Below are 57,391 nucleotides of genomic sequence, written 5' to 3' on the forward strand. Positions count from 1 at the left end.
TCCAGAATCCGGTCGTCATGGTCAACGAGGCCGGCCTGATTGCGTTTGCCAACTGGGAGGCCGAGGCCTTCTTCGGCGCCAGCGCCTCGCATCTGGCGCGCTACGAGATTTCCGCCTTCATTCCCTTCGGCAGCCCGTTATTGGCGCTGATCGATCAGGTGCGCGAACGCCGCGCGCCGGTGAATGAATATCGCGTCGATCTGAGCTCGCCACGCCTTGGCCAGGACAAGCTGGTGGATATCTACGTCGCGCCCGTGTCGAGCGATCCCGGCTCCGTGGTGGTCGTTTTCCAGGAGCGCTCCATGGCCGACAAGATCGACCGGCAGCTGACGCACCGCGCCGCCGCTCGCTCGGTCACCGGCCTTGCCTCGATGCTGGCGCATGAGATCAAGAACCCGCTCTCCGGCATTCGCGGTGCCGCCCAGTTGCTGGAGCAGTCTGTGGAGGATGACGATCGCGCGCTGACGCGGCTGATCTGCGACGAAACCGACCGTATCGTTTCGCTGGTCGACCGCATGGAGGTCTTTTCCGACGAGCGTCCGATCGATCGCGTCCCGGTCAATATCCATTCCGTGCTCGATCATGTGAAGGCGGTTGCCAAGGCTGGCTTTGCCCGCAACATCAAGTTCAGCGAAAACTACGACCCATCCTTGCCGGCCGTCTATGCCAATAGGGACCAGCTGGTGCAGATCTTCCTCAATCTGGTGAAGAATGCTGCGGAAGCCATCGGCGATAAGCCGGATGGCGAGATCATGCTGACGACCGCCTATCGCCCGGGTATTCGCCTTTCCGTCGCCGGTACGCGCGAAAAAATCTCGCTGCCGCTGGAGTTCTGCGTGATCGACAACGGCCCAGGTGTGCCGACCGATCTCGTACCGCATCTATTCGACCCGTTCATCACTACGAAGACGAACGGAACCGGCCTTGGCCTGGCGCTTGTGGCCAAGATCATCGGTGATCATGGTGGCATTGTCGAATGCGACAGCCAGAACCATCGCACCACTTTCCGGGTTCTGATGCCGGCCTCCAAAGGCATCACTCTTGAAGACGCCCCCTTTCCGAACTCTACAGGGACTACTCGATGACAGCCACGATCCTTGTCGCCGACGACGATGCAGCCATCCGTACCGTGCTTAATCAGGCTTTGAGCCGCGCCGGTTACGATGTACGCATCACCTCCAACGCCGCGACGCTCTGGCGTTGGGTTTCCGCCGGCGAAGGCGACCTCGTTGTAACCGACGTCGTCATGCCGGATGAAAACGCCTTCGACCTTCTGCCGCGCATCAAGAAGGCGCGGCCGGAACTGCCTGTCCTGGTCATGAGCGCGCAAAACACCTTCATGACGGCGATCAAGGCCTCGGAAAAGGGTGCCTACGACTATCTGCCGAAGCCGTTCGACCTGACGGAGCTGATCGCTATCATCGGCCGCGCTTTGTCGGAGCCTAAGCGCAAGCCCGCCAAGCTCGATGACGACATGCAGGACGGCATGCCACTGGTCGGTCGCTCTGCCGCGATGCAGGAAATCTATCGTGTGCTGGCGCGTCTGATGCAGACCGACCTGACGCTGATGATCACCGGCGAATCCGGTACCGGCAAGGAGCTCGTCGCCCGCGCGCTGCACGACTACGGCAAGCGCCGCAACGGTCCTTTCGTCGCCATCAATATGGCCGCGATCCCGCGCGACCTGATCGAATCGGAATTGTTCGGCCACGAGAAGGGCGCCTTCACCGGCGCGCAGACACGCTCGACCGGGCGCTTCGAACAGGCCGAGGGCGGCACGCTGTTTCTCGACGAAATCGGCGACATGCCGATGGACGCCCAGACACGCCTTTTGCGCGTCCTGCAGCAGGGCGAATATACGACGGTCGGCGGCCGCACGCCGATCCGCACCGACGTTCGCATCGTTGCCGCCACCAACAAGGATCTGAAGCAGGCGATCAATCAGGGCCTGTTCCGCGAGGATCTCTATTACCGCCTCAACGTCGTGCCGCTGCGTCTGCCGCCGCTGCGCGACCGCGCCGAGGATATCCCCGATCTCGTCCGCCATTTCATCACGCAGGCGGAAAAGGAAGGGCTCGGCTCCAAGCGATTCGACCAGGAAGCGCTTGAGTTGATGAAGGCCTACCCGTGGCCGGGCAACGTGCGCGAACTCGAAAACCTCATCCGCCGCCTGATGGCGCTCTATCCGCAGGATGTCATCACCCGCGAGATCATCGATTCGGAATTGCGCGCCGATGTGCCGGATAGCCCGATCGAGAAGGGGCCGGTGCGGACCGGCACCATGACCATCGCCCAGGCCGTGGAGGAGAATATGCGCAGCTATTTCTCCAGCTTCGGCGACAATTTGCCTCCGCCCGGTCTCTACGACCGCGTGCTGACCGAAATGGAGTACCCGCTGATCCTCGCGGCGCTGACGGCCACTCGTGGCAATCAGATCAAGGCCGCCGATCTGCTTGGCCTCAATCGCAATACGTTGCGCAAAAAGATCAGAGAACTGGGTGTTTCCGTCTATCGGAGCTCCCGCACGGCTTGACAATGTGATCGGATGCGTTGCATTTTCGCCACAATGCGTTGCTTAAAGGTCACGCAGCCGGTTCGCGGTTTTTGCGGTAGCGATTCATCGGCAAGACTCCTGCGCAAGTAGAATTTGTTCAGAAGTTTCAGGCCGTTGTATCAATAATTTTAAGCAGGGGTTTCGCGTTGATGCGAAACCGGGCGGCAATGCCGCCTTTGCCTGCTGCGCTCTGCCGCCAAAACAGTGCTGATTGCAATTAGGCCAAGGCGCCGACCGTCGCCTGTGCCTGGAGATATTGGGAATGAAGCAGGACGCGGTGTCGTCGGCGGCGAGCGACGAGGCGGTTGTCAAGGTGACGGACCGTCGTGCGTCCTTCGCTCTTCCTGGCCTGATCCTGGCCGGTGGCGCGTTGTCGTGTGCGATTGCCACGCTTCTGGTGCTTCTGGGGCTGACGCCCATTGCCCCCACATCCTCGGTCGTCTTTACCTCCGTCGTGATCAACGGCCTGTTCGTTCTGGGGCTGATTGCGCTGATCGGGCGCGAGGTCGCGCGTCTCGTAAAGGCGCGCAGCCGTGGCCGCGCCGCCGCGCGCCTGCATATCCGCATTGTCGTTCTCTTTTCCATCGTGGCGATTACGCCCGCGATCCTCGTGGCCATCGTCGCCAGCCTGACGCTGAATGTCGGCCTCGACCGCTGGTTCGCATTGCGCACGCAGCAGATCATCAGCTCCTCGCAGAACGTCGCTCAGGCCTATTTGATGGAGAATGCCAGCTATCTGCAGGGCCAGACCGTATCCATGGCGAACGATCTGGAACGCAACCGCTCGCTCTACAGTCTCGACCGCACCGGTTTCGCCGATCTCATGACCAGGCAGGCCAAGGGTCGCGGCCTGCTCGGCGCCTTCCTGGTGCGTCGCGACGGCACGGCGATCGTCCAGGCCGATATCAAGACCGAGCGTCCGTTGCCGGCGATCCCCAAGGACGCGCTCGACGCCTCCGCCGATGGCCAGCCGACGCTTATCCCGCCCGGCGTTACCAACCTAGTCGGCGCGATCATCAAGCTCGACGATCTCCCCGGCGCTTTCCTCTATACGGTTCGGGCCGTCGATCCGCGCGTCATGAACGCCATGCGTATGGTCGAGGACAACACGGCCGAATACAAGGCGATGGAACAGGGACGCATGTCCCTGCAGATCGCCTTTGCAGTGCTTTACATCGGTTTTGCCCTGATCGTGCTTCTGGCAGCGATCTGGACCGCGATCGCGGTGGCCGACCGCATCGTGCGGCCGATCCGGCTTTTGATCAGCGCCGCCGACAACGTCGCTTCCGGCAATATGAACGTGCTGGTGCCGGTGCGCGCCGCCGATGGCGACGTCGGCAGCCTGTCGCGCACTTTCAACAAGATGATTTCCGAGATCCGCACCCAGCGCGACGAGATCCTCGAAGCCAAGGACGAGGTGGATGACCGCCGCCGCTTCATCGAAGCGGTGCTTTCCGGCGTGACGGCCGCTGTGATCGGCGTCGAACACGACAGGCGGATCACCATCGCCAATACGTCGGCCGAAGAGCTTCTGTCCCTGAAGAGCGACGAACTTGTCGGCAAGAACCTCGCCGAGATTGCCCCGGAGGTCGAGCAGGTGGTGACCGAAGCCACCTCGCGGCATCGCAATGATTTCCGCAAGCAAATCAGCCTCGTGCGCGGCGGCACGGTACGGACGCTCAGCGTTCAGGTGACGCGCGAAGAAACGCGCGATACGAACGAGTCCTACGTCATCACCCTCGATGACATCACCGATCTCGTCATCGCCCAGCGTTCGACCGCCTGGGCCGACGTCGCCCGCCGTATCGCGCATGAGATCAAGAACCCGCTGACGCCGATCCAGCTTTCCGCCGAGCGCATCCGCCGTCGTTTCGGCAAGAATATCGCCGAGGCCGACCGCCCCGTTTTCGATCAATGCACCGACACGATCATCCGGCAGGTCGGCGACATCGGCCGGATGGTCGATGAATTCTCGTCTTTTGCCCGGATGCCGAAGCCGACCATGGAGCCGAGTGATCTGCGCGATATCCTGCGCGACGCGGTGTTCCTGCGCGAAATGGGCAACAGCCATGTCAAGTTCGAGCGCGAGCTTGGCGACGAGCGGCTGGAGGGCATGTTCGACACGCGTATGCTCGGTCAGGCCTTCGGCAATCTTATCAAGAATGCTGTCGAGGCGATTGATGGCGTGCCGAGTGGCGAGACCCGCGAGGAGCCGAAAATTCTCGTGCGCGCGTCGCTGGACACCGAACGCGACCGCTTTACGGTCGATGTCGTCGACAATGGTCGCGGCCTGCCGGTCGAGAACCGGCACAGCATTCTCGAACCCTATATGACGATGCGCGAGAAGGGCACGGGCCTTGGGCTCGCGATCGTCAAGAAGATCATTGAAGACCATGGCGGGCAGCTCGAACTGCACGATGCTCCCGCCGATTTCGACCAGGGCAGGGGGGCCATGATCCGCGTGCATCTGCCGCGCCGTGAGCAAGCCATCGTCGCCCAGACAGCAAGTGACAAGGAAAGCGTTTATGGCATCTGATATTCTCGTGGTGGACGATGAGGAAGACATTCGCGAAATCGTTTCGGGAATTCTTTCGGATGAAGGGCATGAGACCCGCACCGCCCATGACAGCGACAGCGCGCTGGCGGCGATCTCCGATCGTGCGCCGCGGCTGATCTTCCTCGACATCTGGATGCAGGGCAGCAAGCTCGACGGGCTTGCGCTGCTGGACGAGATCAAGGCGCGCCATCCCGATCTGCCGGTCGTGATGATCTCCGGTCACGGCAACGTCGAAACCGCCGTCTCCGCTATCAAGCGCGGCGCCTTCGATTTTATCGAGAAGCCGTTCAAGGCCGACCGGCTGATCCTCATTGCCGAGCGCGCCTTGGAAAATTCCAAGCTGAAGCGTGAGGTTTCGGAGCTGAAGCGTCGCACCGGCGATGCGATCGAGCTGATCGGCACCTCTGTTGCCGTCTCGCAGCTCCGCCAGACCATCGACAAGGTTTCGCCGACCAATAGCCGCGTGATGATCTTCGGCCCTTCCGGTTCCGGCAAGGAGCTTGTGGCGCGTATGATCCATAAGAAGTCGGCGCGTGCCAATGGGCCTTTCGTTGCCCTGAATGCCGCGACGATCACGCCCGAGCGGATGGAAGTCGCCCTGTTCGGCACCGAGGGTTCGCCCGGCCAGCCGCGCAAGATCGGCGCGCTGGAAGAGTCGCATCGTGGCATCCTCTATCTCGATGAAGTCGGCGAAATGCCGCGCGAGACGCAGAACAAGATCCTGCGCGTGCTGGTCGATCAGCAGTTCGAGCGCGTCGGCGGCTCCAAGCGGGTCAAGGTCGATGTCCGCATTATCTCGTCTACCGCCTACAATCTCGAGAGCCGGATTGCCGAAAGCCTGTTCCGCGAGGATCTCTATCACCGGCTTGCCGTGGTGCCCGTGCGCGTGCCGGCGCTTGCCGAGCGGCGGGAGGACATTCCTTTCCTCGTCGACCAGCTGATGCGGCAGATTTCGGAGCAGGCCGGCATTCGATCGCGCCGGATCGGCGATGACGCCATGGCGGTGCTGCAGGCGCATGATTGGCCGGGCAATATCCGCCAGCTGCGCAACAACATCGAACGGCTAATGATTCTCGCGCGTACCGATGGCCCGGATACGCCGATCACGGCGGAAATGCTGCCGACCGATCTTGGCGACATGCTGCCGAAGGTCTCCGCCAAAAACGACTATCACATCATGACGCTGCCGCTGCGCGAAGCCCGCGAAATGTTCGAGCGCGACTATCTGATCGCGCAGATCAATCGCTTCGGCGGCAATATCTCGCGCACGGCGGAGTTTGTCGGCATGGAGCGCTCGGCGCTGCACCGCAAGCTGAAGTCGCTCGGTGTCTGATGTCGTTCGTGTGGCTGCAGCAATCTGTCGCACGGATTTGCCCGTAGTCTCGTGAAGTTCTGATCAAGGTCCGTCATGCCGAGAATAGCTTATGTGAATGGTCGTTACGTCAAGCACAGCGACGCCATGGTTCACGTCGAGGACCGCGGCTATCAGTTTGCCGATGGCGTCTATGAGGTCTGCGAAGTCCGCCATGGGTTGATCGTAGACCTGACACGGCACCTCGACCGCCTCAACCGTTCGCTGGGTGAGTTGCGGATCGCCTGGCCGATGGGCCGTGCGGCGCTGATCCATGTGATTCGTGAGACGCTTCGCCGCAATCATGTCCGCAACGGCCTATTCTATCTGCAGGTAACGCGCGGCGTTGCCCGGCGCGACCATGTCTTCCCGCCGGAAGGCACGCCGTCCTCGATTGTCGTCACAGCCAAAAGTACCGATCCATCCGTCATTGCCAAGAAAAATGCCAATGGCATCAAGGCGATCACCGTGCGCGACAATCGTTGGGACCGGGTCGACATCAAATCGGTCGGGCTTTTGCCGAACGCGCTGGCGCGCCAGCAGGCCAAGGAGGCCGGCGCGCAGGAGGCAATCTATATCGATCACAACAGCATGGTGAAGGAAGGTGCCGCGACCAATGTCTGGATCGTCGATCCCGACGGCAATCTGGTCACGCGCCCGGCCGAGCATGGTATTCTGCGGGGCATCACGCGCACGACTTTGATGGAGGTCGCGGCCAAGCTCGGGCTTACCATCGTCGAGCGTTTCTTCTCCGTCGAGGAGATGGTGGCGGCCCGCGAAGTGTTCATCACGGCGGCCACAAGTATTTGTTTTCCTGTGATTGCCATCGATGGTGAGGCGATTGCGAATGGCCATCCGGGCAGCGTTTCCGAGAAAATTCGTGAAGCCTTTTTCGACGTTGCGGAAAAGACTGCGATTTGATACCAACAATCGATGGCGGGAGAGATTGAGGGTGTCTCCTGTCCGAGACCTCAATATATCTTGATATTGCACCGGCTTAGGTCGGCAAAAAAGAAAGAATCGGCGCGATGGCGGAACGTTCTCAGAACTTGCAGGACTTGTTTCTCAATACTGTTCGCAAGCAAAAGATTTCACTCACAATCTTCTTGATCAATGGCGTGAAGCTCACGGGCGTTGTTACGTCCTTCGACAATTTCTGCGTCCTGTTGCGCCGAGATGGTCATTCGCAGCTTGTTTACAAGCACGCGATTTCGACCATCATGCCGGGTCAGCCGATGCAGATGTTCGAGAGCGAAGAAGTCGCATCCTAACTAGGATTTGCCGTTATCACGACACGCGATACCAAAAATGATTCCATCATCCCGGAAGCCATAAAGCATAGGGATGATATGCGGGCTGTTGTCATCGTGCCTGTGCTGAAGCAGGGGCGTTCGCGCTCGGCACAGGCGGATGGTGCGGCGACAACGTCGCGCACACCCGAGAGCCGCCTCGAAGAGGGCAAGGGCCTGGCGCAGGCGATCGACCTTGATATCGTCAACGGCTCCATCGTACCGATCAACGATCCGCGCCCGGCGACCTTGCTCGGCACCGGCAAGATCGAGGAAATCCTCGCGCTACTCGATGAATTGAATGCTGGTCTGGTGATTGTCGATCATCCGCTGACGCCGGTTCAGCAGCGCAATCTCGAAAAGGCCTGGAACGCCAAGGTCATCGACCGCACAGGCCTCATTCTCGAAATTTTCGGTCGCCGCGCCTCCACCAAGGAGGGCACGCTGCAGGTCGAACTTGCGCATCTCAACTATCAGAAGGGCCGGCTGGTTCGAAGCTGGACCCACCTTGAGCGCCAGCGCGGTGGCGCGGGCTTCATGGGCGGCCCCGGCGAAACCCAGATCGAAGCCGACCGGCGGCAGTTGCAGGAGCGGATCATCCGGCTGGAACGCGAGCTGGAGCAGGTGGTGCGTACCCGCCAGCTTCACCGCGCCAAGCGCAGGAAGGTGCCGCATCCGATCGTGGCTCTGGTGGGCTATACCAACGCCGGCAAGTCGACGCTGTTCAATCGCATTACCGGCGCCGGCGTCCTTGCCGAGGACATGTTGTTCGCAACGCTCGACCCGACACTGCGGCGCATGAAGCTGCCGCATGGTCGTACCGTCATTCTCTCCGATACCGTCGGCTTCATTTCCGATCTGCCGACCCATCTCGTCGCCGCCTTCCGCGCCACGCTGGAAGAGGTGCTGGAAGCTGACCTGATCCTGCATGTCCGCGATCTCTCGGACGAAGACAATCAGGCGCAGAGCGCCGATGTCATGCGGATCCTCGGCGACCTCGGCATCGGCGAGGCGGAAGGGGCTGAGCGCATCCTCGAAGTCTGGAACAAGATCGACCGTCTGGAGCCGGAGGCCCATGACGCCATCGTCCAGAAGGCATCGACCGCCGAAAACGTCATCGCCGTATCGGCAATGAGCGGCGAGGGTGTCGATCGCCTGATGGACGAAATCAGTCGCCGGCTTTCCGGTGTCCTGACAGAGACGACGATCACGCTGCCCTTAGACAAGCTGGCGCTTTTGTCCTGGGTCTACAATCATGCCATCGTCGATAGCCGTGAGGATAACGAGGACGGCACCGTAAAGCTGGAAGTTCGTTTGACCGAGACGGAAGCGACGGAACTGGAGCGGCGTCTAGGCCGCGGTCCGAAGCCGCAGCGCGAGGATTGGGAATAGGGCAGGCGCGTTGTCGCGCCCTATTCGGCGAGCTGCCTTTCGATCGCCTTTGCCGCCTGCCAGATGTCTTCCATCCGCTCCAGCGAGGCTCCTTCGAGCGTTTCGCCTGCCGCCTCAAGCGTCGTCTCGATGTGATTGAAGCGACGGCGGAATTTCGTATTGGTGCCGCGCAGCGCCTGCTCAGGGTCCGTTTTTACATGCCGGCCGATATTGACGACCGCGAAGATCAGGTCACCGAGTTCGTCGCTGACCTTGGCCTTGTCGCCGCTCGCGAGCGCCACCCGCAATTCATCGATCTCTTCTTCGATCTTGTCGAGGATCGGTTCCGGCGCGGACCAGTCGAAGCCGACCTTGGCGGCGCGTTCCTGCAGTTTCAGCGCCTCGGTCAAAGCCGGGAATGAACGCTGCACCGAGCCGAGAAAGCCGGCCTTGAAATCCTCGGAGATGCCTCGCCGCGCCCGGCGCTCTGTGCGCTCGCGCTTCTCCTCGGCCTTGATCTGATCCCATTGCAGCTTCACCGCATCGGGCGTGTCGGCGCCGGAAACGGCGAAGACATGCGGATGCCGCCGGATCATCTTGCGGGTGATGGCTTCAACGACGTTGCCAAAGGAGAAGTCGCCGGCTTCCTCTGCCATGCGGGCGTGGAACACCACCTGCAGCAGAAGATCGCCGAGTTCGTCGCAGAGATCGTCCATGTCCTTGCGCTCGATTGCATCGGAAACCTCGTAGGCTTCCTCGATCGTATAGGGCTTGATCGTCTCGAAGGTCTGGACGATGTCCCAGGGGCAGCCGGTCTGAGGATTGCGCAGCGCCGCCATGATCTCGATCAGGCGGGATATGTCTCGTGATGCTTCCATTGGGATCTCTGTGGTCCGGCCTTGGTCAATTCAGCGGAATGTCGTTGTCGCCCTTGGACGACTGGTAGCTATCGGAAAGCGCGGTATAGGCGGCCTTGATGCGTGCCGTCTGTTCCTTGAGCGCCGTCTTCAGCGGATCTTCTTCCGTCTCGACCAGATCGGCAATGGCAAAGCTGTTCCAGAAGGCGTTCTGCCGGCGATAGCCGCCGGGCTCCAGCCCAAAGACCTCTTTCAAGATCAGCAAGTCATGCGGAATCGCGAAAGCGTCGCGGGAATCCTCATGGCTGAAGAAGTAATAAAAGTTGTCGAAGCCGGCCCAGGTGATCGCCGACATGCACATGGTACAGGGCTCATGGGTCGACAGGAAGATCAGGTCCTTGGTCGCCGGCCTGTCGCCAAGCTCGTAAAAACGCTTCAGCGCATGCACTTCGCCGTGCCAGAGCGGATTTTCCAGCTCGTTGTTGGTTTCAGCGACCACCAGCGACAAGTCCGACTTGCGAAGGATCGCCGCGCCGAATACCTTGTTTCCGGCGGCAACGCCTTTTTGCGTCAGTGGCAGGATATCCTGTTCCATGACATCGAGAAGGCGGATGGCAATGGTGTTTGCGGACAAGCGTCGTACTCCGAGGATTTTCTCTTAGCTTAGCGGCATTGCCAGCGTGGCGGAATGCGCAAATGACGTATAGACACTGTTGGCCACAGGCAATAAATCTATCTTTGGTACTGAAAAGTCTTAAAAGTCTATAGATTTCCTGTATTTATCTTGTGTCGGGGCTTCTGGTGAGTTTTGCTCAAATCGGCGAGATGTCGAGCAAAAGAATACGGACTTGCCGAGGCATTAGAATTTCTGTTTCTTCAATCTTATGGCTGCAAAGGCGATATTCGGGCAATCTCGAAGTGGAACGATAATGCCTCCCAGGACTGACCAGCTCTCGGTGTTTCCAGCTTTCTTTCGCGTGGAAGGAAGGATCACGGCTGTCTTCGGTAATGGTAATGAAGCTTTCGCCAAGGCGCGGCTTCTGATGAACACGCAGGCGAAGATCGTTGCCTATGCCACGGCGCCGGAAGCGGACTATCATGCCTTCCTGATCGCCAATCGCATCGAAACCGTGCGTACCGCTTTCTCTCCGGATCAGGTCAAGGGCGCTGCCCTGGTTTTTGCCGCCACTGGCGATGCGGAGGCCGATCGCGCGATCGTTGATGCGGCGCGTGTCGAGAGAATTCCGGCAAACGCCGTCGATCAGCCCGACTATTGCGATTTCTATACCCCGGCACTCGTCAACCGCGCTCCAGTCGCCGTTGCCATCGGCACCGAAGGCGCCGGTCCTGTGCTGGCGCAGATGATCCGTGCGCAGATCGACCAGATGCTGTCGCCCTCGCTCGGCAAGCTTGCGGAATTGGCGACACGCTATCGCAAGCCTGTCGATCGCCTGGTGCCGCGCGGCGTCGCTCGCCGCGTCTTCTGGCGCCGTTTCTTTTCAGGCCCTGTTGCCGATGCCGTCAGTGCCGGTCACTTGCCGCAAGCCGAACATGCCGCCGATAGCCTGCTGCACTCGGCCCACAAGGTCGAAGGCCATGTCTGGCTGGTCGGTGCCGGTCCTGGTGCTGAAGACCTGCTGACGCTGCGTGCCCAGCGGGTGATGATGGAAGCGGACGTCATTGTGTATGACGCGCTCGTGCCGCAGGCGATCGTCGACATGGGGCGCCGCGATGCCGAGCGCCTCTCGGTCGGCAAGCGCAAGGGCTGCCATACAAAATCTCAGGAGGAGATCAACGACCTGCTGGTGCAGCTTGGCCGCGACGGCAAGCGTGTCGTGCGGCTGAAATCCGGCGATCCCCTGGTCTATGGCCGGGCGGGCGAAGAAATGGCCGCGATGCGCGCCGCCGGCGTTACCTATGAGATCGTTCCGGGCATTACCTCGGCTTTCGCCGCCGCCGCTGATTTCGAACTGCCGCTGACACTGCGCGGTGTTGCCTCGTCGCTGGTCTTCACCACGGGCCATGACCTGACCGGCGACGTTCTGCCGGATTGGGCAAGCCTTGCTATTTCGGGTGCAACCATCGCTGTCTATATGGGCCGCACGGTTGCCGCTTCCGTCGCCGGCCGTCTGATGGAAGCCGGGCTTCCGCCCGAGACCACGGTTGCCGTCATCGAGAATGCCAGCCGTCGCGACCGTCGCCTGATGCACGGCACATTGAAAGATCTGCCTGATCTGGAACATCGCGACGAGTTGAGCGGTCCGGTCATGGTCATCATCGGCGAAGCCGTCGCTGGTGCCAATTTCGAACAGTCCGAGCCGCTGGTCCGTCAGGAGGCCGCCGCTCAAGAATTTGCAAGGAGCTGATCCCATGGTCGACAAGGTTCTGACCGCTAATAGGCTGACCGATGGCGTCGCCGTCTGGCTGAATGCCAATGGCGAGTGGGTAACGTCCCTGCAGGAGTCGCTGGTTGCGCGTCACGCCGAGGCCGAGGCTGCGCTTGAGGCGATTGGCAAGCAGGCTTACGCCGATAACAAGGTTGTCGACGTCAATCTGATCGAAGTTCAGGAAACCGGCGGCAAGCTTTGGCCGCTGCGCCTGCGCGAGCGCATCCGCGCTGAAGGTCCCACCATGGAATACGCGCCGGGCTATGCCGCGGCCGATCCTGAATTTATTGCAGTCTGAGGAAGCCCCGAGGAAGTTTATGTATCGCTACGACGAATTTGACCACGCCTTTGTCGCGGAACGCGTTGCCCAGTTCCGCGATCAGGTACAGCGGCGCCTTTCGGGAGAACTCGCGGAAGATGCGTTCAAGCCGCTGCGTCTGATGAACGGCGTCTATCTGCAGCTGCATGCCTACATGCTGCGCATCGCCATTCCCTATGGCACGCTGAGCTCGCGCCAGATGCGTATGCTCGCCCATATCGCGCGCACCTATGACCGTGGCTACGGCCATTTCACCACCCGTCAGAACCTGCAGTTCAACTGGCCGAAGCTGTCGGATATGCCGGACGTGCTCGCTGAACTGGCCTCTGTGGAAATGCATGCGATCCAGACGTCGGGCAATTGCATTCGCAACGTCACCGCCGATCATTTCGCCGGTGCTGCGGCTGACGAAGTCGCCGATCCGCGTCCCTATGCTGAAATCCTGCGTCAGTGGTCTTCGGTCCATCCGGAATTCTCCTTCCTGCCGCGCAAGTTCAAGATCGCCGTCACCGGCGCCGAGCGTGACCGCGCCGCGATCCAGGTGCACGATATCGGCCTGCATCTGAAGAAGAACGACAAGGGTGAGATCGGCTTTGCCGTCTACGTCGGCGGCGGGCAGGGGCGTACGCCGATGGTCGCCAAGCTAATCCGCGACTTCCTGCCGGAAGAGGACCTGCTGTCCTACACGACCGCTGTTATGCGCGTGTACAATCTGCATGGCCGCCGCGACAACAAGTACAAGGCCCGCATCAAGATCCTCGTGCACGAAACGGGTGCCGAAGAGCTTGCCCGTCAGGTCGAGGTCGAGTTTGCCAAGCTGAAGGACACGGAGCTGAAGCTCCCCGAGGCTGACGTTCAGGCGATCTCGGCCTATTTCGCTCCGCCGGCACTGCCACAGCGCGCCGAAGGCTGGGAAAGCCTCGCTCGCTGGAAGAAGACCGATCCGGACTTCGCCCGCTGGGTGCAGCAGAACGTGCAGCCGCACAAGAACCCCGATTACGGCATGGTGACGATCTCGCTGAAGCCGATCGGCGGTATTCCGGGCGATGCCTCGGATGCGCAGATGGATGTCGTTGCCGATATCGCCGAGGAATATGCCTGCGACGAAATCCGCGTCAGCCATGAACAGAACCTGATCCTGCCGCATGTGGCGCTCGCCGATCTCGAAGCCGTCTATCGCGGCCTCGTTTCCGCCGGGCTTGAAACCGCCAATGCCGGTCTGATCACGGATATCATTGCCTGTCCCGGGCTTGACTATTGCGCGCTCGCCAATGCCCGCTCGATCCCGCTCGCGCAGGAAATCTCCACGCGCTTCGGCTCGGCCGAGCGTCAGGCGGAGATCGGTGAGCTGAAGATCAAGATCTCCGGCTGCATCAACGCCTGCGGTCATCACCATGTCGGTCATATCGGCTTGCTCGGCGTCGAGAAGAAGGGTGCGGAACTCTATCAGATCACGCTCGGCGGTTCCGGCGACGAACATACCTCGATCGGTGAAATCATCGGCCGCGGCTTCGAGCCGAACAAGGTGACCGACGCGATCGAGACGATCGTCGATACCTATCTCGGCTTGCGCCTTGATCCCTCCGAAATCTTCCTCGATGCCTATCGGCGTGTTGGGCCGCAGCCCTTCAAGGATGCGCTCTACGGCTCGGCTTCGGCCGAAGCTGCGTAAGGAGATGACCATGACAAAGATTTGGCGCGAGACCGGTTTTGTCGAGAACGATCCCTGGGTTATCGAGACCGAGGAGTTGAAGGCGACCGAAGAGCAGAAGCCGCTGCTGAGCCTAGATGACCTGATCGCCAAGGCTGAGGAAAGCAATGATATCGGCCTCGGCGTGGTGATCAAGCCGGCCGATGATGTGACGAAGCTGCAGCCCTATCTCGATCGGCTGGCCATCGTTGCCGTGGCTTTCCCTGCTTTCAGCGATGGTCGCGCCTTCAGCCATGCCTCGCTGCTGCGTCAGCGGCTCGGCTATGCCAACGAACTGCGCGCGGTCGGCGATGTGCTGATCGACCAGGTTCCGTTGATGCTGCGCGTCGGCATCGACAGTTTCGCGGTCACCAATGAAACGGCGCTGAAGCGACTTTCGGAAAATCGCCTGCCGGGTATTCCGCATTATTATCAGCCGACGGCCCGGCCTGCCGAAGGCGGCGAGACCTATAGCTGGCGCCGCCAGGCGGCCAAGACGGCCTGATTCGGCTCTTTATTCCAGGAATTGCGGCATAGGATTTTCATCGGATTGTCGCATTCCTGGCGATGACTATATATGACCTGCAGGACCGCATAAAACTTGAGTATAATACGCATATTTTATGCTGGTGCTGCAGGATGGAATAGAATGCCTTTAAATCCGCACTATAGTGTAATATCAGCCTCGCCAGACACAGACTGCCAAAGACCGACGCCCACACGACGAATACGGGATCTGAGACCGAATGAACGCCCCCGCCAAGACCGAAGAATTTGTTTCCGCTGTACCCGCCGGTGTTTTCGCCGAGAAGGTGCTGAGCGTGACGCATTATACCGACCGGCTCTTTCGTTTTACGATGACCCGGCCGCAAGGCTTCCGTTTCCGCTCGGGCGAGTTCGCAATGATCGGCCTGATGGTCGACGGCAAGCCGCTTTACCGCGCCTATTCGATCGCAAGCCCGGCCTGGGCCGAAGAACTTGAGTTCTTTTCGATCAAGGTACCGGATGGCCCGCTGACCTCCCATCTGCAGAACATCAAGCCGGGCGACGAAGTGCTGATGCGCAAGAAGCCGACGGGCACGCTGGTGCTTGACGCGCTGACGCCGGGCAAGCGGCTCTATATGTTCTCGACCGGCACCGGCATCGCGCCCTTCGCGAGCCTGATCCGCGATCCCGAGACCTATGAAAAGTTCGAGGAAGTGATCCTCACCCACACCACCCGCGATGTTGCCGAGCTGAAATATGGTTTCGATCTCGTGGAGGAAATCCGCAATGACGAGCTTCTGAGCGAGGTCGTCGGCGACAAGCTGCGCCACTATGCGACTGTCACCCGCGAAGACTATCCCTTCACGGGCCGTATCACCGATCTGATGGAAAACGGCAAGCTCTTCACCGATCTCGGTATTCCGGCGCTCGATCCAGAGATCGACCGCGGCATGATCTGCGGTTCCTCGGCGATGCTGAAGGATACCAAGGAGCTGCTGGAGAAGGCTGGTCTCAACGAAGGCGCCAACAGCAAGCCGGCCGAATTCGTGATCGAGCGTGCTTTCGTCGGCTGAGATCTCTCCGATATTGAAATAGGCAACGGCGGCCTCGATAGCGAGGCCGCCTTTTTCATGTGCCGCTGAGATAGTCGATCAGCGTTGCCATTGCCTTGCTGGCATCTTCGGCATTGCCCTGATGAATGGCGCGGATGACGCCGACATGCAGCGCGATCGCCCGGTCCATGCCGTCTGGCGTGGCTGTAGAATACCAGAGCCGGCGCGAGTGGGTCTGCACCGGGCCAAGCGCTGCAGTGATGAAGCCGTTCGGGCAGGCCTCTTCCAGGATTTCATCGAATGTCTTGTCGGCAGCGAAGAAACCGGGCAGGTCGCCCGTGATGGTGCAGTCAGACATTAGGCGGGCGCATTCGACCAGCTGGTCGCGCTGCTGCTGATTGGCGTTGATGGCAACCAGTGAAGCGGCGATCGGCTCCAGTTCGCGCCTGACCTGCATGACATGCATATGGTCGTCCGGTCGGATTTCCGCGATCTGCAGCCCGACGCGTGGCCGCACATGGATAAGCCCCTGCCATGCGAGCTTCTGGATCGCCTCGCGCACCGGCGTGCGGCCATGGCCCGCCAGTTCGATCAGCTGCTTTTCCGTGACGAGCGCACCGGGCTTCAGCACCAGCGTAACGATCAGGTGCTCCAGGGCGAGATAGGCGAGGTGGCTTTGCGAATGATGCATCCCAGCCGATTCCCATGTCCATGCCGATATATCATTTTCTGGCACGCCACATTTGCGATGGCAAGCCGCGCTGATATATCAGATTGGAGGGAGGGGTGCTGTCGCGTGCCTCGTGCTGGCTGCTATGCCGGCGGAAGAAGCCGGATAAACACCCGGATTTCCGCCGCGTCATGTCGATCAATGGCCGATGACGGTGGCGAGACTCGGTGGTTTCCGCTTGGCGGCCATCAGCAGATCCAGTTCGGTGGCCGATGGGCCGAACTTGTCGAAGAGACGCTTGGCCTCCTCGTCGTCGAGGCGATATTTCCGCGCGAATTCGGCGATGCTGTAGGGGCGACCGCGCAGTACCTTGCGGCTCGGCGTCTGATTGGCGCTTTCCATCATACTTCCAAACTCCTCTTTGCTTCTGCTTTGTACCTAGCGCTCTTCGTGAGGTTGAAAAGGGTCTCGGTCGGCGGAGCGCATGTCAGAGCAATAAAAAAGGGAAGGCGGTTGTCCCGTCTTCCCTTCTGTTCCCACTCGGGACGAGCTTTCGCCCGCACGATGTCTATCGCCTGATCAGTCGACCGATAAAGATCAGGATGCAGGCGCCGATAAAGCCGGTGATCAGGTAGTTGATCAAGGCGTTGAAGGGCAGCGAGAGGCCCACAATCCCGAAAAGCCAACTGGCAACAAGCGCACCTACAATGCCGAGGACGATGTTCATGATTATGCCGGTATCGCTCTTCATGATCATTTCAGCGAACCAGCCGGCAAGGCCACCAATAATAATAGCTGCAATCCAACCGACTTCCATAAGGTCCTCCTGAGACTCGGTGGGTTGTTCACAAATGCTGATATACACCAAAAGCGATTCGTACGGCAAACAATTGCACGCGCCGGATAGGGCGCGGCCATCGCCACCCCCATTATCGACGGTTATTGCTACAATTGATCCGCCATGCCTGAACTAATTCAGCTATCGACAACACATTTTCCGGCTCTGCGAAGGCCCGGTTTTCAGCCGATCCGGGCATTTCCGTCGGCAATGCAGACGGTTTTTGCGACCTCAACCTGCGGAAAAGCATTCTGCGATGCCGCAACGGCGATTTTATGGGTTGACCGCAATAGGGCGCCTGCATATGTTCCGCGCACTTCCAGCCGGGGTGCCAATCACCCGCGGACGGGGAGAGCGTAGCTCAGCTGGTAGAGCAACTGACTTTTAATCAGTAGGTCTCGGGTTCGAACCCCGACGCTCTCACCACGGCCCTTTTAAATGGCCGGTTTGGTGAAGTTAATCCAAGAGACAATGATCTTTCTGAGCTTGGGGTAACGGCGAAGGAAAGACCTGCGTTATGTCATCAAACGCAACGGCCGAATTCGCGACGCCGACGCATTGCCCGATCAACTCTTCAGGCTTCCCAGTGCCCCGAACCACCCTGAGAGCGTTGGCCGCATTTCCTGGAACGGCTTTTGCAAGGTTATTCGCGTCTTTACGCTTTTGAGGTCATCAGTTTTGGAACGAAACACTTTGCGACCATTTCCAGCCGCCGTAACGCTCGTGATGAGCGACACGGGTGGATATCGACGTGTCAATACGGCACAGGATGCGACGGAGACGCTGCTGGACCATTGGCCGATTAGGAATGGTGAGGCGTACCTGACTGCGATCCAGGCATGTCTCGACGCGATCATGGAACGCGTTCATCCTCAAGCCGCCCGAAACGCCTTTATCAAGGCCGCAGAAGAGGCTGGGGTATCTCTGTTGCAGTGAAGTCAGGCTAAGGCATGGCGGCTGTATATATTCGAGCTCTTGTTTTGCTTACGGAAACACGGTTGATCGTTCTTGTTAGCTTTTCACCCTGAAGCCATTCCAGATGAACAGGAATACCTCATAGGGAAAGAGAACACGTCCAGACACAAAGAACATCCTGTTTCCGGAATCGTCTGGCTTATTGAAAAGCTCGTTCAAAGTTCCCGGAATGCAAAATCCGAAAAACATCAGAACACCATAGAAAATTCTCACATCGAAGAAGGATGGTATGCAAACTGCGGCAACCAGAAAACATCGATAGCCATCGATGCCAACATAATTGAGAACTTTATTCACGGTCTGCTCCAGCTTTCAATCTTGCGGGACGAGCTCGCATAGCGACTTCCCTGAAATGGGAGTGCTCGCTAAAGTTTTCATCACTTGTGAAAAAATAATCAAACAAGCTTCAACATATTGGGTGCTGATGGAGAACACCCTCATTATCCAACCAACTTGTCGCCGATCCTGATCATCGTCTCGAACGCCGCAGCCCTATTCCCCACACCGATGCATTTCAGCCTCCGCCTTGCTCCGCGCTACCCCTCGAAAAGGTGATTGGCCTTCCGCCCCTCGCGACGTTAGTAAGACGGCTGAATGACATAGCCGGAGTCTATCGTGTCGCTTGCCGATATCTCGCTTCTCAGTGCCTTGCTCGCCGGAGCGCTTTCGTTTCTGTCGCCCTGCGTCCTGCCGCTGGTGCCGCCTTATCTCTGTTACATGGCCGGTATTTCCGTCGAGCAGTTTCGTGGCGGCGGAGCGGCGGTGGCAAGTGGGCCGAGTGTCCGCGGCAATGTGCTGTTTTCAGCCCTGTTCTTCACGCTGGGCTTTGCGACCGTCTTCATCGCGCTTGGCGCGGGCGCGTCATCGATCGGCCTTCTGCTGCGCCAGCATCTTGATATTCTTGCCAAGATCGGTGGTCTGATCATCGTTATCATGGGCTTGAATTTCCTTGGCGTTTTCCGGCTTGGCATTCTCGCGCGTGAGGCGCGCTTTCAAGGAAATGGCAAGCCGGCGACGCTGACGGGCGCCTATATTATGGGCCTCGCCTTCGCCTTCGGCTGGACGCCCTGCATCGGCCCGGTGCTCGGAGCGATCCTCGGGGTTGCGGCGTCGCGCGAGACAATTGGCGCCGGGGCCGGGCTGCTTGCCATCTATTCGCTGGGTCTCGCCATTCCCTTCTGGATCGCCGCCGGTTTCTCCGGTGCGTTCATGAGCTTCCTGGTCCGCTTCCGCCGCCATCTCGGCACCGTCGAGAAGGTCATGGGCGGGTTTCTGGTGCTGACTGGCCTCGCCTTCATGTTCGGCTATGTCAGCGACATGGCAATCTGGTTCCAGCAGACCTTTCCAATCCTGATGAAAATCGGCTAAGCCGGACGCCATCGTCCGTTCCTGTTTTCATCGTCAGAGTGGAAAATGCCCGATGGCTGACCCCGATGACTGACATTGTCGGTCTGTTGCTGCCGTTCTTCGGCCTGATCCTGATCGGTTACATTGCCGCACGTATCACGAAACAGCCCGCCGAGGCGCTCGGCTGGCTCAATACCTTCATCATCTATGCCGCGCTGCCGGCGCTATTTTTCAAGCTCGTTTCGCAAACGCCGATAGAACAGCTGACTCGCGTCGACTTCATCGTCGCCGACATCGCCGCGACCTATTCGATCTTCCTGCTGGTGTTCCTGGTTGGACGCGTCCTGCGGCGCAATTCGCTGGCCGACAGCACGATCCAGGCCTTTGCCGGTGCTTATGGCAATATCGGCTACATGGGGCCGGGTCTGGCATTGCTGGCGCTGGGCGAAAAAGCCGCCGTTCCCGTGGCCCTCATCGTTTGCTTCGAAAATGCACTGCATTTCATCGTCGCTCCGGCGCTGATGGCCATCGAGGGCGGCGACAAGCGTTCGCCCGGCCGGGTTGCCGCCGATATCGCCCGGAAAGTGCTGTTGCACCCCTTCATTCTGTCGACCGCTTTTGGTTTTGCCGTGGCTGCTTTTTCGGTCCACCAGCCGGTCGCCTTCCAGCGTTTTGTTGATTATCTCGCCCAGGCTGCCGCCCCTTGCGCGCTGTTCGCCATGGGCGTGACGCTCGCTCTTCGGCCGCTGAAGCGAATTCCCGTCGAGATCGGCTATATCGTGCCGGCAAAGCTCATCCTGCATCCGCTGATGGTCTATCTCGTGCTGCAGATGGTCGGGGGCTTCGATCCGATCTGGATCGAATCGGCGGTGCTGCTTGCCGCCTTGCCGACGGCGACGAATGTTTTCGTCATCGGCCAGCAATATGGCGTCTGGCAGGAACGGGCATCCGCCACTATTCTGATCACCACGGCATGTTCCGTGGTGACGGTGTCGCTGCTGCTTTACCTGATCAAGTCCGGCACCTTACCGGCGCAGCTTTTCCCGTAACATGGAGGTAAAGCCGCGCAGGCTGCCACCGGGCTCGATGCCCTCGCGCATGACGACGTTGCGCAGTGGCGGGATGGCGGAGAGGACGTGCAGGCCTGCGGCCCGCAGCATCTGCACCGGCAGGAAGTCCGACAGGAGCGAGCGGTTCAGCAGGTCGACGCTTGTCGTCCGGCTGATGATATCCGTGCGTCGCTTGCGGTCGAAAGTGTCCCCGGCGGAGGCCGCAATAGGCTGATCGGCGCTGCCGCAAAGAATATCGGTCAGAGCGATGATGTCACGCAGGCTGAGGTTCAGGCCCTGCGCACCGATCGGCGGGAAAACATGGGCGGATTCGCCGATCAGCGCGGCACGACCCTTGCCGAAGCGGTGGGCCGTCATGCCGGAGAGCGGCCAGACCTGCACATTGTCCTCGACATCGACCTTGCCGAGCATCGATTGCATGCGCTCCTCGATCAACCGGCCGAGGTCTTCCAGCGATTTCTCCGCATTGGCGGCGGCTTCCTCAGGCTTTTGCACCCAGACGAGACTGGAGCGGTTACCGGGCAGGGGAACCTGGGTGAACGGTCCGCTCTCAGTGTGGAACTCCGTCGATATGTTCTGATGCGGCAGGGAATGCGCAAAGTTCAGCACCATGGCCGATTGCTGATAGGACCACCTCTTGACCTTGATCCCGAGCGTGTCTCGCACCATCGAATTGCGCCCATCCGCGCCGACCACGAAAGCCGCTTCGACCGTGTCGCCATCTTCGAGCGTGATCGTGACGCTATCGTCGCAGATGGCGACCTCGGAAGCGGTGGTCTCGATGAGGGTGATATTCCCCTCGGCCTTGACGGCTTCACTAAGAGTGCCGAGCAGCACGGCGTTCGGGATATTATAGCCGAAGGCGTCGAGGCCGATTTCCGAGGCGCGGAAGGAGACGGTCGGCGCGCGCAGCAGGCGGGTCGTGCCGTCGATGATCTGCATCGTCGTCAATGCGGCGGTCGAAGGCGCGATCGACCCCCACAGTGCCAGCCGCTCAACGAAGCGAATCGATTGGTCCATCAGTGCCGTGGTCCGGCGGTCCGTCTTGGTGTAGGGCGCGGCCACCAGGGCGACGGGTCTTCCGCCGCGCGCCAGCGCGACCGCCGCCACCATCCCTGCCAGACCACCGCCAATGACGGCCACTTCAACCTGCTTCATATCGATGCCTCAATTGTCTTCGCTCTGAAAATAAGCACTTAGCCTGTTGAAATCCATGGGATGAAACATCGCAGTGGGTGAAAATGACGGGTACACGCTATAGCGTGCACTGGAAATGGAGCTTTTGCGCTGGCGGTGCCGGGCAAACGATGCATATTAGCGAGAAAAATCGCCTGCCGGGGCAGGTGAATAAACAGGCGAGCAGTGGGGCGGATGAAAGTCTTCAATTACAAGCGGGTGCCTTATGCGGAGATTCGTGCCTTCTCCGTGCACATATTGACGGCATCCGGCTCTTTCCTCGCCTTTCTCGGCGTTGTCGCCGCGGCGGAGCATCGCTTTGTCGATATGTTCTGGTGGCTCGGCCTTGCGCTGCTCGTCGACGGTATCGACGGGCCGATCGCCCGTAAGGTCCGCGTCAAGGAAGTGCTGCCCAATTGGTCCGGCGACACGCTCGACAATATCATCGACTATGTGACCTATGTGCTGCTGCCGGCCTTCGCGCTTTATGAAAGCGGCATGATCGGCGAGCCATGGTCCTTCGTTGCCGCCGGCATGATCGTCGTTTCCAGCGCCATCTATTACGCCGATACCGGCATGAAGACGGATGAATATTTCTTCTCCGGCTTTCCCGTCGTCTGGAACATGGTGGTCTTCACGTTGTTCGTCATCGGCGCCAATGCGACAACCGCCATGATTGTCGTCGGCGTCTCCGTCGTCCTGACGTTTCTGCCGATCAATTTCCTGCATCCGGTGCGCGTCAAGCGGCTGCGGCCGCTCAATCTCGGAATCTTCCTGTTCTGGTCCGCGCTCGGTGTCTATTCGTTGCTGATGCATTTCGTCATGCCGCACTGGGCAGTCGCCCTGTTTGTCCTCAGTGGTATCTATCTTTATTGCATCGGCGGCGTGTTGCAGTTTTTCCCATCCCTCGGGCGTCAGTAGGATTTGCGCGTCATGAAGAAGACCCAGGCCATTCGCATCCATCAAAACGGCGGTCCTGAAGTCATGAAGCTGGAAGAGGTGGACCTGCCGCCTCCGGGTGTCGGCGAGGTACAGATCCGCCATGCCGCGATCGGGTTGAACTTCATCGATGTCTATTTCCGTTCGGGCCTCTACAAGGCGCCGTATTTCCCGTTGCCGCTGGGCAAGGAAGCGGCCGGCACGATCACCGCCATTGGCTCCGGGGTGACCGATTTTGCCGCTGGCGATCGCGTTGCCTATGTCGGCAGTGACGGCGCCTACAGCGTCGAGCGCAATATCGAGACCCGCCATCTCGTCAAGGTTCCGGACGATATTCCGCTCGAGACCGCCGGCGTGATGATGCTGAAGGGGATGACGGTGGAGTATTTGCTCAACCGCACCTTCAAAGTCGGACCGGGAACCGTGTTGCTGTTCCATGCGGCCGCCGGCGGCGTTGGACTGATCGCCGGACAATGGGCGAAATCCCTCGGCGCCACCGTGATCGGAACGGCCGGCTCGTCGGAGAAGGTCAAGCTGGCACTGGAGCATGGCTATGACCATGTCATCGACTATAGCCGTGAAAACTTCGCCGACCGCGTCAAGGAGATCACAGGCGGCAAGGGCGTCGATGTCGTCTATGACTCGGTTGGCCGGGATACGTTTCCACAGTCTCTCGATTGTCTGAAGCCGCGTGGCCTGTGGGTAACCTTCGGTCAGTCCTCCGGTCCGATAGAGAATTTTAACCTTGCCATCCTCAATCAGAAGGGCTCGCTTTTCGCCACAAGGCCAAGTCTTTTCGCCTATGTCGGCACCCCTGAGGAGTTAAGAGCCAGTGCGGAAGCATTATTTGCTGTTGTGCAAAGCAGCAAAGTGCGTATCAATATCAGCCAGACATATCCGCTGAGCGATGCAGGGCGCGCGCACTCGGATCTGGAATCAAGAAAAACGAGTGGAACTACGCTGCTGATCCCATAGATCCAAAAGGGCGGATTGTTGGGAAAGAAATGAGGGGAACGTGTCGTCATCCGATATGCCGGCAGCCGGTGCGTTATTGTCGGTTCGAAAACTGACGAAGCTGTTCGGTAGCTTTGCTGCCTGTAATGAAATTGATCTGGAAATCCAACCGGGCGAGATCCACGCTCTGCTCGGTGAAAACGGCGCAGGCAAATCCACTCTCGTGAAGATGCTGTTCGGCGTTCTGGAGCCGACTGCTGGCGAGATCGCCTGGCAGGGGAAGCCCGTATCCATCGCCTCGCCGGGCGCTGCGCGCAAGCTCGGTATCGGCATGGTGTTCCAGCATTTCTCGTTGTTCGAGGCACTGACGGTTGCCGAGAATATCGCTCTTTCCCTTGATGACAGCGTTCCGATCGGAAAGATCGTCGAGGAGGCTGCCAGCTTGTCGCGCGCCTATGGCCTGCCGCTCGATCCGCACGCGCATGTCGCCGATCTCTCCGTTGGCGAGCGCCAGCGGATCGAGATCGTGCGCGCGCTGTTGCAGAACCCGAAGCTGATCATTCTCGACGAGCCGACCTCGGTGCTGACGCCGCAGGAAGCCGACCGCATGTTCGAGACGTTGTTCCAGCTCAGGGATGAAGGCCGCTCGGTTCTCTATATAAGCCATCGCCTGGAGGAGGTGCAGCGCATCTGTTCGCGCGCGACCGTGCTTCGCCATGGAAAGGTGACCGGCGCCTGCGACCCGCGGCAGGAAACGACCGGCTCGCTCGCGCGGATGATGGTCGGCAGCGACGTTGCCAGCGTTCAGCATGAAGGGTTTGGCAAGAAGGGCGACATCCAATTGGAGGTCGCCGGCCTTACCGTTCCCGCGCGCACCCCGTTTGCCATCTCGCTGAAGGATATTTCGCTTCGTGTCCGCGCCGGTGAAATTCTGGCGATTGCAGGCGTGGCCGGCAACGGGCAGGGGGAGCTGTTCGACGTCATCTCCGGCGAGCATACCGTAATCTCGGACGATTTGATCCATGTGCGCGGCCAGGCGGTCGGCACCAAGGGCATCAATGCGCGCCGACTGCTCGGCGCCGGTTTCGTGCCGGAAGAGCGCCAGGGCCATGCCGCGGTGACGGGCCTGAAATTGTCGGACAATCTCGTGCTTGCCCGCGCTCAATCGGATCGCAAGGCTTTTCTCGGCGGCGGTTTCCTGAAGGTGATCCGCCATGGCGCGATCAAACAGGCAGCCAAGCGGATTTGCGAGGCTATGGATGTTCGCAAGAGCGGCGAGGATCCGGCCGCCGGGGCGCTTTCGGGCGGCAACCTGCAGAAATTCATCGTCGGCCGCGAGCTGGATCGCCAACCGACCGTGCTGGTCGTCAATCAGCCGACATGGGGCGTCGATGCGGGTGCAGCAAGCCGCATCCGTCAGGCGCTGGTAGATCTCGCTCGAAGCGGCTCGGCCGTGCTCGTCATCAGCCAGGATCTTGACGAAATCTTCGAAGTGGCGACCGATATCGCCGTAATTTCCGAAGGCCGGCTGTCGCCTGCCTATCCGGCAAACGAGCTGACGCGGGAGAAGATTGGTCTGCTGATGGGCGGCCTGCACGAATCCAAGACCCATTCGGAGCCAGCGCATGCGAATTGAACTCGAAAAGCGCCCGCAGGCATCGAAGCTTTATGGCTTTGTGTCGCCGCTGCTCGCGCTGGTTTTGATGCTGATCGCCGGCGGCATCATGTTCTGGATGCTCGGCAAGGATCCGCTGGATTCGCTCGAAGCCCTGCTCATCGAGCCGCTGTTCGATCCCTGGTCGCTGAACGAGCTGGCGAAGAAGGCGGGGCCGCTGATCCTCATCGCCGTGGGCCTGTCGGTCTGTTATCGCTCCAACAACTGGAATATCGGCGCGGAAGGCCAATATAGCGTCGGCGCCATATTCGGCTCCATCATTCCCGTCTATTTCTACGATTGGCATTCGCCGCTGTTGCTGCCGCTGATAATGATCTGTGGCGCTATCGGCGGCGCGCTCTATGCCGCCATTCCGGCCCTCCTGAAGACGCATTTCAACACCAACGAAATCCTGACCAGCCTGATGCTGACTTACGTCGCCCAGCTCTTCCTGGACTGGTTGACGCGCGGACCTTGGCGCAACCCGGATGGCCATGGCTTTTACGGAACGCGCGACTTCGTCCCGGAAGGCGTGCTGCCGCCGATCTGGGATGACACCATCACCGCGCATTGGGGCTTCGTCTTTGCGATCGTCGCGGCTATCCTTCTCTGGTTCATGATGCGCTTCACGCTGAAGGGCTTCGAGGTGGTCGTGCTCGGGCAATCGGAGCGGGCAGGGCGTTTCGCCGGATTCTCGCCGAAGAAGATGGTCTGGTTCGCATTCCTGTTGTCAGGCGCGCTTGCCGGTCTCGCCGGCATTTCCGAGGTTTCCGGCACCATCGGCCACCTGCAGCCGTCGATCTCGCCGGGCTATGGCTTTACAGCGATCATCGTCGCCTATCTCGGCCGCCTCAATCCGCTTGGCCTCATCGCCTCCGGCCTGGTGCTGGCGCTGACCTATATCGGCGGCGAGGGTGCGCAGTTGACCATCGGCGTTTCCGACAAGGTGACCAGCGTCTTCCAGGGCTTCCTGTTGTTCTTCGTCTTGTCCTGCGACGCGCTGATCTATTACAAGATCCGCTTCGTCCGGTCGCGGGCGCACGTCAAGACCGGAGGTGTGGCATGACCTTTTTCGAAGCCGTCCTCCTAACGATCGTTACCGCGGCAACGCCGCTGGTCATCGCCGCTATCGGCGAGCTGGTGACCGAGCGGGCGGGCGTGCTCAATCTCGGCGTCGAAGGCATGATGATCATGGGATCGGTCGGGGCTTTCGTTGCCGCCCAGATCACCGGCAATCCCTATCTCGGCCTTGTTGCCGGCGTGGTCTCGGGAGCACTGTTCTCGCTGCTTTTCGCCTTCTTGACCTTGACACTGGTCAGCAATCAGGTGGCGACCGGCCTGGCGTTGACGATCCTCGGGCTCGGTGTATCCGGCATGATCGGCGAAGGTTATGTCGGCGTGCCGGGCATCCGCCTGCTGCCGATCGAAATCCCGGTCCTGTCGCAGATACCCTATATCGGCACCGTGCTGTTCAAGCAGGATATCGTCTTCTATCTGTCGATCGTCCTGGTGATTGCGGTCAACTGGTTCCTGTTCCGCAGCCGCGCCGGCCTCAAGCTTCGCTCCATCGGCGACAATCACGCCTCGGCGCATGCGCTTGGCATCAATGTCATCCGCACGCGCTATCTCGCCGTCATGTTCGGCGGCGCCTGCGCGGGGCTTGCCGGCGCTCAGCTATCGCTGATCTATACGCCGCAATGGACGGAAAGCATGTCCGGCGGCCGCGGCTGGATCGCGCTTGCCTTGGTCGTCTTCGCGTCCTGGCGCCCATGGCGTATTCTCATCGGCGGCTATCTCTTCGGCGCCGTGACGATCCTGCAACTGCACGCACAGGCATTCGGCATCGGCGTGCCGTCACAATTTCTCTCGATGCTGCCGTATCTTTCCACGGTTGTCGTCCTGGTTATTATCTCTCAAAATCGGCGTGCGACGTTGATCAACACGCCAGCATCGCTCGGCAAGTCTTTCGTGCCGGATCGATGAACAATCAAAAGACGGGCTATCGGAAACCTTCCAACCAACAGGGGTTACTATGAAAAAACTAGCACTCTCACTCGCCGCCACCGCGGCCCTGATCGTCGGTATCGGCGCTGCCACCTCGGCGGAAGCTGCCGCCAAGACGAAGATCTGCTTCATCTATGTCGGCTCGAAGACCGACGGTGGCTGGACGCAGGCCCATGACAAGGGTCGCCAGGAACTGCAAAAGGCATTCGGCGACAAGATCGAAACGCCGTTCCTCGAAAACGTTCCGGAAGGCCCGGATGCCGAACGCGCCATCGAGCGCCTGGCCCGCTCCGGCTGCGCCATGGTCTTCACCACTTCCTTTGGCTTCATGGATCCGACGATCGCCGTCGCCAAGAAGTATCCGAAGGTGAAGTTCGAGCACGCCACCGGCTTCAAGACGGCCGACAACGTCGCGACCTATAATTCGCGCTTCTATGAAGGCCGCTACATCAGCGGCGTCATCGCCGCCAAATTGTCGAAGACCGGCACGGCCGGCTACATCGCTACCTTCCCGATCCCGGAAGTGGTGATGGGCATCAACGGCTTTGAAGCCGGTGCCAAGTCGGTCAACCCGAACTTCAAGATGAAGGTCATCTGGGTCAACACCTGGTTCGACCCGGGCAAGGAAGCCGACGCCGCCAAGGCGCTGATCGATCAGGGCGTTGATATCCTGACGCAGCACACCGACACGACCGCGCCGATGCAGGTCGCCGAACAGCGTGGCATCAAGGCTTTCGGCCAGGCTTCCGACATGATCGCTGCCGGTCCGCACACGCAGCTGACCGCGATCGAGGACACCTGGGGCGCTTACTACATCAAGCGCGTCCACGCCTTCTTCGACGGCACCTGGAAGTCCGAGCAGAGCTTTGACGGCCTGAAGGACGGCATCCTGACGATGGCGCCCTATACCAACATGCCCGACGACGTGAAGAAACTGGCCGAAGAGACCGAAGCCAAGATCAAGTCCGGCGAACTCGCGCCCTTCACCGGCCCGATCAACAAGCAGGACGGTACGGTTTGGCTGAAGGCAGGCGAGCGCGCCGATGACGGCACGCTGCTCGGCATGAACTTCTACATCGAAGGCATCGACGACAAGTTGCCGGCCTCGAAGTAAAAGCGGGCGAAAATCGCAAAAGTTGAAAAAGGGCGCTGATGGCGCCCTTTTTTGTTGCACTGCATCAACGAATGTCGATTTACAAAAGTATTACTATATGATTTTTTCTCCATGGCCTCAGGAGATGGCCCTTTGGGAGGATATCATGAAATTGAAGACTGCACTGGTGAGTGCCACCATTCTTGCCGCCTGCATGTTCACGTCTGCATCGGCAAAGGATCTGGTCGTCGGCTTCTCGCAAATCGGCTCGGAATCCGGCTGGCGGGCCGCGGAAACGACCCTGACCAAACAGGAAGCTAAGAAGCGCGGCATCGATCTTAAGTTTGCCGACGCGCAGCAGAAGCAGGAAAACCAGATCAAGGCGATTCGCTCCTTCATCGCCCAGGGTGTTGACGCGATTCTGCTGGCACCGGTCGTGGAAACCGGATGGGATTCCGTTCTGAAGGAAGCTAAGGAAGCCAAGATCCCGGTCATCCTGCTGGACCGCACGATCAATGCGCCGAAGGATCTCTATCTGACCGCCGTTACCTCCGACCAGATCCACGAAGGCAAGGTTGCCGGCGATTGGCTGGTGAAGAATGTCGGTGACAAGAAGTGCAACATCGTCGAGCTTCAGGGCACCACGGGGTCCTCGCCGGCGATTGCGCGCAAGAAGGGCTTCGAGGAAGCCATCAAGGGTCATGACAACCTGAAGATCGTCCGCAGCCAGACGGGCGACTTCACCCGCGCCAAGGGCAAGGAAGTCATGGAAAGCTTCCTGAAGGCGGAGAACGGCGGCAAGGATATCTGTGCGCTCTACGCTCACAATGACGACATGGCCGTCGGCGCCATCCAGGCGATCAAGGAAGCCGGCCTGAAGCCGGGCAAGGACATTCTGACCGTATCCATCGATTCGGTTCCGGATCTCTTCAAGGCCATGGCGGCTGGCGAAGCGAATGCGACTGTGGAGCTGACGCCGAACATGGCCGGTCCCGCCTTCGATGCGCTCGACGCCTATCTGAAGACCAAGAAGGAGCCGCCGAAGTGGATCCAGACCGAGTCCAAGCTGTATACGCAGGCTGACGACCCGGAGAAGGTCTACGAAGCGAAGAAAGACCTGGGCTACTGAGTTAAAAAACGGGTCGCATCGGCCGGGAAACCGGTCGGTGCGGTTTTTTCGGCGCGGAATTGCCGATGCGCGATGCGAACGGCAGTTCCGCGTTTTTTATACCGCTCAATCCAAGGAAATTCTTGCTCCATGGCTCACGATGTCGAGCGCCTTCTGACCGCGACTGGTTTCTGCAAATATTTTCCCGGTTCCACCGCCCTTGACCATGTCGATTTCACGCTGCGGCGAGGCGAGGTCCATGCGCTTCTCGGTGAAAACGGCGCAGGGAAGTCAACACTCATCAAATGCATGACCGGAGCATACCGTCGCGACGCCGGCAGCCTTGCTCTCGATGGCGTCGAGATCGATCCGCACGACACGCTGGCGGCGCAGAAGCTCGGTATCGGCACGGTCTATCAAGAGGTGAACCTCCTTGCCAATCTGAGTGTTGCGGAGAACCTGTTTCTCGGTCGCCAGCCGAAGCGCTTCGGCATGATCAGCACCCGCGTGATGAACGCCATGGCGAAGGATCTGTTGTCGCAATACGGTATCGATATCGATGTCAGCCGGCAGCTGGATCGCTTCTCCGTCGCGATCCAGCAGGTGATTGCGATCGCGCGTGCCGTCGATCTCTCGGGCAAGGTCCTCATCCTCGACGAGCCGACCGCGAGCCTGGATACCCAGGAAGTCGCCATGCTTTTCGGCATCATCCGAAATTTGAGGCAGCGCGGATTGGGGATTGTTTTCATTACGCATTTTTTGGAGCAAGTCTACGAGATCTGCGACCGTATTACCGTTCTCCGCAATGGTCGACTTGTCGGCACCCGCGATGCGGAGGGCCTGTCACGCCAGACCCTGATCGCAATGATGCTGGGCCGCGAACTTGCCGAAGTCGAGGCGAGCGTGAAGGAGGCAGCCAGCGAAAGCGGGCCTGCAAAGTATCATTTCACCAATTTCGGCAAACGCGGCAAGATCAAGCCCTTCGACCTTGAGGTTCGCGTCGGCGAGGTGGTGGGCATTGCCGGTCTGCTCGGTTCCGGGCGCACGGAAACCGCCGAAGTGATGTTCGGCGTCGAGCGCGCCGACAGCGGCGAGGCAAGGATCGATGCGCAGTCGGTGACCCTTTCGTCACCGCGCGCCGCCATCAAGAATGGCTTTGGTTTTTGCCCGGAAGACCGCAAGACGGATGGCATCATCGGCGATCTTTCCATTCGCGAGAATATCGTCATGGCGCTTCAGGCCCGTCGCGGCTGGGCGCGCCCGCTGTCACGCGGCGAGCAGAACGCGATCGCCGACCGCTACATCAAGGCGCTGGATATTCGCACCACCGACCGGGAAAAGCCGATCAGGCTTCTGTCCGGTGGCAATCAGCAGAAGGCCATTCTGGCCCGCTGGCTGGCGACCAATCCGAGCTTCCTCATTCTCGATGAACCGACGCGCGGCATCGATGTCGGCGCGCATGCTGAAATTATTCGGCTGATCGAGGATCTCTGCCGGCAGGGCATGTCGCTGGTGGTGATTTCCTCCGAACTGGAGGAACTCGTGGCCTATAGCTCTCGCGTCATCGTGCTGCGCGATCGCGAGCATATTGCAGAGTTGACCGGCAGCGACATAACCGCCAGCCATATCGTCGATGCCATCGCCACGGCGCAGAGCAAGCGGGAGGACGCATGAGTTCCCAGATCAAGGCATCCTTGTTTCGATTGATGCCGCAGCTCATTGCCTTGGCTGCCATTCTTCTTTTGAATTTCATCATGTTCCCGCATTTCTTTAATCTGGAAATGCAGAACGGTCGATTGTACGGCAGCGTCATCGACGTCCTCAATCGCGGTGCGCCGGTGGCGCTTCTGGCGATCGGCATGACGCTGGTCATCGCCACCAAGGGCATCGATCTCTCGGTCGGCGCGGTGATTGCAATTTGCGGCGCCGTTGCGGCATCGACGATCGTTGCCGGAAGTTCGCTCGCCTACACGCTGATGCTGACCATCGGCGTCGGGATTGCCTGCGGATTGTGGAACGGATTTCTGGTCGCGGTTCTCGGCATTCAACCGATCATCGCCACGCTAGTGCTGATGGTCGCGGGTCGCGGCATCGCGCAATTGATCACCGAAGGCGTCATCCTGACCTTCAACAATGACGGGCTGATCTTCTTCGGTAGCGGATCTTTTGCCTGGCTGCCGATGCCCGTCGTCGTCTGGCTGGCGGTGGGGCTTGCGGTCATCCTGCTCGTCAGGCGCACCGCGCTCGGCATGTTGGTCGAGGCGATCGGGATCAATCGCCGCGCCAGCACGCTGTCCGGTATCCAGACGCCGATATTGCTGATCGCCGTTTATGCGCTGAGCGGCCTCTGTGCCTCCATCGCCGGCATCATCGTGTCTGCCGATATCAAGGGCGCGGATGCCAACAATGCCGGCCTCTGGCTCGAGCTGGACGCGATCCTGGCCGTAGTTGTCGGCGGAAATTCCCTTCTCGGCGGCCGCTTCAGCATTGTCGGCTCGCTGATCGGCGCGATGATCATCCAGTCGGTCAATACGGGCATCCTTTTGTCCGGCTTCCCGCCGGAGTTCAATCTGGTGATCAAGGCCGTCATCGTCATCATTATCCTGGTCATCCAGTCTCCCGCCCTTCAGTCAGTCACGACGTTCCTATGGCGCCGGCGTGACGAGGCGCAGATGATCCATGAGGAGCAGGCAAAGTGAATTCGAAATATCTCCCGCTGCTCGCAACGATCGTCATTTTCATCCTCGCCTATACTGGCTGCGCGTTACAGTATCCGACCATGCTGTCGACGAGGGTTGCCGGCAATCTGCTGACGGACAATGCCTTTCTCGGGATAGCCGCCGTCGGCATGACCTTCGTGATTATCTCCGGCGGTATCGACCTGTCGATCGGTTCGGTCATTGCCTTTACCGGCGTTTTCCTGGCGATCATCCTGCGCGACACCTCGATCCATCCGTTGTTTGCCTTCGCAATTGTTCTTGTGATCACGACGGCCTTCGGCGCGGGCATGGGCGCGATCATCCATTACCTCGCCATGCCGCCATTTATCGTCACGCTGGCGGGCATGTTTCTGGCGCGGGGCATCGCTTTTGTCCTGTCGATCGACAGCATTCCGATCAGCCATGATTTCTATTCGCAACTCAGCGATATGTATCTGTTGCTGCCGGGCGGCGGCCGCCTGACGGTGATCGGTGGCGTAATGCTCATCGTTTTTGCCGCCGGCATCCTGCTGGCGCATCGCACCCGCTTCGGCGCCAACGTCTATGCGCTCGGCGGCGGTGTGCAGACGGCGCAGTTGATGGGCGTTCCGGTCGCGCGCACGACGATGCAGATCTACGCTTTGTCGGGCTTTTTGGCCGGTCTATCCGGAATCGTTTTTTCGCTCTATACATCCGCCGGATATTCGCTTGCCACGGTCGGTGTCGAACTCGACGCCATTGCCGCGGTGGTTATCGGCGGAACATTGTTGACGGGGGGAGCAGGGTTCGTCGGGGGGACTCTGATCGGGATTCTTATACAGGGCTTGATCCAGACCTACATCACCTTTGACGGAACACTTTCCAGCTGGTGGACGAAGATCTTGATCGGGCTGCTGCTTTTTGCGTTTATTTTGATGCAGAAGGGGCTTCTGTTACTTTCCCGTTTCAATCGACGTTACGCCTAAGGGAAGGACAGAGCGGTTGCGCAGCAGATTGCTTGAGACACGGAAAGGCCAAGGAAAATCACGAACGAGCCATGCTCAGGTTGTCGATGATCTCGGCAAGGCAATCGTGTCGGGCGTTTTTCCCATCGGCGGCATCCTTCCGGGCGACAGCGATCTCCTGCAACGGTTCAAAGTATCGCGCACGGTTCTGCGCGAGAGCATGAAGACGCTGGCGGCAAAAGGACTGGTCGTTCCGCGCGCCAGGGTCGGCACTCGCGTCACCGAGAGAATCCACTGGAACATGTTCGACAACGAGGTGCTGACCTGGCACTTCGAAAGCGGCGTGAACGAAGAGTTCCTGCTTCACCTCTATGATATTCGCCTGGCCTTTGAACCGTTTGCCGCCAGTCTCGTAGCCGAGCGGGCCGGCGCGGAAGAAATCGAGCTGCTGCGGCGGCTGGCCCTGGCGATGGCCGCGCCGGAACATACGGCGGATAGCCTCGCGCTTGCCGACCTTCATTTTCACCTGGCGGTCACAGAAGCGTCTCACAATCCCTTCATGCGGTCGCTCGGGGGCCTGATCGAGGCCGCGTTGGTCGGCATGTTCCGCATGAGCGCGCCTCCCTCCAGCAACGGCTTTGCAAATATTGCCGATACGCACATGGCCATTGTCGATGCCATCGCGGCTCACGACGGACCGACCGCATATAAGGCGATGGAGTTCGTCATTTTCGATGGCCGCCAGCATGTGCTGGAAGCCTTCGCGGCGCTTGCGGATGCCTGAGTCCCATATCTAAATTCGCCGTAGTTCGCCATTTAACTACAGCGACCTTTGCGCGTCACATGTGACGCGCAAAGGTCGCTGTAGCACTTCAAATCTGCTGCATAATTTTATCCCTAAATCGATTCCGATTTAAGGAATTATGCAGTAGTTGCTAAGAGGAGACGAAGCCTGCATAGGCCTCGCCGAGTCGTATCTTTCGGAGCTTGAAATGGAACGCACCTGCCTCGCCATCATCCTCGCCGCCGGTGACAGCACCCGCATGAAATCGTCGGTCTCCAAGGTGCTGCATCCGATCGCCGGCCGTCCGATGATCGCGCATGTGATGGAAGCGATCGCCAGGACCGATATTTCTGCCGCGGCCCTCGTTGTCGGCCGCAATGCGGAAGAGGTCGCCGCCGCCGCCGATATCGGTGGCATCGAGGTCGAAGCCTATCTGCAGAAGGAGCGTCTGGGGACCGGCCATGCCGTGCTTGCCGCGCGTGAGGCAATCGCCAGGGGTTATGACGATATCATCGTCGCCTATGGCGACGTGCCGTTGCTTACCGACGTGCCGCTGCGCGCCGCCCGAAAGGGGCTTGCCGACGGCAACGATATCGTCGTCATCGGCTTTCATACGGAAAATCCGAACGCCTATGGCCGGCTGCTGGTCAAGGACGGCGAACTGATCGCTATTCGTGAGGCGAAGGACGCAACCGATGCCGAGCTCGCGGTGACCTGGTGCAACAGCGGCCTGATGGCGATCAATGGCCGCAAGGCACTCGATCTGCTCGACCGCATCGGCAACAGCAACGCCAAGGGCGAATATTATCTGACCGATCTTGTGGAAATCGCCCGTTCGCTCGGCGGCCGCGCCATTGCCGTCGATGCGCCGGAAGTGGAAATGACCGGCTGCAACAACCGCGCCGAGCTCGCATTCATCGAACGCCTCTGGCAGGAGCGCCGCCGTCATGAGCTGATGCTTTCGGGTGTCACGATGATCGCACCGGAAACTGTGTTCCTCGCCTATGATACCGTCATTGGTCAGGATGCGTTGATCGAGCCGAACGTCGTCTTCGGCCCCCGCGCGGTAATCGACAGCGGGGCGGTCATCCATGCTTTCTCGCATATCGAAGGCGCCCATGTCAGCGGCACCGCTACAGTCGGCCCGTTTGCACGGCTGCGCCCCGGCGCGGATCTTGCCGACGGCTCGAAGGTCGGCAACTTCTGCGAAGTGAAGAACGGCAAGATCGGCGAGGGCGCCAAGGTCAATCATTTGAGCTATATCGGCGACGCCACGATCGGCGCCGGCAGCAACATCGGTGCGGGTACGATCACCTGCAACTATGATGGCGTCAACAAGCATGAGACCCATATCGGCGCCAACAGCTTCATCGGTTCCAACTCCTCATTGGTGGCGCCGGTACGCATCGGCGACAATGCCTATGTCGCCTCCGGCAGCGTAATTACCGAGGACGTCCCTGCGGATGCGCTTGCCTTCGGCCGCGCGCGCCAGGAGGTGAAACCCGGCCGCGCCAAGGTCATCCGCGAAAGAGCCCTGGCCATCAAGGCAGCAAAAAAGGGCAGCCATTAAGTATTTCGCTTGTGGTCGCGTAACGGTTGGAAACCGAAAGTGACCATCGCGGTAATTGTGAAAACTGTTAGAATCATTAGGACTTGCCTTCTTATTTGAGGCCAGACGGAGAGTTGCATGTGCGGCATTGTTGGGATTGTCGGAACGAAGCCCGTAGCGGGGCGATTGGTGGATGCCTTGCGGCGTCTCGAATATCGCGGTTACGATTCGGCGGGCGTCGCGACCATTCATGACGGCGTGATGGATCGCCGCCGCGCCGAAGGGAAGCTCTTCAATCTGGAAAAGCGGCTCGATGCTGAGCCGCTGCCCGGCGTGACCGGCATCGCCCACACCCGTTGGGCGACGCATGGCGTCCCGAACGAGACCAATGCCCATCCGCATTTCGTTGAAGGTGTCGCCGTCGTCCACAACGGCATCATCGAGAATTTCTCCGAATTGCGCGAGGAATTGAAGGCCGAGGGCAAGGTGTTCACCACGCAGACGGACACGGAAGTCGTCGCGCATCTGCTGGCGAAATATGTCGGCGAAGGGCTCGATCCGCGCGCGGCGATGCTGAAGATGCTGAACCGCGTCACCGGCGCCTATGCGCTCGCGATCATGTTCCAGAGCGACCCCGATACGCTGATGGCGGCCCGCTCCGGCCCGCCGCTTGCCGTCGGCTTCGGCAATGGCGAGATGTTCCTCGGCTCCGACGCCATCGCTCTTTCTCCCTTCACCAACGAGATCACCTATCTCGTCGACGGCGACTGCGCGATCATCACGCGCAACAGTGCCACGATCCTCGATTTCAACGGCCAGGAAGTCAGTCGTCCCCGGCAGATATCGCAGGCAACGGCCTATGTCGTCGACAAGGGCAATCACCGCCACTTCATGGAAAAGGAAATCTACGAGCAGCCGGAGGTGATCTCCCATGCGCTCAGCCAATATGTCGATTTCGTCAGTCATCGGCTGCGCCCGAATGCATCGGCGATCGATTTCAAGGGTGTATCCGGCCTCGCGATTTCGGCTTGCGGCACGGCCTATCTTGCTGGTTTGATCGGCAAATATTGGTTCGAGCGCTACGCGCGTCTGCCGGTCGAGATCGATGTCGCCTCCGAATTCCGCTACCGCGAAATGCCGTTGTCGCCCTCACAGGCCGCACTGTTCATTTCGCAGTCCGGCGAAACCGCCGATACGCTGGCGTCGCTGCGCTATTGCAAGGACAATGGCCTGAAGATCGGCGCCATCGTCAACGTCAAGGAATCGACCATCGCGCGTGAATCCGATGCGGTGTTTCCGATCATGGCCGGCCCGGAGATCGGCGTTGCCTCGACCAAGGCTTTCACCTGCCAGCTCGCCGTTCTGGCGTCGCTGGCAATCGGCGCTGGCGTTGCACGCGGCACGGTGAGTGCCGAGGATGAAAACGCGATGGTGCGCCACCTGGCCGAGATGCCGCGCATCATGGCAAGGGTGCTGAACATCATCCAGCCGCAGATGGAAAGCCTTGCCCGCGAAATCTCCAAGTTCAAGGATGTGCTCTATCTCGGTCGCGGCACCAGCTTCCCGCTCGCCATGGAAGGCGCGCTGAAGCTCAAGGAAATCTCCTACATCCACGCCGAAGGTTATGCCGCCGGTGAGCTGAAGCATGGCCCGATCGCGCTGATCGATGAGAACATGCCGGTTATCGTCATTGCGCCCTACGACCGTTTCTTCGACAAGACCGTCTCAAACATGCAGGAAGTGGCGGCGCGCGGCGGTCGTATCATCTTCATCACCGACGAGGCGGGGGCGGCCGCCTCCACGCTGCCGACGATGGCGACGATCGTCCTGCCGGTTGTCGATGAAATCATCGCGCCGATGATCTTCTCACTGCCGATCCAGTTGCTCGCCTATCACACGGCCGTCTTCATGGGCACGGATGTCGACCAGCCGCGCAATCTCGCCAAGTCGGTGACTGTGGAATAGATCGCGGCCCCATTTATTTTCGTGTGATAACGTCGTCGTGAACCGGGCCGATATCTGGCCCGGTGGCGTGACTGCCGGGTTGTGCGCTCGGCCGATTTCTGGCACGATTCAGCAAGGAGATGGTGGGGGAATTTGCCGGTTAGCGGTTGACGACGAAACGGAGTTTTCGAACGGCGAATGACGGACAAGCCCATCAAAGTGTCTGTGGCAGCACGGATCAGAAATAATTTCCTGGCCGGCCTCATTATTTGCGCGCCGATTGCCATCACGCTCTGGCTTACCTGGTCTGTCATCCACTGGGCCGACAGCTGGGTTCGGCCTTATATTCCCGCGCGCTACGATCCCGAGAGCTATCTGAACTTTGCCGTTCCCGGTACGGGCGTGGTGATCGCGATGATCTTCATCACCATCATCGGTTTCCTCGCCAAGAACCTGATCGGCCAGAGCATTGTTCGCTTCGGCGAGTCGATCGTGCAACGCGTGCCGCTGGTGCGAACCATCTACAAGAGCCTGAAACAGATCTTCGAAACCGTGCTGAAGGAGCAAGGCACCTCGTTCAAGAAGGTCGGGCTGATCGAATATCCGAGCCCCGGGCTCTGGTCGATGGTGTTTATCTCCACCGACGCCAAAGGCGAAATCGCCTCGAAATTCGATGCCATGGGGCATGATATGGTGGCGGTTTTCCTGCCGCCGACCCCCGTGCCAACCGCCGGTTTCCTGATCTTCGTACCGCGCGAGAAAATCACGATTCTTGACATGAGCCCGGAAGACGGCGCCAAGCTTTTGATTTCGGGCGGCCTAGTCTCGCCCGAATATCGCGAAAAGCTGATCGCGGCCAAGGAATTGCCGCCGCCCGTTCCTATGAAATCCTTGTCTTAATGCTAGATCGCGTGCTGGTACGGTAGCTTGTGCCGCGGCCAGTCGTTGCGTGTAGCGCCTTTATCTCACGCTATTGAACATTTCGATGGCACTGTTGAAGCGGGTGACGACGAGTTGGTATTTGTCCGGCGTGGGGTCCTGCTTGATCTCGCGGAAATCGCCGACCATTCCGGTCAGACTGTCGTTGATGCCGTCAAGAAGCGGAGTATTGACGCCGCTGCCGCCTTCCTGTTTAGCCTTCGCCATGGCGGTGCGCTGATCCTCCAATGTCTTTTCCAGATCAGTGATCTTTGCATCTATCTGGCTCTGAAGAGCAGGCTTGCCGGGCTCTTCCGAACTATTGAGAAGATCGACCAGTTGCCTTGCCTGGCTGAGGGCAAGCCGTGTCTGATAGACCGGCATATCCCCGCGTTCCTTGATCTTGGCAAGCTCGGCCTGTTCCCGGCGGTCGAGCTCCTTCTGCAATTGCTGATGGAACTCCTCCAGCGCGACGGCGGCTGCCTGAAAATCGGTAAGCATCAAGGGATCCTCGCGCTTTCCGCGCGCGAGCCCGTCTTCCATATAGGCCTTGCTGGCGTAGTAGACATCAAGGCCGGAAAGGCGGGGAACGACCTGACCAAGCGCGGAGATCAGCTTGTCGGCGGCGGTATCGAGTTCCGTGGGCGCATCGCTCTTCGCGCCGCGCACGGTCTTCAATTTGTCCGCGGATTGTTCGAGCGAGCCTTTGCTGACGTCTGTAATATTGTCGGACGTCGTGCTCTTCGAAATATTGGCGTTCTCATAGGCCTGATATTGTGCCAGCAGGCCGGAATCTCCGATGAGATCATTATAGGCGAGCACGTAGTCGTTTAATTTCGCGCTATTCGCCAGCTTCGATGCCGTATCGGCCGAGGACTGATTGCTGGTGGCAGTGGAATTCGACTGATCGTCGCAAGCCGAAAGGGCCAGCACTACCGTGAATGCCATCGCGATAATTGCGACAGGAGCAGACGTCTTCATGGAATGAAACCCTTCGCTATATTATGGCGTTAACGGCAATTGTTGCGAGGACATCGTAAATTCTATTCGCAGCAGACTTAGGAAACGACCTACGCCAAATACGGCACGGTTTCAATCTCAAGATGTCGCGGCCGCCCAACGGAACCTTATGCTGGCGATCATCCGGGCGCCGTTCGCATCAGCCGGATCCAAACTGTCATGTCTCTATCATATTGCCGTTCTAGACCGGTTGCCGGAAGGGCAGGCGGGCACATCTCATGGTCGAACGTTGGCGGCTCGACGGAGCCTGATATTTTCGTTCGACGCGGTTTTCAACCGATCCGCAGATGAATGCCATTCCAGCACAAAGAGTTTTCATCAGGAGGATATTGCCGTGAGAAATTTGCGTTCAATGAGTTTGCCGCTGCTGTCGGCAGCGCTCACCACTGTCATTTTCGCCATGCCGGTCACAGCCTTTGCCGATAGTTCAGTTACCGTCGGCGGTGTTACCCTGGTCAATAAGGGCCTCGTCGCTGTAGGCCGCATTCCCGCCAACCAGCGCGACAAGTTCGGTGAGACCTTCGGCTCCGGTTCCGGCATGTCGATCGACGCCAAAAGCTGGGAGCGCAATGCCGATGGCTCCTATAAGGGATCGCTGTGGCTGCTGCCGGATCGCGGCTACAACGTCGTCGGCACAACTAATTATCGTCCGCGCCTCAACACCATCGATGTTGAACTGACGCCGGTCGCCCCAGGCGCAACGCCGCCAGCCGGCAAGGAGCAGTCGGGCGTCGTTGCCAAGCTCGCCGATACCATGCTGCTGACCGACAACAAGGGCGCCGACACCACCGGCCTCGATCCGACCAATGGCATTCGCTCCCCGAAAGATGGCATGCCCTCGCTGCCCGAAGCACCGAACGGCAAGATCTCGCTCGACAACGAAGCCATCGTCCGCCTGCCTGACGGCACGATGTTCATCAGCGACGAATACGGCCCCTACATCTATCGTTTCTCCGCCGACGGCCGCATGATGTCCGCCACGCCGCCACCGGCTGCGCTGCTGCCGATGCGCAATGGCGCCGTGAACTTCGCCTCGAACAATCCTGGCCCCGGCGAAAGCGCACCTGATCCCAAGGATCCGACCAGTGGCCGCCAGAACAATCAGGGCCTCGAAGGCATGTCGATGGCCCCGGATGGCAAGTTTCTGATCGCCGTGCTGCAATCGGCGACCCGCCAGGACGGCGGCGATTCCGGCTCGACCCGGCAAAACACTCGCGCATTGGTCTACGATGCCGCCGATCTGGCGCATCTGAAGTTGGTGCACGAATATGTCGTGCCATTGCCGGTCTTCACCAACAGTAAGGGTAAGACGGCTGTCGCCGCCCAAAGCGAAATCGTGGCGCTTTCGCCGACGAGCTTCCTGATGCTGGCGCGCGACAGCAACAACGGCTACGGCATGGAAGGCGAAAAGTCGCTCTATCGCAGCATCGACATCGTCGACGTCTCGACTGCCACCGATATTGCCGGCAGCAAATTCGATGCCGACACGCCGGTTGCTCCGAAGGGTGTCCTTGATGCCTCGGTGAAACCCGCAACGGTCAGCCTGCTCATCGACATCAACGACAGTGCCAATCTGGCTCGTTTCGGTCTCCATAACGGTGCGCCGAACGACCGCAACAACCTCTCCGAAAAATGGGAGGCTATGTCGTTCGTCAGCGTTCTCGACCCGAAGCTGCCGGACGACTACTTCCTGTTCGTCGCCAATGACAACGACTTCCTGACTCAGGACGGCTTCCAGGTAGGCGCTGCCTACAAGGGGGAAGGTGGGGCTGATGTCGACACCATGTTCCAGGTGTTCCAGGTCACGATCCCCGGCCTGTCTGCCAAGTAATAGTCTTTGAAAGGGATGGACGCGCTCGCTGCGTCCATCCAACTATCCGGCTCTGAGGAACCGGATCGCCTCGTCACGACGGAAGAGATAGAGCAGGGTGCGTACTGCCATGCCGCGTTCGCCGGTCAGGTCCGGATCGCGGTCGATCAGATAGGCGGCATCCTTGCGGGCGATTTCGAGAAGATCGGCATGGGCTTCGAGGCTGGCGATGCGGAAACCGGGCGTGCCGGACTGGCGCGTGCCGAGCAACTCGCCTTCGCCCCGCAGTTTTAGATCCTCCTCGGCAATCCGAAAACCGTCCTCGGTATCGCGCATGATCGACAGCCGCGCATGGCCGGTCTCGCCGAGCGGACCCTTATAGAGCAGGATGCAGGTCGAGGCTTCGTCACCACGCCCGACGCGGCCGCGAAGCTGATGCAACTGCGCCAGACCGAAACGCTCGGCATGCTCGATCACCATGATCGTCGCATCCGGCACATCGACGCCGACCTCGACAACGGTGGTGGCAACCAAAAGCCGGATTTCGCCGTTCTTGAACGCCATCATTACAGCGTCCTTCTCCGGCCCGCTCATGCGGCCATGAATGAGGCCTATACCCGGGCCAAGCGCCTTGACCAGGGTTGCATGCCGTTCCTCGACCGACATTAAATCGGATTCTTCGGATTCTTCCACAAGCGGGCAAATCCAATAGGCTTTCTTGCCTTCAGATAGTGCGCTCTTCAGCCGGGATACGATATCTCCGGTTCGTTCGGTGGGAATGGTTATCGTCTGGATCGGCTTGCGGCCCGCCGGCTTCTCGGTGAGCTTGGAGACATCCATATCGCCGAAGGCGGCCAGCACCAGCGTGCGCGGTATCGGTGTGGCGGTCATCACCAGCATATGTGGCGAGATGCCCTTTGCCGTGAGCCGCAGGCGCTGGTGGACGCCGAAGCGATGCTGCTCGTCGACGACGGCCAGCATCAGGTTGGCATAGCTGACGCTATCCTGGAACAGCGCATGCGTGCCGATGATGATCTGCGCCTCGCCGGAGGCAATGCGTTCGAGGATGGCGTCGCGCTCCCGGCCCTTGGTGCGGCCGGTCAGAACTTCGACGGAGAGATTGGCGCTGGCGGCGAATTTCGCGATGGTCGCATAGTGCTGTCGCGCCAGGATTTCGGTCGGGGCCATCAGCACCGCCTGGCCACCGCTTTCGATGACGGCTGCAATCGCCATCAGTGCGACCAGCGTCTTGCCCGCACCGACATCACCCTGCAGCAGCCGCAGCATGCGGTCGGTACCCGCCATATCCTTGAGGATATCGGCAATGGCTGCCGTTTGGCTGTTCGTCAGGGAGAAGGGAAGGGATTCCAATATCTTCCGGCTGATGTCTCCGGTAGGATGGACGGGCTGTCCCGCAACTTTGCGCAGCCGTTGACGGACGAGTGCCAGCGACAATTGCCCCGCCAGGAATTCGTCATAGGCAAGCCTGCGGCGAGCGGGTGCCTGCGGATCGATATCGGCGGCGTCGCGCGGCGCATGCAGCATATGGAAGCTGTCGGATATCGAGGGAAAGCCCTGCTTCTGTGCCAGCGCCTCGTCGTCCCATTCCGGCAGTTGCGGCAAGCGTGCCAGCGCCGCCTCGACGGTCTTGCGCAGGAATTTCAGTGCGAGCCCCGCTGTCAGCGGATAGACGGGTTCGACCAATGGCAGGTTCTGCGCTTCGTTTTCGCGCATGATGTAGTCGGGATGCACCATCGACGGGCGGCCATTGAACCAGTCGACCTTGCCGCTGACGGTGACCGTCTCATCGATCGGCAATTGCTTTTCCAGCCATTGCGCCTTGCCGCGGAAGAATACCAGGCCGAGTTCGCCGGTCTCGTCATGCAGGAAGACGCGATAGGGCACGTTGCTGCGCGGGTTCGGCGGCTGGTGGCGGTCGACGCGGCCGGTAATGGTGACGATAGCGCCCTGCGGCGCCCGCGCGATGCCCGGCTGTTCGCGCCGGTCGATGATGGAATGCGGCGCATGAAAGAGCAGGTCGACAACACGGCAATCGTCGATGGTTTCCCGGTCGAGCAGCTTCACAAGCAGCTCGGCAACCTTCGGCCCAACGCCGGGCAGCGAAGAAATGGACGCAAATAACGGGTCGAGGATGGCGGGTCGCATGGCCGGCAAAATGCGACGGGGAGGGTAGTCTTGGCAAGAGCTGACCGCCACGGAGGCTTCCGCGAGGCACACACTCCCCGGAAAATTGAATGTCAGGCGCTTTTTTCCGAAAAAGCGGTTCCCACCTTCCAAGGCTGGTTTTATAGAGACGCATCAACATAAAGGTTTTTGTGATGACTGGGCTGACACTCAGCAGTGCCGATCTCGATCCCCGCCGCCGCCGCATTCTGTTTCGTTGCTGGCATCGTGGCCTCCGCGAGATGGATCTCGTTTTCGGTCAGTTCGCCGACAATGAGTTGCCGGGGCTCAGCGAAACCGACCTCGATGAATTCGAGCGCATCATGGACGAGGAAGACAATGATCTCGTCCGATGGATCCTCGGAACGCTGCCTGTGCCGGAGCATCTGCAGACGCCGCTTTTCAAGCGGGTGGCCGCCTATAAGCCAGATTTCGAAGAGGTCGCGGAAAGGCTTGGGATAACCAGATGATCCCAGGATTCGACGCGAAGAAACTGCTCGCGGCGAGCGAGCCGCTGACGGTTGGCCATGTTCCGGCGGGCATGGAGCCCTTCCTGCTGGCCGAACTGGCACGAACCGGCGAGCCGGTCGCCTATGTCATGTCGGACGGTCAGCACATGGCCGATGTCGAGCAGATGCTCGGTTTCCTCGCGCCCGAAATCCCGGTTTTGACGCTGCCTGCCTGGGACTGTCTTCCCTATGACCGCGTGTCGCCCAGCTCCGACACCTCGGCCCGCCGTCTCGCGGCCTTGAGCGGCCTGATCGCCTACCATCGCAAGCCGCATGCGGCGATCGTGTTGGTGACCGTCAACGCCATGCTGCAAAAAGTGGCGCCGCAGGATGTGATCGAGAGCCTGGCATTTTCGGCCCGACCGGGCAATCAGGTGCGTATGGGCGATATCGCCGGCCGCCTGGAGCGCAACGGCTTCGACCGCGTCGCGACCGTGCGTGAAGTCGGTGAATATGCCGTGCGCGGCGGCATCCTCGATGTCTTCGTGCCGGGGACGGAAGAGCCGGTGCGCCTCGATTTCTTCGGAGACACGCTGGAAAGCATCCGCAGCTTCGATCCCGCCAGCCAGCGCACCACCGGCCAGGTCCGCTCCCTCGATCTCAACCCGATGAGCGAGGTGACGCTGACGCCCGATACGATCAGCCGCTTCCGCAAGAATTATCTCTCCTCTTTCGGTGCTGCCACGCGCGACGACGCGCTCTATGTCGCCGTCTCCGAAGGCCGCCGCTATGCCGGCATGGAACATTGGCTACCGCTGTTCTACGAGAAGCTGGAGACGGTCTTCGACTACCTCCGGGGCTTCCGGCTGGTCACCGACCATACGGTGCGTGAAGCCGCCGAGGAGCGCTCCAAGCTCGTTTTCGACTATTATGATGCCCGCTTGAACTCCGGACAGCCGGCCAAGAGCCAGATGTCGCAGGGCACGCCCTACAAGCCGGTAACGCCAGGCCAGCTCTATCTCGACGGCGGCACCCTCAGCAAAGCGCTCGATGCTTTCAACGCCATCCGCATCTCGCCTTTCAACGAACACGAGGGCGAGGCTCGTCGCGTCATCAATATCGAGGCCCGTCAGGGTCCTCGCTGGGCACGATCCGCGACCGAAAACGCTGACGCAGAGCGCGTCAACGTCTTCGATTCCGTGGTCAAACATATCGCCGAACGGCGTGCCGCCGGCGGCAAGGTAATGATCACGGCCTGGACGGAAGGCTCGCTCGACCGCCTCTTGCAGGTGCTTGCCGAACACGGCCTTGCACGCGTGAAGACGATCGAGTCTTTCAAAGACCTTCCGACATTGGCGAAGGGCGAGGCGGCAGCGGCCGTGCTGAGCCTGGAAGCCGGTTTCGAAGTCGGTGATTTCGTCGTCATCGGCGAGCAGGATATTCTCGGCGACCGCATGGTGCGCCGCTCCAAGCGCCGCAAGCGCGCCGCCGATTTCATCTCGGAAGTGGCAGGTCTCGACGAGGGATCGATCGTCGTCCATGCCGAACACGGTATCGGCCGTTTCGTCGGTCTGAGGACTATCGAGGCGGCGGGTGCGCCGCATGCATGTCTTGAGCTGCAATATGCCGACGACGCCAAGCTGTTCCTGCCGGTCGAAAATATCGATCTTCTGTCGCGCTACGGCGGCGAGGGCACCGAGGCGCAGCTCGACAAGCTCGGCGGCGGCGCATGGCAGATGCGCAAGGCCAAGCTCAAGAAGCGGTTGCTGGATATGGCCGGCGCGCTGATCCGCATCGCGGCCGAGCGCCTGACGCGGCATGCGCCGGTGCTCAGCACCCCGGATGGCCTCTATGACGAGTTCGCCGCCCGCTTCCCCTATGACGAGACTGAAGACCAGATGAACGCCATCGAGGCGGTGCGCGACGATCTCGGCGCCGGCCGCCCGATGGATCGCCTTGTCTGCGGCGACGTCGGCTTCGGCAAGACGGAAGTGGCGCTGCGTGCCGCCTTCGTTGCCGCCATGAACGGCGCGCAGGTCGCCGTCGTCGTGCCGACGACGCTTCTGGCGCGTCAGCATTTCAAGACCTTCACCGACCGCTTCCGTGGCCTGCCGATCCGCATACAGCAGGCCTCCCGCCTCGTCGGCGCCAAGGACCTGGCGCTGACCAAGAAGGAAGTGGCCGATGGCAAGACCGATATCGTCGTCGGCACGCATGCGCTGCTCGGCGCCGGCATCCAGTTTGCCAATCTCGGCCTGCTGGTTATCGATGAAGAGCAGCACTTCGGCGTCAAGCACAAGGAGCGCCTGAAGGAGCTGAAGAGCGACGTGCATGTACTGACGCTGTCGGCGACGCCGATCCCGCGCACGCTGCAGCTCGCCATGACCGGCGTGCGCGAACTGTCGCTGATCACCACGCCCCCGGTCGACCGTATGGCGGTTCGCACCTTCATCTCGCCCTTCGATTCGCTCGTCATCCGCGAAACGCTGATGCGTGAGCATTATCGCGGCGGCCAGAGTTTTTATGTCTGCCCGCGTCTGGCCGATCTCGCCGACATTCACGCCTTCCTGCAATCGGACGTGCCGGAGCTGAAGGTGGCGGTTGCGCATGGCCAGATGCCGGCCGGCGAGCTCGAGGACATCATGAACGCCTTCTACGAAGGCCGCTACGATGTCTTGCTCTCGACCACCATCGTCGAATCTGGTCTCGACGTGCCCACAGCCAATACGCTGATCGTCCACCGCGCCGACATGTTCGGCCTGGCGCAGCTCTACCAGCTGCGCGGCCGTGTCGGCCGTTCCAAGGTGCGCGCCTTTGCGCTGTTCACCCTGCCGGTCAACAAGGTGCTGACGACGACGGCCGAGCGCCGCCTCAAGGTGCTGCAATCGCTCGATACGCTCGGCGCCGGCTTCCAGCTCGCCAGCCACGACCTCGATATCCGCGGCGCCGGCAATCTGCTCGGCGAGGAGCAGTCCGGCCATATCAAGGAAGTCGGCTTCGAACTCTACCAGCAGATGCTCGAAGAGGCCGTTGCCGAGGTCAAGGGCGTCGACGAGATCCAGGACACCGGCTGGTCGCCGCAGATCTCTGTCGGCACACCGGTCATGATCCCCGACGCCTACGTGCCGGACCTGCATCTGCGCATGGCGCTCTATCGCCGCCTCGGCGAGATCACCGAAATCAAGGAAATCGACGGCTTCGGCGCCGAAATGATCGACCGCTTCGGGCCAATGCCGATCGAGGTGCAGCATCTCCTGAAGATCGTCTACATCAAGTCGCTCTGCCGCATCGCCAATGTCGAAAAGCTGGATGCCGGCCCGAAGGGCGTCGTCGTACAGTTCCGCAACAAGGAATTCCCGAACCCGACCAATCTTGTCGGCTATATCGCCAAGCAGGGCACCATGGCGAAGATCCGCCCCGACCATAGTGTGTTTCTGACGCGGGATTTGCCAACGCCGGAGAAGCGGTTGCAGGGAGCGGCTGTGGTTATGACGCAACTGGCGGAGTTGGCGAAGTAGAAAGACAGGCAATCAGCAGGCAGTGGTATTGACGACAGCTTTGCGGCCGAGAGCAGTCGGGCCGCTATGAAATGAAAAGGCGCGAATAGCGGACTTCTCCCAAGCCAAAAGGCCGCTATTCTGAGATTCAGAAGATTAGGCGGGAGTAGACGCGCCTCGTGTTGACTTGAACTGTTGAGTGCTTCCCGTGACGCGTCTGATGCAGAAGCGGGTAGTCTCGGTCACGCCTGATCCGTCCCTGACTTACGCCTTAGCGGCTTTCTGTGCAGCCTCAAAGACTTCGCATGCGCACGTCGTACCCGCTATGTGCTCCGTCCCCTCGGCTCCGAGGTCCATCCATCCTGCATTCACGGCCTCATACATTTCTTCGGCAGGCCCGGTGTGACCCTTGGGGATACCGAATTGCTCGAACGCTTCCGCCCACCCTGCACGGGGGACTGCAAAGGCTTTCACGTCGAGATTCAGGACTTCACCCAATTGCTTCGCGACTTCATCTGCGCTGACCATCGAACCAAGCTCGACGACACGATGCCTAGGCCAGGTTGGCCCGGTCAAAAGGATTGCAACCTCCGCGCCGATGTCGTTCGTCGCGACCATGGTCGATTTCCGGTTTGTCGGATTATAGTAGACCGGAAGCATTCCACCTTGGGCGACGTGCAAGCCGTAAAGGAAGTTTTCGAAGAAGCCGCCTGCGCGCACAAAGGTGACCGGAGATGTCAGATTGCGAAAACCTTGCTCCAGAAGCGACAGCGCCGTGATCATCCCGAGCCCGCTGGTTCTGTTCGCACCCATCGACGAGAGCGCTACCACTCGCGGCGGCGCTGCCTTGGTGAGCGCTGCGACATAGTTCGCAATCATGCACTTTGCTTCTTTGTAGTCAGGCGAGGGTGCCCATACAGAAGGCAACATAACAAACGCACCTTCAACGCCTTTGAGCGCCTGTTCGATGGCTGCCGAATCATTCCAATCGCCGTCTACCAATTCCACGCCCTTGTCTGCCCAATTGGCCGCTTTTTCGCGGTTACGGACGAGCGCGCGTACTTTCTTGCCTTGTGTCAACAGATGTTGTGCCGTTGCACCACCGACTTTTCCGGTAATTCCCATTACTAAAAACATGCATTTTCTCCTGATTTTAAGGACAGAACAACGCCCCTGTTAGTTCAATGGATGAGCGGCAAAATGGCCCGAATACGGGGATCGCGCAGATAGAGGCCGCCCCATATCATCACGCCCAGAAGCAGGGAAATAAGTTCCGGCGGCGACCCCAACTCACCGATGCGGACATGGGCGCAGATGGCACCTCCCAGAAAGCCAGTCACCAGGATCGCACCGAGGACGGCTGTGGCCGGAGTGGCGTAGAGGATGGCGCTGGCGAGTATGATCGGCCCCACGACGCGGGTCAGGTCCATCGCGAACCCAGTTTCCTGCAACATGCTCGCAATCTGTGCCGGCGCGAAAAGCTGAATAGCACCGTCTGCCACCAGGGCGATAACGACAATCGCGCTCATTATGCGGCCGGCCCACAGGGCGCGATGTAAGGTCATGGTTTCAGATAACTGATGCGGGTTCATGGTTTTGGACACTTGTCGTTCTCCGATGTGGTCATCTAATTTCGAAGGCTACTGTGTCTCTTGGGTATGATAAATGCCTAGGAACCGAACTCACTGTTCTCTTCAATGTGAACAATACCGAGGCGCGAAAATGCAGAATCTCGAACCTATCCTCATTTTCATAACGGTAGCCGAAATGGGGAGCTTCACTCACGCGGCCGATAGCCTGGGCATTCAAAAGGGAAGGGCCTCAACGGCGGTCCGGAAGCTGGAAGAAGATGTCGGTGTCAGGCTCCTGCACCGGACGACACGCAGCGTGCAGTTGACGGAGGACGGACGCGCATTTCATGCCCGCGCCCGCGATCTGCTGGCTGAAGTTGATGACCTACACTCAATGTTCGCAGGCGACAGCGTGGCACTTCGCGGGCGCTTACGGGTTGATCTTCCCACTGAGGTGGCGCGCACAACGATCGTGCCGGCTTTACCGGCTTTCATGGCGGCTCACCCCGAGTTGGAGCTGGAGCTTTCGAGTACGGATCGGCAAGTCGATCTGGTTCAAGAAGGGTTCGACTGTGTGTTGCGGCTTGGACCCATCGGGGACGAGACGCTGATTGCCCGCCCGTTGGGCCTATTGCGCATGGCCAACGCTGCCAGTCCCGCCTATCTGGCGCGCTATGGCGTCCCTCGATCGCTAGAAGACCTCCAGCGCCAGGGGCATCGGACAATTCATTTTTCGACGATTTTGGGCGCAAGACCCTATGGATGGGAATATCCGGATGGCGACGGCTACGCGGTGCTTCAGTTGCCAGGTGCGCTACACGTCAATAGCGCGCAAACCTACGACGCCGCTGCACTCGCCGGCCTTGGCCTGATTCAGGCGCCACTCTTGGGGATTGGCCAATACATAGAGAGTGGAGCGCTTGTGGAGATCATGCCCGATTTTCGTCGCCGGGCGATCCCGGTGTCCCTCGTCGTAGCCCATCGGAGCAATCTGTCGCGCCGAGTCCGCGCATTCATGAAATGGATCGAAGATGTGCTGACGCCGTATCTGGAATAGATGGCCGCTTTCGGGACGACTCGCTTTGCTCGGGAACGGCGAGGATGAGGGCGCAAAGCGTCCTTCAACTCTTTCAAGAAGCAGCCGTGACCTTCCCTATGAAGGTTAAAATCTGTAGACGCCGCTCAATTCATCCCAGCCCGTGCCTCAGCCTTCATCTTGGCGATATCCCTCAGCGCCTCAACGAGCACATCCGGCGTCTGGGCGCCGCTGACGGCATATTGCTGGTCGAAGATGAAGAAGGGAACACCAGTGACGCCGATCTTCTGCGCTGCTTCGATCTCGCCGATGATCAGGTCGCGGTCGGCGTCGGAGGAGAGCAGGGCTGCGATGACGGAGCGGTCGAGGCCGGCGCCTTCGGCGATATCCAGCAGCACGGCACGATCGCCGACATTGCGTCCTTCCTCGAAATTGGCCTTGAACAGGGCGTTGACCACCTTCTCCTGCTTTTCGCGGTTTTCTGTTCCTGCCCAATGGATGAGGCGGTGGGCATCAAGCGTGTTCGGGCCGATCTTGATGGCGTCGAAATCGAACTTGATGCCGACGTCGCGGCCGAGATCGCTCAGCATCTTGTGCGCCTGCGCGACACGCTCCTCGCCGCCGAGCTTCTGCGCCAGCGCCTTCTTCTGGTCGACGCCCTCGGGCGGATATTCGGGATTGAGCCGATAGGGGCGCCAGTTGAGGTCTACGCCCACTTCGTCCTGCACCTCGGCGATCGCCAGCTCCAGCCGCGCCTTGCCGAGATAGCACCAGGGACATACGACGTCCGAGACGATATCGATCGTGATGCGTTCCATGGTCCGTGTCCTTCCGCTTTGTCGGCCAAAGATCCCATCTAGGCTTTCCAGCCGGAGGCTTCAACCGGTTACCGAAAGGGAACCGGCAACATTTTGGCGGCTTCAGTGCCCTATTGCACCGAAGCGTCCCACCATGTCGGCAATTGATAACCGTATAGGGGCAGCACATCGGGATGGGCGATGCGGCTGCGCCGCGCCACCCATTGCTGGCCGATATGGTAGAGCGGCAGGACGTAATAGCCGGAGATCAAAATGCGGTCGAAGGAGCGCACCGCGTCACGGAAATCCTCGGCGGAATGGGCTGTCAGGAAATGATCCATCAAAGTATCGACATCCGGATCAGCGACGCCAGCGAAATTGAGGCTGCCTTCAGCCTTTGCGGCAGCGGAGCTCCAGCGTCCCACCTGCTCGATGCCCGGCGACAGCGATGAGGGGTAGGCCTTGAGGATCATGTCGTAATCGAAGCTGATCGTCCTGAGCTGATATTGCGAATCATCGACGGTGCGGATCGTCACGGCGATGCCGAGCAGCGCCAAAGACCGGCGATAGGCGATCGCGATGCGCTCCTGATCGGCATTCTGCGTCATGATCTCGAAGCTGAGCTGACGCCCGGCGCTATCGACCATCTTTTCGCCTTTGATCGTGTAGCCGCCCTGCTTGAGCAGATCGACGGCCTTGCGCAGGATGGCGCGATCGCGACCGGACCCGTCGCTGACGGGCAGCCTGTAGGTGCCGTCGAGCACATCGGGATCGATGCGATCCTTGATCGGGCCGAGCATGGCCAGCTCGCGTGCATCGGCGGGCACGCCGAGCGATGAGAGATCGGAGTTCTGCCAGTAGCTCTGCGTGCGCGTATAGGCGTTCGAGGAGAGGCTGCGGTTGACCCATTCGAAATCGAAGGCAAGGGTCAGACCCTGCCGCACCTTCTTGTCGGCGAAGATCGGCCGACGCGTGTTGAAGACAAAACCGAACATGCCGCTCGGCAGCTTCGGCTTGAAAACGTCCTTGACGACGGCGCCGGAGGTGGCTGCCGGAAAGTCATAGGCCTGTTGCCAGTGGCCCGGGCTTCCGTCGGGATAGACGTCGATATCGCCCTTCTTGAAAGCTTCGAACAGCGTGGTTTCCTGCAGGAAATAGGTGACGGAAATCTCGTCGTAGTTGTCAACGCCGACCTTCGTCGGAATATCCTTGCCCCAATAGTCGGGATTGCGTTGGAAGATGATGCGTTGGCCGGGGTCGATGCTCTTGATCCCATAGGGGCCGGAGCCGATGGGAATGGCAAGCGTGGTCCGGTCGAAACTCTCCGGATCGGTGGCGTGTTTCGGCAGGATCGGCAGCGACGAGGCGATGATCAGCGGCGTTTCGCGATTCGCCTTGTCGTTGAAATGGATCAGCACGCCGTGCTCACCGACCTTCTCCATCTTGCTGACCGCCTGTAGCGGGGAGGAGAAGACCACACGGCCCTTGTCGCGCAGGAGCTCGAAGGTGAAAATCACATCCTCGGGGGTCACCGGCTGCCCGTCCGACCATTTGGCGTTCGGATTGAGGTTGAACTGGATGAAACTGCGGCTCTCGTCCCATTCGACCGTCTGTGCCAGCAGCCCATAAAGGGTGAAGGGTTCGTCGCGCGAGCGCTGCATCAGCGATTCGTAGATGAGATTGCCGTAATCGGGATCCCACATGCCGCGCGCCGTCGTACGCATGCTCTTCAGAATGAAGGGATTGAGATTGTCGAAGGTGCCGACGACGCCATAGCTGATACGGCCGCCCTTTTTGACGTTCGGATTGACGTAGGGAAAATGCGTATAGTCCGCCGGCAGGGCGGGATCTCCATGCATTGCGATGCCATAGAGCGGCTGTGCGGCCGCCACATTGCAGAATGCTGCGAAGAACAGGAGAGTAGCGATCCGGAGCGCTTGCATGGCATCCTTTCCGGTAAGGGGTATGATTCTGCCGGACCTTATCATGACAGTGCCGAATTCAACACGCGGCCGGGGAATTCTTGGGTCTCAGCAGAAAAGACCAAAGAAAAGCTGGATATCCTCGCCTGTGCGATGTAACAGAAGTCCCGGGTTTCCCGGGTCATGCATTCGCCTTATTCATTCGACAGGTGGACGTTGGTTTGACCCGGTTGGCATGGGGCGACAGGCTGTCGTCCCGCATCGGATTTCAGGAGGCGGTTTCGCTATGATGTTCAAGACTGACAACAAAACGCGGGCAGGTCTGTCTGCTCTGGCTCTCATGATCGGTGCGGCGCTTCCGGCCGCTGCTTTCGCTCAGGACGCCTCCGGCGCAGCCCCTGCCGACGGTGGCGGCGATGCTAACCAGCCGCGTCTCGGCTGGTACAAGACCTGCACCAAGCAGGACGATGCCGATATCTGCATCGTTCAGAACCTGATGATGGCCAACAATGGTCAGCTCGTGACGGCAGTCGGCCTCATCTCGGTCGACGGCAAGGTCAACCGCAAGATCCTGCAGATTTCCGTTCCGACCGCACGCCTGATCCCTCCGGGCATCACCATGCAGATCGATGGCGGCAAGGGCCAGAAGCTCGATTACGCTGTCTGCTTGCCGGACAAGTGCACGGCAGAAGTGCCGGTGACCGACGCCATGATCGCTGCTTTGAAGAAGGGCACGGACGTGACCTTCACCTCGATCAACTTCCGTCGCGCTCCGAACCCGATCAAGATTTCGCTGACCGGTTTCGGCGCCGCCTTTGACGGTGCTGCGATCTCCGACTCGAAGCTGGCCGAAAGCCAGAAGAGCCTGCAGGACAGCATGCAGAAGAAGGCTGAGGAAGCTCGCAAGAAGCTCGAAGACGCTCAGAAGGCCGCCAAGCAGTAAGCTGCGGCCCCTGTGAGATTTCGTGAAAAAGCCCGGCGCGAGCCGGGCTTTTTCTATTGCGGCACCGGTCTGGTGAAAGGTGAACCGCTCAAAACGAAAGGGAAGACGTTGGGAGCGTCTTCCCTTCGGGAAACCTGTTATGAAATAGGCGCTTAATGCGCGAGGCTCATCTTGGGCTTGAGCTCACCCGTGGGCGCCTGGTCGAAAATCTGAGCGATCTGTGGGTTGCGGAGCGGAACGCCGCTCTCGTCATTGATCAGGTTCTGCTCGGATACGTATGCGACATATTCCGTCTCGTCGTTTTCGGCGAGAAGGTGATAGAAGGGCTGGTCCTTGCTGGGCCGCACTTCCATCGGAATGGAATTCCACCATTCTTCGGTGTTGGCGAATTCCGGGTCGACGTCGAAGATGACACCGCGAAATGGGAACATCCGGTGTCGAACCACGTCGCCTATATTGAACTTTGCGTTGCGTTGTTTCATGGCGCGACTTCCTTTCAAGCAATCATGTGGTGAGTTTCACCGCCGATATCAAGGATTTTGCCCCGATTCCTTCATGTAGCCGTCACATTCGATTAACGCGTATCGTACCCTGATCGTTCGATGATGCGATGCACGAAATGTGACATCCAGTGAGGTAGTCGTGACCGATAAATGCCTGCCTCACGCTTGCCGGTAATGAAAAAGCCCCGGCGAACCGGGGCTTTCGCTTCGGCTCTTATGCCGAATAGTACATGTCGTATTCGACCGGATGCGGGGTCATTTCGAAGCGCATGACTTCCTGCATCTTCAGTTCGATGAACGCGTCGATCTGGTCGTCATCGAAGACGCCGCCGGCGGTCAGGAACTTGCGGTCCTTGTCCAGGCTTTCGAGCGCTTCGCGCAGCGAGCCGCAAACCGTCGGGATCTTCTTCAGCTCCTTCGGCGGCAGATCGTACAGATCCTTGTCCATGGCCTTGCCCGGATGGATCTTGTTCTTGATGCCGTCGAGGCCGGCCATCAGCATGGCGGCGAAGCCGAGGTAGGGGTTCGCGGTCGGGTCAGGGAAACGGACTTCGACGCGCTTTGCCTTCGGATTGGTGCCGAAGGGAATGCGGCAGGAAGCCGAGCGGTTGCGTGCCGAGTAGGCGAGCAGAACCGGAGCTTCGTAGCCCGGGACGAGACGCTTGTAGGAGTTCGTCGACGGGTTGGTGAAAGCGTTGAGCGCCTTGGCATGCTTTATGATGCCGCCGATATAGTAGAGGCAGCTCTCGGAGAGGCCCGCATATTCGTCGCCGGCGAAAGTCGGCTTACCGGCCTTCCAGATCGACTGGTGAACGTGCATGCCCGAGCCGTTATCGCCGAAGATCGGCTTCGGCATGAAGGTTGCCGTCTTTCCGTAGGCATTGGCGACCTGATGAACGACATACTTGTAGATCTGCATCTTGTCGGCGTTGCGCACCAGCGTGTCGAACTTGATACCGAGTTCGTGCTGAGCGGCGGCAACTTCGTGGTGATGCTTTTCGACGGTGACGCCCATTTCGCCGAGAACCGTCAGCATTTCCGAACGCATGTCCTGGGCGCTGTCGACCGGCGGAACCGGGAAATAGCCGCCCTTGACGCGCGGACGGTGACCGAGGTTGCCGGTCTCATAGTCGGTGTCGTCGTTCGACGGCAATTCGCTCGAGTCGAGCTTGAAGCCGGTGTTATACGGATCGGCCTTGTACTTGACGTCGTCGAAGACGAAGAATTCGGCTTCCGGACCGAAGAAGGCGGTGTCGCCGATGCCGGAGGCCTTGAGATAGGCTTCGGCCTTCTTGGCGGTGCCGCGCGGGTCACGGTTATAGGCTTCGCCCGAGACCGGGTCGAGGATGTCACAGAGGATGACCATGGTGGACTGCGCGAAGAACGGATCCATGTGAACCGTTTCGGTGTCCGGCATCAGCACCATGTCGGATTCGTTGATGGCCTTCCAGCCAGCAATCGAGGAGCCGTCGAACATGACGCCATCGGCGAACATGTCTTCATCGACGCAGACGATGTCCATCGTGACATGCTGCAGCTTGCCCTTGGGGTCGGTGAAGCGCAGGTCAACGAACTTGACGTCGTTATCCTTGATCTGCTTGAGAATTTCGCTTGCCGTCGTCATTAAATTTCTCTTCCCTTGACTTAGATGACGATTTTTAGCCGCGGCCGAAAAGGCCGGGCGGGTTAAATGGCGTCTATGCCAGTTTCACCGGTACGGATTCGAATGACCTCTTCCACATTGGAGACGAAAATTTTTCCGTCGCCGATACGGCCGGTCTGTGCTGCCTTGCGGATAGCGTCGATCACCGCCTCCGCGTTTTCGTCCGCCAATACGACTTCGACCTTCACCTTCGGCAGGAAGTCAACGACGTATTCAGCACCACGGTAAAGTTCCGTGTGGCCTTTCTGACGACCGAAGCCCTTCGCTTCCGTGACGGTGATGCCCTGCAGGCCGACTTCCTGAAGGGCTTCCTTCACTTCGTCGAGCTTGAAAGGCTTAATGATCGCTTCGATCTTTTTCATGAGAAAATGTCTCTCCGCTTTTCCTGTTACAGCAGGACTACTCCCCGCTCGGCCAACGCGATGCACGTATCATGCCAGTTCAGAGTGGTCCGCTGCGAAAAATCCCGGCGAATTGACGCCGAGACCCCGGATTGATGAGGATTTTTCGGGAAAATGAAAGCGATTTCGCACAAAAATGGGCGGGATAAGCATATTTTTGCGAAAAAGTGCCTCAACTCTCACAATCGTACCTTGGCGAGGTGTTTATGGTTGATGGGATTATTTTAAGCAAATGCATAATTATTGATCAAATCACGCAACCGAATGACGGTTGTCTTTCAGGCAGGTTTCGGATTCAATGTTGTCCATCATGATGTTACCACTCGCCGACCTGCTTCTCTCACCCGATGATATGGCTGCCGTCGATCGCGCCGCAGCGGCCTCGGGTATCGATTCATATGGCCTCATGGAAAAGGCGGGGCAGGCGGTGGCCGCGAGCGCCCTTCGGCATTTCCCCGAGGCCATGCGATATGTCGTGCTCTGCGGGCCTGGCAACAATGGCGGCGATGGCTATGTGGCGGCACGCGCGCTCCGGCAAAGCGGCGCGGAGGTCCAACTCTATCATCTGGGCGAACCTAAAACGCTCAAGGGGGATGCCGCCCGCGCCTTTGCCGATTGTCCTTTCGCCGGAGAAAAATTGGAGCACTATCTGCCGCGCTCTGGCGACGTGGTCATCGATGCCATTTTCGGGGCGGGCCTCTCTCGTCCAGTCCCTAATCAGGTCACTATTGCCATCGCGCGGGTTGCCGAAGCCGACATTCCCGTCATTGCCGTCGACCTGCCTTCAGGTCTTGATGGTCGCAGCGGTCAGATGCTTGGCACTGCTTTCCGCGCCGAACGCACAATCACCTTCATGACCCGCAAACCGGGCCATCTGCTGATACCGGGGCGGGAGCTCTGTGGCGTTCTGGAGGTCGTCGACATCGGCATTCCCGCGCGCATTGTCCGTGCCCATGCAAATGGCATGCTTGCGGAAAATACGCCAGCGCAATGGCAGGCAAACCTGCCAGCGGCTG

51 protein-coding genes and 1 tRNA gene (1 of these 52 only partly in view) are annotated in these 57,391 nt (G+C 59.7%); 37 read left to right on the plus strand and 15 right to left on the minus strand.

All coding sequences use genetic code 11. The features are described from left to right. From PMI03_RS12175 to hflX, 7 genes are all read left to right on the plus strand, one after another. Window positions 1-1,085 carry the 3' portion of a nitrogen regulation protein NR(II) gene (locus PMI03_RS12175; protein WP_007693476.1) on the plus strand. 73 nt of this gene lie to the left of the window's left edge, so 1,085 of the gene's 1,158 nt are visible here — the last part of the coding sequence; the start codon falls outside the window, past its left edge; the stop codon is at window positions 1,083-1,085. Next, the gene (ntrC, locus tag PMI03_RS12180) at window positions 1,082-2,533 is read left to right on the plus strand and encodes a nitrogen regulation protein NR(I) (RefSeq protein ID WP_007693477.1); all 1,452 of its coding nucleotides are present in this window, start codon (window positions 1,082-1,084) and stop codon (window positions 2,531-2,533) included. The genes PMI03_RS12175 and ntrC overlap by 4 nt, the downstream gene beginning before the upstream one ends. A gap of 283 nt (window positions 2,534-2,816) precedes the next feature. Then, on the plus strand, window positions 2,817-5,090 hold the full coding sequence (locus PMI03_RS12185; RefSeq protein ID WP_007693478.1) for a PAS domain-containing sensor histidine kinase: 2,274 nt from the start codon (window positions 2,817-2,819) through the stop codon (window positions 5,088-5,090). Next, window positions 5,080-6,444: a sigma-54 dependent transcriptional regulator gene (locus PMI03_RS12190; protein WP_007693479.1), complete on the plus strand. Its 1,365-nt coding sequence runs from the start codon at window positions 5,080-5,082 to the stop codon at window positions 6,442-6,444. Before PMI03_RS12185 ends, PMI03_RS12190 begins: the two co-directional genes overlap by 11 nt. 75 nt (window positions 6,445-6,519) lie before the next feature. After that, window positions 6,520-7,383: a D-amino-acid transaminase gene (locus PMI03_RS12195; protein ID WP_007693480.1), complete on the plus strand. Its 864-nt coding sequence runs from the start codon at window positions 6,520-6,522 to the stop codon at window positions 7,381-7,383. A 107-nt stretch (window positions 7,384-7,490) separates the two neighbouring features. After that, on the plus strand, window positions 7,491-7,733 hold the full coding sequence (gene hfq, locus PMI03_RS12200) for an RNA chaperone Hfq (RefSeq protein WP_007693481.1): 243 nt from the start codon (window positions 7,491-7,493) through the stop codon (window positions 7,731-7,733). Window positions 7,734-7,811: 78 nt separating this feature from the next. After that, on the plus strand, window positions 7,812-9,143 hold the full coding sequence (gene hflX, locus PMI03_RS12205) for a GTPase HflX (RefSeq protein ID WP_007693483.1): 1,332 nt from the start codon (window positions 7,812-7,814) through the stop codon (window positions 9,141-9,143). 20 nt (window positions 9,144-9,163) lie between these two features. Here the strand turns inward: hflX and mazG are convergent, their stop codons facing one another. Next, window positions 9,164-10,000: a nucleoside triphosphate pyrophosphohydrolase gene (gene mazG, locus PMI03_RS12210; RefSeq protein ID WP_007693484.1), complete on the minus strand. Its 837-nt coding sequence runs from the start codon at window positions 9,998-10,000 to the stop codon at window positions 9,164-9,166. A 25-nt stretch (window positions 10,001-10,025) separates the two neighbouring features. Beyond that, the gene (locus PMI03_RS12215; protein ID WP_007693485.1) at window positions 10,026-10,613 is read right to left on the minus strand and encodes a nucleoside deaminase; all 588 of its coding nucleotides are present in this window, start codon (window positions 10,611-10,613) and stop codon (window positions 10,026-10,028) included. A gap of 295 nt (window positions 10,614-10,908) precedes the next feature. Here PMI03_RS12215 and cysG point away from each other — a divergent pair, with 295 nt between their 5' ends. The 5 genes from cysG (at window position 10,909) to PMI03_RS12240 (ending at window position 15,934) form a co-directional block, all read left to right on the plus strand. After that, window positions 10,909-12,345, plus strand: coding sequence for a siroheme synthase CysG (gene cysG, locus PMI03_RS12220; RefSeq protein WP_007693486.1), 1,437 nt, complete (start codon window positions 10,909-10,911; stop codon window positions 12,343-12,345). Window positions 12,346-12,349: 4 nt separating this feature from the next. Beyond that, the gene (locus PMI03_RS12225; RefSeq protein WP_007693487.1) at window positions 12,350-12,664 is read left to right on the plus strand and encodes a DUF2849 domain-containing protein; all 315 of its coding nucleotides are present in this window, start codon (window positions 12,350-12,352) and stop codon (window positions 12,662-12,664) included. A 19-nt stretch (window positions 12,665-12,683) separates the two neighbouring features. After that, window positions 12,684-14,357, plus strand: a complete 1,674-nt coding sequence (locus tag PMI03_RS12230; RefSeq protein ID WP_007693488.1) for a nitrite/sulfite reductase — start codon at window positions 12,684-12,686, stop codon at window positions 14,355-14,357. 10 nt (window positions 14,358-14,367) lie between these two features. Beyond that, complete coding sequence (locus PMI03_RS12235) at window positions 14,368-14,880, plus strand: DUF934 domain-containing protein (RefSeq protein WP_007693489.1); 513 nt, start codon at window positions 14,368-14,370, stop codon at window positions 14,878-14,880. Between the two features lie 241 nt (window positions 14,881-15,121). After that, window positions 15,122-15,934 carry a ferredoxin--NADP reductase gene (locus tag PMI03_RS12240; RefSeq protein WP_007693490.1) on the plus strand — a complete coding sequence of 271 codons (813 nt, stop codon included), beginning with the start codon at window positions 15,122-15,124 and terminating at the stop codon, window positions 15,932-15,934. 55 nt (window positions 15,935-15,989) lie between these two features. Here the strand turns inward: PMI03_RS12240 and PMI03_RS12245 are convergent, their stop codons facing one another. The 3 genes from PMI03_RS12245 to PMI03_RS12255 all read right to left on the minus strand — a co-directional run bounded on the left by PMI03_RS12245 (window position 15,990) and on the right by PMI03_RS12255 (window position 17,400). Further along, a complete protein-coding gene (locus PMI03_RS12245; protein ID WP_007693491.1) occupies window positions 15,990-16,604 on the minus strand; it encodes a GntR family transcriptional regulator in 615 nt (204 codons plus the stop codon). A 177-nt stretch (window positions 16,605-16,781) separates the two neighbouring features. Beyond that, a complete protein-coding gene (locus PMI03_RS12250; protein ID WP_007693492.1) occupies window positions 16,782-16,988 on the minus strand; it encodes a hypothetical protein in 207 nt (68 codons plus the stop codon). Between the two features lie 163 nt (window positions 16,989-17,151). Next, the gene (locus PMI03_RS12255) at window positions 17,152-17,400 is read right to left on the minus strand and encodes a GlsB/YeaQ/YmgE family stress response membrane protein (protein WP_007693493.1); all 249 of its coding nucleotides are present in this window, start codon (window positions 17,398-17,400) and stop codon (window positions 17,152-17,154) included. A 371-nt stretch (window positions 17,401-17,771) separates the two neighbouring features. Here PMI03_RS12255 and PMI03_RS12260 point away from each other — a divergent pair. The 5 genes from PMI03_RS12260 (at window position 17,772) to PMI03_RS12280 (ending at window position 20,792) form a co-directional block, all read left to right on the plus strand. Further along, window positions 17,772-17,847: transfer RNA gene (locus tag PMI03_RS12260), tRNA-Lys, on the plus strand. A 297-nt stretch (window positions 17,848-18,144) separates the two neighbouring features. Next, a complete protein-coding gene (locus PMI03_RS12265; protein ID WP_309574364.1) occupies window positions 18,145-18,357 on the plus strand; it encodes a DUF982 domain-containing protein in 213 nt (70 codons plus the stop codon). 72 nt (window positions 18,358-18,429) lie between these two features. After that, window positions 18,430-18,735 (plus strand): hypothetical protein, encoded by a 306-nt coding sequence (locus tag PMI03_RS31665; RefSeq protein WP_141683184.1) that lies wholly within the window; start codon window positions 18,430-18,432, stop codon window positions 18,733-18,735. A 276-nt stretch (window positions 18,736-19,011) separates the two neighbouring features. Next, the gene (locus PMI03_RS12275; protein ID WP_007693495.1) at window positions 19,012-19,764 is read left to right on the plus strand and encodes a cytochrome c biogenesis CcdA family protein; all 753 of its coding nucleotides are present in this window, start codon (window positions 19,012-19,014) and stop codon (window positions 19,762-19,764) included. A 65-nt stretch (window positions 19,765-19,829) separates the two neighbouring features. Beyond that, window positions 19,830-20,792, plus strand: a complete 963-nt coding sequence (locus PMI03_RS12280; protein ID WP_007693496.1) for an AEC family transporter — start codon at window positions 19,830-19,832, stop codon at window positions 20,790-20,792. Here the strand turns inward: PMI03_RS12280 and PMI03_RS12285 are convergent. Continuing rightward, complete coding sequence (locus tag PMI03_RS12285) at window positions 20,769-21,971, minus strand: UbiH/UbiF family hydroxylase (protein WP_007693498.1); 1,203 nt, start codon at window positions 21,969-21,971, stop codon at window positions 20,769-20,771. The genes PMI03_RS12280 and PMI03_RS12285 overlap by 24 nt on opposite strands. Before the next feature lie 213 nt (window positions 21,972-22,184). Here PMI03_RS12285 and pcsA point away from each other — a divergent pair, with 213 nt between their 5' ends. From pcsA to PMI03_RS12355, 14 genes are all read left to right on the plus strand, one after another. Next, window positions 22,185-22,910, plus strand: a complete 726-nt coding sequence (gene pcsA / locus PMI03_RS12290; protein ID WP_007693499.1) for a phosphatidylcholine synthase — start codon at window positions 22,185-22,187, stop codon at window positions 22,908-22,910. Between the two features lie 12 nt (window positions 22,911-22,922). Then, window positions 22,923-23,903, plus strand: coding sequence for a quinone oxidoreductase (locus PMI03_RS12295; RefSeq protein WP_007693501.1), 981 nt, complete (start codon window positions 22,923-22,925; stop codon window positions 23,901-23,903). 55 nt (window positions 23,904-23,958) lie between these two features. Then, entirely contained in the window at window positions 23,959-25,518 is a 1,560-nt protein-coding gene (locus tag PMI03_RS12300) for an ABC transporter ATP-binding protein (RefSeq protein WP_409033799.1), read from the plus strand. Continuing rightward, entirely contained in the window at window positions 25,508-26,602 is a 1,095-nt protein-coding gene (locus PMI03_RS12305) for an ABC transporter permease (protein ID WP_007693504.1), read from the plus strand. The genes PMI03_RS12300 and PMI03_RS12305 overlap by 11 nt, the downstream gene beginning before the upstream one ends. Then, entirely contained in the window at window positions 26,599-27,519 is a 921-nt protein-coding gene (locus PMI03_RS12310) for an ABC transporter permease (protein WP_007693506.1), read from the plus strand. Before PMI03_RS12305 ends, PMI03_RS12310 begins: the two co-directional genes overlap by 4 nt. Window positions 27,520-27,568: 49 nt before the next feature. After that, window positions 27,569-28,654 carry a BMP family ABC transporter substrate-binding protein gene (locus PMI03_RS12315; protein ID WP_007693508.1) on the plus strand — a complete coding sequence of 362 codons (1,086 nt, stop codon included), beginning with the start codon at window positions 27,569-27,571 and terminating at the stop codon, window positions 28,652-28,654. Between the two features lie 145 nt (window positions 28,655-28,799). Further along, the gene (gene ytfQ, locus PMI03_RS12320) at window positions 28,800-29,762 is read left to right on the plus strand and encodes a galactofuranose ABC transporter, galactofuranose-binding protein YtfQ (RefSeq protein ID WP_007693510.1); all 963 of its coding nucleotides are present in this window, start codon (window positions 28,800-28,802) and stop codon (window positions 29,760-29,762) included. 129 nt (window positions 29,763-29,891) lie between these two features. Next, entirely contained in the window at window positions 29,892-31,415 is a 1,524-nt protein-coding gene (ytfR, locus tag PMI03_RS12325; RefSeq protein ID WP_007693512.1) for a galactofuranose ABC transporter, ATP-binding protein YtfR, read from the plus strand. Next, window positions 31,412-32,440, plus strand: a complete 1,029-nt coding sequence (locus PMI03_RS12330; RefSeq protein WP_007693514.1) for an ABC transporter permease — start codon at window positions 31,412-31,414, stop codon at window positions 32,438-32,440. Before ytfR ends, PMI03_RS12330 begins: the two co-directional genes overlap by 4 nt. Beyond that, entirely contained in the window at window positions 32,437-33,405 is a 969-nt protein-coding gene (gene yjfF / locus PMI03_RS12335) for a galactofuranose ABC transporter, permease protein YjfF (protein ID WP_007693515.1), read from the plus strand. Before PMI03_RS12330 ends, yjfF begins: the two co-directional genes overlap by 4 nt. A gap of 16 nt (window positions 33,406-33,421) precedes the next feature. Beyond that, complete coding sequence (locus PMI03_RS12340; protein WP_007693517.1) at window positions 33,422-34,168, plus strand: FadR/GntR family transcriptional regulator; 747 nt, start codon at window positions 33,422-33,424, stop codon at window positions 34,166-34,168. A gap of 208 nt (window positions 34,169-34,376) precedes the next feature. Next, on the plus strand, window positions 34,377-35,738 hold the full coding sequence (gene glmU, locus PMI03_RS12345; protein WP_007693520.1) for a bifunctional UDP-N-acetylglucosamine diphosphorylase/glucosamine-1-phosphate N-acetyltransferase GlmU: 1,362 nt from the start codon (window positions 34,377-34,379) through the stop codon (window positions 35,736-35,738). A 117-nt stretch (window positions 35,739-35,855) separates the two neighbouring features. Then, entirely contained in the window at window positions 35,856-37,682 is a 1,827-nt protein-coding gene (gene glmS / locus PMI03_RS12350; protein WP_007693522.1) for a glutamine--fructose-6-phosphate transaminase (isomerizing), read from the plus strand. Between the two features lie 177 nt (window positions 37,683-37,859). Continuing rightward, window positions 37,860-38,561 carry a DUF502 domain-containing protein gene (locus tag PMI03_RS12355; RefSeq protein WP_007693524.1) on the plus strand — a complete coding sequence of 234 codons (702 nt, stop codon included), beginning with the start codon at window positions 37,860-37,862 and terminating at the stop codon, window positions 38,559-38,561. A gap of 60 nt (window positions 38,562-38,621) precedes the next feature. Here the strand turns inward: PMI03_RS12355 and PMI03_RS12360 are convergent, their stop codons facing one another. After that, window positions 38,622-39,560 carry a YiiG family protein gene (locus tag PMI03_RS12360; RefSeq protein ID WP_007693526.1) on the minus strand — a complete coding sequence of 313 codons (939 nt, stop codon included), beginning with the start codon at window positions 39,558-39,560 and terminating at the stop codon, window positions 38,622-38,624. A 391-nt stretch (window positions 39,561-39,951) separates the two neighbouring features. Between PMI03_RS12360 and PMI03_RS12365 the strand changes: the two genes are divergently transcribed. Then, window positions 39,952-41,430: an esterase-like activity of phytase family protein gene (locus PMI03_RS12365; RefSeq protein ID WP_085997446.1), complete on the plus strand. Its 1,479-nt coding sequence runs from the start codon at window positions 39,952-39,954 to the stop codon at window positions 41,428-41,430. Between the two features lie 42 nt (window positions 41,431-41,472). On the opposite strand, the gene recG is transcribed toward PMI03_RS12365, so the two are convergent. Then, window positions 41,473-43,575 carry an ATP-dependent DNA helicase RecG gene (gene recG / locus PMI03_RS12370; RefSeq protein WP_007693530.1) on the minus strand — a complete coding sequence of 701 codons (2,103 nt, stop codon included), beginning with the start codon at window positions 43,573-43,575 and terminating at the stop codon, window positions 41,473-41,475. Between the two features lie 173 nt (window positions 43,576-43,748). Here recG and PMI03_RS12375 point away from each other — a divergent pair, with 173 nt between their 5' ends. Continuing rightward, window positions 43,749-44,063, plus strand: coding sequence for a succinate dehydrogenase assembly factor 2 (locus PMI03_RS12375; RefSeq protein WP_007693532.1), 315 nt, complete (start codon window positions 43,749-43,751; stop codon window positions 44,061-44,063). Continuing rightward, window positions 44,060-47,560 carry a transcription-repair coupling factor gene (gene mfd, locus PMI03_RS12380; protein ID WP_007693533.1) on the plus strand — a complete coding sequence of 1,167 codons (3,501 nt, stop codon included), beginning with the start codon at window positions 44,060-44,062 and terminating at the stop codon, window positions 47,558-47,560. The genes PMI03_RS12375 and mfd overlap by 4 nt, the downstream gene beginning before the upstream one ends. Window positions 47,561-47,803: 243 nt before the next feature. Here the strand turns inward: mfd and PMI03_RS12385 are convergent, their stop codons facing one another. Both PMI03_RS12385 and PMI03_RS12390 read right to left on the minus strand, forming a co-directional pair. Further along, window positions 47,804-48,676 (minus strand): NmrA family NAD(P)-binding protein, encoded by an 873-nt coding sequence (locus PMI03_RS12385; RefSeq protein WP_007693535.1) that lies wholly within the window; start codon window positions 48,674-48,676, stop codon window positions 47,804-47,806. 44 nt (window positions 48,677-48,720) lie between these two features. Next, window positions 48,721-49,143, minus strand: a complete 423-nt coding sequence (locus PMI03_RS12390; protein ID WP_007693537.1) for a DoxX family protein — start codon at window positions 49,141-49,143, stop codon at window positions 48,721-48,723. A 118-nt stretch (window positions 49,144-49,261) separates the two neighbouring features. Here PMI03_RS12390 and PMI03_RS12395 point away from each other — a divergent pair, with 118 nt between their 5' ends. Next, window positions 49,262-50,167 (plus strand): LysR substrate-binding domain-containing protein, encoded by a 906-nt coding sequence (locus PMI03_RS12395; RefSeq protein WP_007693539.1) that lies wholly within the window; start codon window positions 49,262-49,264, stop codon window positions 50,165-50,167. Window positions 50,168-50,292: 125 nt separating this feature from the next. Here the strand turns inward: PMI03_RS12395 and PMI03_RS12400 are convergent, their stop codons facing one another. Together PMI03_RS12400 and PMI03_RS12405 are read right to left on the minus strand one after the other, a co-directional pair. Beyond that, window positions 50,293-50,964: a DsbA family oxidoreductase gene (locus PMI03_RS12400; protein ID WP_007693542.1), complete on the minus strand. Its 672-nt coding sequence runs from the start codon at window positions 50,962-50,964 to the stop codon at window positions 50,293-50,295. A gap of 110 nt (window positions 50,965-51,074) precedes the next feature. Then, window positions 51,075-52,886, minus strand: coding sequence for an extracellular solute-binding protein (locus PMI03_RS12405; RefSeq protein ID WP_007693544.1), 1,812 nt, complete (start codon window positions 52,884-52,886; stop codon window positions 51,075-51,077). A gap of 265 nt (window positions 52,887-53,151) precedes the next feature. Between PMI03_RS12405 and PMI03_RS12410 the strand changes: the two genes are divergently transcribed. Beyond that, on the plus strand, window positions 53,152-53,808 hold the full coding sequence (locus tag PMI03_RS12410) for an invasion associated locus B family protein (RefSeq protein ID WP_007693546.1): 657 nt from the start codon (window positions 53,152-53,154) through the stop codon (window positions 53,806-53,808). Window positions 53,809-53,960: 152 nt separating this feature from the next. Here PMI03_RS12410 and hspQ read toward each other — a convergent pair whose 3' ends face one another. The 3 genes from hspQ to PMI03_RS12425 form a co-directional block, all read right to left on the minus strand. Beyond that, the gene (hspQ, locus tag PMI03_RS12415) at window positions 53,961-54,290 is read right to left on the minus strand and encodes a heat shock protein HspQ (protein ID WP_007693548.1); all 330 of its coding nucleotides are present in this window, start codon (window positions 54,288-54,290) and stop codon (window positions 53,961-53,963) included. Between the two features lie 235 nt (window positions 54,291-54,525). Then, window positions 54,526-55,935 carry a type I glutamate--ammonia ligase gene (gene glnA / locus PMI03_RS12420; protein WP_007693550.1) on the minus strand — a complete coding sequence of 470 codons (1,410 nt, stop codon included), beginning with the start codon at window positions 55,933-55,935 and terminating at the stop codon, window positions 54,526-54,528. Window positions 55,936-55,997: 62 nt separating this feature from the next. Next, complete coding sequence (locus tag PMI03_RS12425; RefSeq protein ID WP_003539626.1) at window positions 55,998-56,336, minus strand: P-II family nitrogen regulator; 339 nt, start codon at window positions 56,334-56,336, stop codon at window positions 55,998-56,000. Between the two features lie 349 nt (window positions 56,337-56,685). Here PMI03_RS12425 and PMI03_RS12430 point away from each other — a divergent pair. Beyond that, window positions 56,686-57,391, plus strand: a 706-nt coding sequence (locus PMI03_RS12430) for an NAD(P)H-hydrate epimerase (protein WP_039973883.1), incomplete at its 3' end; no start/stop codon positions are given.

The organism is Rhizobium sp. AP16, assembly GCF_000281735.1.
GTDB classification, from domain to species: Bacteria; Pseudomonadota; Alphaproteobacteria; order Rhizobiales; family Rhizobiaceae; genus Rhizobium; species Rhizobium rhizogenes.

Bases quoted from the DNA above. Each gene is read 5' to 3' on its own strand.
- PMI03_RS12230 (WP_007693488.1), top strand. From the start codon at position 12,684: ATGTATCGCTACGACGAATTTGACCACGCCTTTGTCGCGGAACGCGTT.
- glmS (WP_007693522.1), top strand. From the start codon at position 35,856: ATGTGCGGCATTGTTGGGATTGTCGGAACGAAGCCCGTAGCGGGGCGA.
- PMI03_RS12375 (WP_007693532.1), top strand. From the start codon at position 43,749: ATGACTGGGCTGACACTCAGCAGTGCCGATCTCGATCCCCGCCGCCGC.
- hflX (WP_007693483.1), top strand. From the start codon at position 7,812: ATGCGGGCTGTTGTCATCGTGCCTGTGCTGAAGCAGGGGCGTTCGCGC.
- PMI03_RS12360 (WP_007693526.1), bottom strand. From the start codon at position 39,560: ATGAAGACGTCTGCTCCTGTCGCAATTATCGCGATGGCATTCACGGTA.
- glnA (WP_007693550.1), bottom strand. From the start codon at position 55,935: ATGACGACGGCAAGCGAAATTCTCAAGCAGATCAAGGATAACGACGTC.
- PMI03_RS12395 (WP_007693539.1), top strand. From the start codon at position 49,262: ATGCAGAATCTCGAACCTATCCTCATTTTCATAACGGTAGCCGAAATG.
- glmU (WP_007693520.1), top strand. From the start codon at position 34,377: ATGGAACGCACCTGCCTCGCCATCATCCTCGCCGCCGGTGACAGCACC.
- mfd (WP_007693533.1), top strand. From the start codon at position 44,060: ATGATCCCAGGATTCGACGCGAAGAAACTGCTCGCGGCGAGCGAGCCG.
- PMI03_RS12330 (WP_007693514.1), top strand. From the start codon at position 31,412: ATGAGTTCCCAGATCAAGGCATCCTTGTTTCGATTGATGCCGCAGCTC.
- PMI03_RS12255 (WP_007693493.1), bottom strand. From the start codon at position 17,400: ATGGAAGTCGGTTGGATTGCAGCTATTATTATTGGTGGCCTTGCCGGC.
- PMI03_RS12295 (WP_007693501.1), top strand. From the start codon at position 22,923: ATGAAGAAGACCCAGGCCATTCGCATCCATCAAAACGGCGGTCCTGAA.
- pcsA (WP_007693499.1), top strand. From the start codon at position 22,185: ATGAAAGTCTTCAATTACAAGCGGGTGCCTTATGCGGAGATTCGTGCC.
- PMI03_RS12240 (WP_007693490.1), top strand. From the start codon at position 15,122: ATGAACGCCCCCGCCAAGACCGAAGAATTTGTTTCCGCTGTACCCGCC.
- PMI03_RS12235 (WP_007693489.1), top strand. From the start codon at position 14,368: ATGACAAAGATTTGGCGCGAGACCGGTTTTGTCGAGAACGATCCCTGG.
- hspQ (WP_007693548.1), bottom strand. From the start codon at position 54,290: ATGAAACAACGCAACGCAAAGTTCAATATAGGCGACGTGGTTCGACAC.
- PMI03_RS12310 (WP_007693506.1), top strand. From the start codon at position 26,599: ATGACCTTTTTCGAAGCCGTCCTCCTAACGATCGTTACCGCGGCAACG.
- PMI03_RS12185 (WP_007693478.1), top strand. From the start codon at position 2,817: ATGAAGCAGGACGCGGTGTCGTCGGCGGCGAGCGACGAGGCGGTTGTC.
- PMI03_RS12410 (WP_007693546.1), top strand. From the start codon at position 53,152: ATGATGTTCAAGACTGACAACAAAACGCGGGCAGGTCTGTCTGCTCTG.
- ntrC (WP_007693477.1), top strand. From the start codon at position 1,082: ATGACAGCCACGATCCTTGTCGCCGACGACGATGCAGCCATCCGTACC.
- PMI03_RS12365 (WP_085997446.1), top strand. From the start codon at position 39,952: ATGAGTTTGCCGCTGCTGTCGGCAGCGCTCACCACTGTCATTTTCGCC.
- recG (WP_007693530.1), bottom strand. From the start codon at position 43,575: ATGCGACCCGCCATCCTCGACCCGTTATTTGCGTCCATTTCTTCGCTG.
- mazG (WP_007693484.1), bottom strand. From the start codon at position 10,000: ATGGAAGCATCACGAGACATATCCCGCCTGATCGAGATCATGGCGGCG.
- PMI03_RS12385 (WP_007693535.1), bottom strand. From the start codon at position 48,676: ATGTTTTTAGTAATGGGAATTACCGGAAAAGTCGGTGGTGCAACGGCA.
- PMI03_RS12280 (WP_007693496.1), top strand. From the start codon at position 19,830: ATGACTGACATTGTCGGTCTGTTGCTGCCGTTCTTCGGCCTGATCCTG.
- PMI03_RS12190 (WP_007693479.1), top strand. From the start codon at position 5,080: ATGGCATCTGATATTCTCGTGGTGGACGATGAGGAAGACATTCGCGAA.
- PMI03_RS12400 (WP_007693542.1), bottom strand. From the start codon at position 50,964: ATGGAACGCATCACGATCGATATCGTCTCGGACGTCGTATGTCCCTGG.
- PMI03_RS12285 (WP_007693498.1), bottom strand. From the start codon at position 21,971: ATGAAGCAGGTTGAAGTGGCCGTCATTGGCGGTGGTCTGGCAGGGATG.
- PMI03_RS12425 (WP_003539626.1), bottom strand. From the start codon at position 56,336: ATGAAAAAGATCGAAGCGATCATTAAGCCTTTCAAGCTCGACGAAGTG.
- PMI03_RS12355 (WP_007693524.1), top strand. From the start codon at position 37,860: ATGACGGACAAGCCCATCAAAGTGTCTGTGGCAGCACGGATCAGAAAT.
- PMI03_RS12225 (WP_007693487.1), top strand. From the start codon at position 12,350: ATGGTCGACAAGGTTCTGACCGCTAATAGGCTGACCGATGGCGTCGCC.
- PMI03_RS12300 (WP_409033799.1), top strand. From the start codon at position 23,959: ATGCCGGCAGCCGGTGCGTTATTGTCGGTTCGAAAACTGACGAAGCTG.
- ytfQ (WP_007693510.1), top strand. From the start codon at position 28,800: ATGAAATTGAAGACTGCACTGGTGAGTGCCACCATTCTTGCCGCCTGC.
- PMI03_RS12405 (WP_007693544.1), bottom strand. From the start codon at position 52,886: ATGCAAGCGCTCCGGATCGCTACTCTCCTGTTCTTCGCAGCATTCTGC.
- PMI03_RS12195 (WP_007693480.1), top strand. From the start codon at position 6,520: ATGCCGAGAATAGCTTATGTGAATGGTCGTTACGTCAAGCACAGCGAC.
- cysG (WP_007693486.1), top strand. From the start codon at position 10,909: ATGCCTCCCAGGACTGACCAGCTCTCGGTGTTTCCAGCTTTCTTTCGC.
- PMI03_RS12305 (WP_007693504.1), top strand. From the start codon at position 25,508: ATGCGAATTGAACTCGAAAAGCGCCCGCAGGCATCGAAGCTTTATGGC.
- ytfR (WP_007693512.1), top strand. From the start codon at position 29,892: ATGGCTCACGATGTCGAGCGCCTTCTGACCGCGACTGGTTTCTGCAAA.
- hfq (WP_007693481.1), top strand. From the start codon at position 7,491: ATGGCGGAACGTTCTCAGAACTTGCAGGACTTGTTTCTCAATACTGTT.
- PMI03_RS12250 (WP_007693492.1), bottom strand. From the start codon at position 16,988: ATGATGGAAAGCGCCAATCAGACGCCGAGCCGCAAGGTACTGCGCGGT.
- PMI03_RS12245 (WP_007693491.1), bottom strand. From the start codon at position 16,604: ATGCATCATTCGCAAAGCCACCTCGCCTATCTCGCCCTGGAGCACCTG.
- PMI03_RS12315 (WP_007693508.1), top strand. From the start codon at position 27,569: ATGAAAAAACTAGCACTCTCACTCGCCGCCACCGCGGCCCTGATCGTC.